Origin of the sequence: uncultured Martelella sp. (assembly GCF_963677965.2) — a bacterium.
Classification (GTDB): Bacteria; Pseudomonadota; Alphaproteobacteria; order Rhizobiales; family Rhizobiaceae; genus Martelella; species Martelella mangrovi.
The window spans coordinates 1-53658 of sequence record NZ_CAXXFM010000003.1 but is presented as its reverse complement, the minus strand read 5'-3'; the positions used below and the strand labels follow the sequence as shown (position 1 = coordinate 53658).

Here is a 53658-nt window from a genome sequence, read left to right as displayed (position 1 = left end):
CCACCTTCACGGCGATCTCGCGCCGCCGTTCGCAACGACCTATCGCGGGCTGGACAAGATCATTGCCATGTCATTCCGGTATTCTGCTGGAAAATGGTCTTTGTTTGCATCACCTCGACGGCCGGCTGTCACGGCGTGAGCCGATCGGGCCGTGGTTGAGAAGAATTCCCCATTGCGTTCGCCACCTCGGATAGGTTCTCGAGTTCAGATATCGTCTCAAGTTGATCTCTAAGCTCACCGAAGGCCATATGAAGATCGTAACTGGTTTGCGCATGCATCCAGAATTCAGCGCTCGTGCGAAAGTATTTTGCCAGCTTGAGCGCAAGTTCCGCTGTAACCGGGCCGTTCTCGTTTACAAGCCGATCAATAACTTCAAAAGGAACTTTTAGGGTGCTGGCGAGCTGTCCCGGATAGATGTCAAGCGGGACAAGATATTCTTCGCGAAGGATTTCCCCCGGATGAACCGCAGGCAACGTGCTGTCCATAGTCTTCCTCCCTCAACCATTGCGGAAATCGATCAGAGAGTTAAGTTCGTCAGTCGTTTCGTAATACCTCGAAGGTAAAATGAAACCCGACGGAGTCAATCAACCTAAACGAGAAGGGTGTAAGATGATGCTTCGTTCAATCCATCTCGTAGACGCTTGGGCGTGAGCTCGAGCCGCCCTATCAGCTGATTTCTACTATGCAGAAGGTCGGTGTTCGAGCAGATATCGCACGGCCAGTCCGACATGGCGGGGAATGGGTCTGTCTTTGGCGTAATAGGCGACCTGCCGCCGGGATAGCTCCAGCGCGCGCGCCATGCCGTCCAGCGTCTGGTCCAACTGCTCCATGGCGTTGCGGAAATCGTCATTGCTGAACTCTGCCGGCGGCAGGGCTTCCAGCCACATGGCGGAAAAGTCGAGCTCGTCATTCCACTCGATGGCATTGCGGTATTCATTGATCCGGAAAGATCGGAACAGCGCATCGTCCTTGCGTAATGGCTTGTAGAAACGTCGGCTTTCCAGGGCCGGAGCAAGATCAACCGTTTTTTCCACGCCATTGTCAAAGCGGACAAACAGTTTGCGTCCTTCGCGCGGCTCGACGGTTGTGAGACGGGGAAGTCTGCGGCCGACCGAGACGATATCGTCTTCACGGATTGAGGCGGTTCCACTCATTGATGAGTTGCTCCCTGTTTTTCTCAGCCCATTCGAGACAGCTCTCAGGCTCTTCCTGTCCATGCTTGCACCGTCAATATAGTGCATGGTGTGCATTATTCAATGGTTGAACTTCATCGAACCGAGGTTACTTCATGCTTCGAACCATCCACCTTCACGGCGATCTCGCGCGGAAATTTGCCCCGGTCTATCGCCTCGACGTTTCCAGCGCGGGCGAGGCGGGTGAGGCACTGGCCGCTGTCGCGCCGGGGTTTCGGGACTATGTCACCGACCGGAACTTTCGTGTCCTGCGTGGCGATCCGGATAGCGGCATGGCGCTTGGACCGGATGAGCTCGGCTTTCAGCTGGGCAATGCGGATCTGCATATCGTGCCGGTGGTGGCTGGCGCCGGCAATCGCGGGCTCGGCAAGGTCATTGCCGGTGTGTTCCTGATCGGGGCGGCGTTCTTCATGCCTGCCTCGCTGACAGGGGTGGGCGTTCTCGGCACAACGGTCGGCGGCGCGATGAAGGGGCTGGGCATTGCCATGGCAATGGGCGGCCTCGGACAGATGCTGTCGCCGGCTCCGAAGATGGCCGGGAATGCGGAAGACCAATCGTCTTACCTGATTAACGGCGGTGCCAATGTGACCACGGAAGGCGGTCCCGTACCGCTTGTCTATGGCCAAAAATTCCGGGTCTCGCCGGTGCTGATTGCCGCCGGGCTTTCGACCGAGGACGTGGCACTCTGATCTATCGGAAATACATCATGCAACATATGCGAATTTCCGGCCAGGGCGGCGGGAAGGGCGGCAAAGGCGGTGGCTCGGGCGGTTATAACGAGGCCCCGAACACACTGCGCTCGAAACAGACCATGCGGCTTTTGTTCCTGGTCAGCGAGGGCGTGACCGGCGGGCTGAAGGATGGCGCAAAGTCGATCTATTTCGATGACGTGCCGGTGCAAAACAGCGACGACACCTTCAACTTCGAAGGCGGTTCGTTCGAGACCCGTAACGGCTTTCCCGATCAGGCAGCCCTGTCCGGGTTTCCGGCTGTCGAGAACGAGCAGGGCGTCGGCGTCGAGATCAAACAGGATCTGTCGGCAACGCGGGCGATCACCAATCTGTCGGCGACGGCCGTGCGTGTCTCCATTCAGGTGCCGCAGCTGATCTATACCGATCCCGACAACGGCAATGTCAAAGAGAATTCGGTCGATATTGCTATCGATCGGCGCACTGAGAATGGCACATGGCAAGAGGCGCGCACCGATACGATCTCGGGCAAATGCACCTCGCCGTATGTGCGGGCCTACCGGATCCCACTGGACGGGGCAGGGCCGTGGTATATCCGCGTGCGCCGGCTTTCCGAGGATGCCAACGGCACCACGTCGAACAACCAGACCTACTGGTCATCCTATACGGTTATCGAAGACTACCGGCTGACCTATCCCGACAGCGCCATTCTCGGCGTTACGCTGGATGCGGCCGAATTCGGCGGCAGCGCGATCCCGACCGTCTCGGTGGATTGGTCCGGTATCGAAATCGCCGTGCCATCGAACTACGACCCGGAAACGCGGTCCTATGCCGGTGTCTGGGATGGCACCTTCAAACGCGCTGTTTCTGATAATCCGGCATGGATCTTCTATGACCTCGTGGTCAATGACCGCTATGGCCTCGGGCAATATGTCGATGTCGGTCAGGTGTCGAAATGGGCGCTTTACGAGATTGCGCAATATTGCGACCAGCCGGTCGATAATGGCTTTGGCGGGCAGGAACCGCGCTACACCTTCAATGGGGCAATCACATCGCGCGATGAGGCGATCAATGTCCTGACAGCCTTTGCCGGTGTGTTCCGGGGCATGGTCTATTGGGGCACCGGTGCGGTGACAGCCGTCTGCGACAAGCCGGCCGATCCGGTCAAGCTGGTATCGCAGGCCAATGTGGTTGACGGCACATTCAGTTATCAGGGATCGGCACTTTCGGCACGGCACACACAGGTGCTGGTCCGCTGGTTCGATCCGGAGAACAACTACAAGCCGGCGATCGAAGTGGTCGAGGATCCGGATGCGGTCGCGCGCTATGGATCGCGGCAGACAGAGATCCAGGCCATCGGCTGTTGCTCGCGCGGGCAGGCGCATCGCTATGGCGCATGGCTGCTGGATACGGAACAGAATTCGACCGAAGTGGTGACCTACCGGGCCGGGCTGGATCATGCCGACGTTGCGCCCGGTGACATCGTGCTGGTGGCCGATCCGTCCTATGCCGGCGTGCGCTATGGCGGGCGGATCAAATCGGTCTCCGATGATCTGATGACGGTCACGGTCGATGCGCCGGTGACGCTGAATGATGGCGAAACCTACACGCTGACGGCCGTCATGCCGGATGGTTCGCTGGCTGACAGGGCGGTTACGACCGGGGCAGGGGAACATGATGTTCTGGCACTGGCGGAAGCCCTGCCGGATAAGCCCGTCGCCGGTGCGATGTGGATCCTGACCGGCTCGGAAGCGGCACCACGTCCATTCCGGGTTCTGTCGATCACGGAAAACGACAAGCACCAGTTCGATGTCTCGGCGCTGATCTATGACGAAACCAAATGGGATCGCGTCGAGAAAGGACTGCAGCTCGAACCGCCATCCTTCTCGACCTATCCGACCGGGCCGCTTCTGGCGCCGTCACATATCAATGTTGCGGAATATCTCTATCTGGCCGGTGGCGTTTCCGTGCGCGGGGCCGTCACCATCGGCTGGTCCGCGCCGGATGATACACGGGCCACGCTCTATGAGGTCGAATACCGCGAGCAGGGCGGGATCTGGCTGCCGGTCGGTTCAACGACCAGTGTCTCGATCGACCTGCAGGACCTCGACCCCGGCAACTACGACTTCCGGGTTCGCTCGGTGTTCACCGCGCTGAACCAGCGGTCGAAATGGACAACGCTGGAAGCCGTTTATCTGTCCAGCGTGCTGTCGCCGCCGGGCAATGTCGAACGCTTTGCCATTGCCGTCCTCGGCGACATCGCAACCCTGACATGGGCACCGGTTGAGGCGCTGAACCTGTCGCATTACGTGATCCGCTATTCGCCGGAACAAAGCGGCGTTTCGTGGCGCTCGTCCGGGGCCCAGCTCGGCCATGTCGATGCAACAAGCGTGCAGATCCCGACGCGGCCGGGAACCTACCTGATCAAGGCGGTCACCCGGCAGGGGATCGAAAGTCCGTCTGCAACGGTGATCACGACCACGGTCGGGGCAACGCCAATGAATGCGGTCGAGCGGTTTGTCGAGCAACCGGACTGGACCGGGACGTTTGAACGCTGCAGGGCCGGTGAACCGGGCCTGCGGCTTGCGGAGAGGCAAGAGGGCGATCTTTATCCCTCCGGCACCTATGTCTCTGCCCGCACGATCGATCTTGGGGCGGTCTACACATCACGCGTGACGTCGATCCTGTCGGTCTATGGTCAGGACATCGACAATACGCTGGTCAAATGGCCGGTGCTGAGCCGGCTCGATGCCATGGTGGGGGCCGATGCGTCGAAGTGGAATGCCGTCATGGAAATGCGGACCACGGATGACGATCCGGAGGCGACCGATGCGACATGGTCCGACTGGCGGGAAGCGGCGACCGGCGATGTCTCGGCCAGGGCCTATCAGATGCGGCTGTTGCTCAGCAGCCTCGACAGCAACATCACGCCAGTGGTCGCACGGGCCGAACTGACGGTCGATATGCCGGACAGGATCCTGAGCGGCAACAATATCCCGGTCACGGCGGAAGGCCGGCATATCGGCTTCAACCCGCCCTATCACGGGCTGACGGGGCTTTCTGTCTCCGCACAGGGGCTTCGCTTCGGTGACTATTACGAGCTCACCGGCAAGGGCGAGGCCGGTTTCGACATCATCTTCAAGGATCAGTCCGGCACACCGGTCGAGCGCTCGTTCGACTATGTGGCGGTTGGCTACGGAAAGGTTCATGCATGACGCAATATCAAAACGTGACGATCGACCCGACCGTCACCAACGGTTCGCAGCTGGCGTCCAATATCAACAGCTGGCGGGAGGCAACGCTCTCCCTGCACAGCGGCGTCGCGCGCCCGGCCTATGCCACAGCAGGCACGATGTGGATCAGCACGGCGTCGACACCGTGGAAGCTCTATGTCTTCGACGGCGTGAATGATGCCCCGCTGGGCGAGATCGATCCGGCAGGACATGCGTTCGTATCGGCCGGCGGAACGGACTTCACCAATGACCTGATGACGGCGGCCGATTCCGCCGCGGCGCGTGACAAGCTCGGGGCACAGAAAAAGATTGGTTACGAGCCGGTCGACAAGGCCGGCGATACGGCAACCGGCACGATTGAAAGCCGCATGGCGCTAGGCGATCCGGAAACCGGCGTCCGGTCAATCGGCAATCGCGTTGTTCTGGAAGGACGCGGCGATGTCGACGGCGACAATTATCGTGGTTGGCTGGAGGTTGAGGAAGAGGTTGGCGTCGGTGCGCGCATGAAGATTGTTCTGATTGGCGATGACGGCCGGAAGGAATTCCTTTTTGACCAGTCCGGCCGTCTCGAAACTCCTGGTCCATTGGTACTTCCGGCTGCCCCGACAGCAGACTTGCATGCTGCGACCAAGAAATATGTAGATGATGCTGAAGCGGCGGCGGTTGAAACAGGTCTTGGCGTGGGCCAGACATGGCAGGAGATGAAAGATGAACGCACGCCTGGGACAGTATATCAGAATACGGGCGACAAGCCGATCATGGTCTACATCTTTGGGAGTAGTACCGGATATGCATATGCATCTGTATCATCGGACGGTGTTACCTATGAGGCAATTGGCGGAGGACTTTCTTCTGAAAACGGTAAGCGCGCTTATTTCATCGTTCCGGTCGGTCACTACTATCGCGCAGGCGCTGTAAATTCATGGCTGGAGCTGCGTTGATGGAAAAAGGATTTTATCACCCAACACGCGGCTACTGGCAGACAACAAATGAGCCTTCCGACCATATCAGGGCTGCCTATCCCGATGACACAATCGAGGTGCCGGTCAAACCGGGAGAAGACTTCGAACTGATCGATGGTGCATGGGTCGCAATATCTCCGGTGTTGCATATTTTGCAGGCGCGCAAGATCGAGTTCATTGAACTGCTTCTCACAGATCGACTTGCTGCCGGATATCCTCATGCATCCGGCCTTCATGTGGCGCTTGATCAGTCCAGTCGTGCGGACATGTCTGCCATGGCCGCGACCGCGCTTGCAGTCATATCGGGCTCGGCCAATTGGCCAGAAAGCTACAGAACCGGCTGGATCACCATTGAAAACAGCCGCATTCCGCTTGAAACGGCGGCCGATGGGCTGGCGCTGGCAGCTGCCGTTGGCGATCACTATGCAGCACTGCGCCAGCATGCGCGCGACCTGAAAGACACGGTGTTGGCCGCAGACGACGCGGCCGCGCTCGAAGCGGTCGACATTGAAACCGACTGGCCGGTCTGACCGACACTAAAACTCCATAAGGACAATCGAACATGGAAATCACCACGGTATCCAGCCGGGGGCGCGCTTTCGTGCGCCTTCATGAAGGCAATCCGCTGACGGCCTATCGCGATCCGACCGGCACGCCGACGATCGGAACCGGCTTCACCATGAATTCTGCCTATTGCAGACGCGAATTCGCAAAGCTCGGCATTACAAAACTCATTCCCGGCAAGACGAAAATCACGGCCGAGCAGTCCGACCGGATCCTGCGCACGGTCATCGACAACGGCTATGGCAAAGAGGTTGTTGCCAACTCGCCGTCCGATCGAACGCAATACCAGATGGATGCGGCGACCTCGGCCGCTTTCAATCTCGGTGGCCGCATTGTCAGCAAGTGGCGCTTCGGGAAGCTCTGGCGCGCCGGCAGGCTGAAGGCGGCGGCCGACTATCTTGCCAGCCACTACAACACCTCCAAGGGCAAACGTCTGCCCGGCCTTGTCCGCCGGCGCAAGGAAGAGGCGCTGCTGTTTGAACAGGGCATCTACACCGGCGTCGACGCCGTTGTGAGCGCACCGGAAGGCGTGCCGCGACAGGCAACCAACACAGCACCGGAAACGGGCGATCCGGTGGTGCGCGATGTGCAGGAAATGCTGAAGAAACGAGGCTTTGACCCCGGCACGATTGACGGCTGGTTCGGCGAGAACACCCGCAAGGCTGTTCTGTCCTACCAGATGGCCCACCCGCACCTGGTCAATGACGGCATTATCGGCCCGGCCACCATCGCCCAGCTTCGCCGCGATGTGGCGGCGCTGAAGGATGCGGCACAGAAATCCGGTGCATCGGCCGCCGCCTCCGGTGCAATCGCATGGGCTTCCGGCCTGCCGATCGGCTGGATCGTCACCGGTGTCGTCATCATCGCCATTGGCTGGTTTGCCTGGCGCTACCGCGATGTGATCGCACGCCGGATCAACACACTGACGGGCCATGAGGTGGAGGTATGATCCCGACCTTCATCAAATGGCTGCTCAAGCTTGGCGCGGGCGGCATTGTCGAACGCGCCATCACCCTCATCGACAAGCGGGCCAAACTTGAAAATGATCGTGAGAAAATCCGGGCCGAACTGACGGCGGAATATCTGCGGCAGGTGGTCGAGGAAACCCGCATCATGGCGGATTACAACAAGGCCAAGCTGTCGTTTCCGCTCTTCTGGGTTCTGGTGTTCGCCGTCGCCGGCCCGCTGATCCTTTGGGAAATCGCTGTCGTCATCGACAGCATCCCGTATCTCAGGGGCATATTCGGGGATCAGCAGGTTTTTGACCTGCCGACCGGTGCATTGCAGGACGCCTATGCGGCCATGGTCAAGTGGGTGTTTTATATCGGCTCGGGCGTCGCCGGCTTCAAAGCAGTTATCAAATAAACGGGGCAGGGCATGACGGTCGATCTCGCGCGTCATCTGGGAGAGGTTCAGGGCAAGCTCGATGCCCTGATCCGCAAGGTGGACGAAAACGGCAGCGGCAACGAAGAAATCCACGACCGGCTCAACACGGTCGAGCACCAGAACGAACGCCTGCTCGAGCAGAACGAGATCCTGTCACAGCGGATCGGTGAAACCGAGGAGTTCGTCGCCGAATATCAGAAGATCAAGCAGATCGGCCGGGGTTATATCCTCGGCGCCGCCATGGCCGGGACCGGGTTCGGCGTTTGGCTTTCCGATGGGCTGATGCAGGTGCTGAAGGCGCTGAAGGGCGGCTAGTAATCTCTCTGGTCTTTTGCCACTCGCTTGGTCAGATAATCCGAGTAGTCGACGATAAATCGTCTGCTTAGGCCTCAAGAGGCTTCAGACGTTTGAGGGCCTGTAAGCATCCAAAGCTTATTACCCCGCTCCGGCTATTCACACTCGGCTCAGATGAAAGTTGCGCTAGACTTGTCGTGGAGCGGTCAATCTTGTACCTCTTTCGAGGCAGTGAAGTTGCTGAAGCGTTGGCGGATTGTGAGGTGCGAGTGTTCCGGACTTCTTTATTCCTTCTGATCGCCTTCGCAGGCATGTATTCATCGGAGACTCGAGCAGGCGGCAAAAATGTAGAGACATGGCGGGAACTCTGGACGCGCTGCCGCTTGGCGGTCGAGCAGAGCGAGAGTTTGAACGTGCAAGGGCTTCATGATCTCGGGCAATCCACCAGGCGCATTCCGCCCCTTATCGTTAAAGGTTACGCCTATCCGTTGATCCCTGGCTATGAGATATTTCTGCATAAATGGCAGCAACCCGGTTCATCCTTCGTGGTGGTAGTAGAGGAATATCCAGGATCGCGGTTGTCCTGTGCCGTCCAACTCGCTTCCGCTGCATCAGCCATAACCCCGAACGAAGAGGCCCTCTTTGCATCAGCGTTCCTACAGGAACGACAAACATTGGTTGCAGCTGGGACTCACGAAGAAAAAGAGCTCGATCCCATCTTTTCAACTAACCTAGGAATGGGGCCTATTGGCCGCAACGAAAATGGTTGCAGTGTCGTATCTGGTCTTCAAATTGAGACTGGGGCGGGACTAGATTCATTTTTCTCATCTTTTAGCGCTGAGCGGTCAGGCTGCCTTATGAAGTAGTGACCAAGACTGTCTGTCAATGGCGCGTGCCATGAAGGACACGAACGTTCGAGTGGGCGCTGGAGGCGGTTTGCGATCAAGAAAACTATTTGATTGTCGAGTTCCGGAACGAAACGGTCCACAGCCCGCCCCATGCAGCTGTAGCTAAGAACTCATAGCGCAAGAAAACTCTTCGCATTTTTACAAATTGAAAAAGCCGGTGAAGCGAACACTTCACCGGTTTTTCCTCTACTCGGATCCCGGGCGGCCTGCAGCCTGCCAAGGTTGCAAACGACGAGTCAGTCGCCAAACTTCGTCCCGGATGATAAGCATCAAGAATCCTCACCGCACCCGGTTGCCTGCGCGGGCGACGCGCTGTGGCCGACTCAGAAATATCCCCCAATGCGAGCACGATCTCGGTACGGCCCGTGTCGCCACCGGCCGCCGATCTTGGCGGCAAGAAACGGCTCGCCAAGCGCATTTCCTAGGCCGTAACCCATAAACGGGTTCACCTCGCCGGAGTGACTTGATTCAATGGCCTCTGGAAAGGAGACCATTGATGCACCGACGTTTTGACCTGACGGATCTCGAGTGGGCGGTGATCGCGCCGACAACTATCTCGCCGCAGCAAACTATTCTCAGCTCGACTTTTGCTCAGGAGTTACGAGCCTACGGCCTATGCGCCGCGATGGCTGGACCGGATTCGGCGTGTGGCTCTCCGATGGGTTGATGCAAGTGCCGAAGGCGTTGAAGAGCGGGTGATGCCTTCAGCGAAACGGTTTCTCTTTACTCCATAAGATGCGTGTTTTGTTGATTAGGCGCCCTTACATCCCTTCTTATGCATGGCGGCTTCCATCGCATTTATCTTGCCTTTGGCGTTGGAAATTTCACCTTCTTTGTCGCCACCGCTAAGGCTGCTAAGTGGAACGCCAACCAAGAATACGCCAAAAGCATCGCCGTTTGCGGCGTCATTTTGTTGTTTTGAAAGCGCCGAGAGGTTGCTTTTTTCATTTGCAAGTTGTTGCCTCAAGGATGAGCAGCTATCGCCTGTATAAGCCTGCATAGGTATCGTTGTAGCAGTGATGGCGTCCGGGCGACGGGCGCATCCAGAAAGTGCAACAGCGGCAACGCATACCGCCAAAAAAATCGATTTCATGACTTCCCCAATAAATTATTGCATGCGATCCCCCTGACCGCTGCCAAGATGCATATTTTGCATCCACGCTCATTAAGTGCAATATAATTTAAAGAAATTGGTTCTGATTACCTCCAAGGCCATTCATCGGATGCCATAAGCGCCATCACAGTATATATGTTCAGACGTTCAGACCGGTGAGGTGAACACGTCACCAGCCTTTCTCCGGCGATGCAGTATAGGCAGGGTCAAGAGAGCCGAGACCGCACCGATTGCTCCGAATTCAAGGATCGGAGACCGCATCGGTGGAGGATTGTTCCACATAAGGGACACCGGAATCGTGGATACAGCCCCAGTCAGAAGCGCGACACCCACGCGTTGCCACAGGGCCGCGATCCGCGGCAGGCACCACCCCAGGATGGCCCCGGTTGCCAGCGCCGGCAGGAACCCGATCAGGTAGGATCCGGCCGGAACCACGAAGAACGCCAGGTATAGGGTAAGCGGGTCTTCCGGTGGCCAAGTCACATCCCGGAAGCCCCGGCTGACGACGAAAACAATACCAATTCCGATAGCATAGATGATTGGGACCAGCGGTGGCGCGATCACCCCGGTCCATAACGCCTTCCCGAGAACGGTTTTCCACGACGGAGCGCCATGTGCGCCTTGTGTTTCTCTCGACACGGTCATCTCCTCGCTCGTGGCATCATGCCGCCATGCCGCGGAAAATCCGCTTAACGCGGCTGTCTGCAAACCAGGGACCATATCTTCACGCTTATGGGCGTGGTCTGTGTGCAAACGCCAAGCGGGTCCGGGCAGATGTCGGCCTTTCGACTTTAGTTTTCGAACGGTCTCTTTGTCCTGCCCCGCCGCCGTTCCGGCGCCGCGCGGCAGCTCTGGGTCCAAATGAGCAAGAAAAATATTAGGGCAATTGGTATCTTGAGTAAATAAGTACAACGAGACCAATGGTCAGGCTTCAAGATTGGTACATCTCAAATCGCAATGGAGGCCGGGAGCACGCCTACGGTTTCAAACTTGAAGCCCTGCACAATGCCGGACAGGCCCTCATCAGGAAAGCTGCCTGTCAGGAAAGACGAAGGAAGACTAAAAGGTGCTTGAGGTGGGTATAGAGGGTGTGTGTGGTGGGTCGTCCGTTGATGCATCTTTCCATTGAAGGCAACGCTAGACCAACTAGACGCGGAGTTACCCTCTATTCTAGGGGCTTCACGATTTCCCGCCAGCCTCTTTATCTCACTCATTTGCAGGCATCCATTCCCAGCTATCGTATTTGTCTCCCCGCTGCCGGATATGGGAGTATCGCTTCAAGGACACCCATGAGCGGTGGCCGGAGACTGCCGCAGCATGTGGGATGTTATAGCCGGTCTCAAAAAGCCGGCTAATGCCTTCGTGACGCAGATCATGAAAGTGCAGGTCTTCGATGCCGAGCAGCCGGCAGGCCCTTGTGAAATTGGCGCTGATGGATTCCGGCGAGTAGGGAAATATCCGTTCAGCTTTTTGCGGGGCGCGCTTGATGACAGCTAAAGCCGGCGCGGGCAGGTCGCACCAGTTGTCGTTGCCTATCTTCTGTCCCGGATTCTTCATATCCCGCACAAGAACCCGACTGTTCTGCTCGTCCAGGTCCGCCCATGAAATGCGGCAGATTTCATCCTGTCTGCGCGTCGAAAAAAGCGCGAAAAGAATGATTTCGTCCATCGGCATGGATTGTGGTGCCTGAGCGCTGCGTCGCCGAAAGAATGCCAAGAGGTCTCCCAACTCTTCGAGTGTCGGCCGTCGATCGCGCTGTCGACTTTTCGAGGTCATCCCCAGCCGCTTGGCAACGATCACACCGTCCTGCATAGCCTGTTTATCAAGCGGGTAGCCCCACGCGGGGCGTGCGATAGCAAAGACCGAAGAAAGGTGAGAGAGATAGTTCGCTACGGTTTGCGGTTTCTTGTCAATAGAGAGTTCACGCGCGAGCGCGACAATATGCGCGCTGGTGATCTCTTCGCAGGAAAGATCGGCTATATCGAAACTTTTCAGAGTGCGAAGGACCTGTGTCTTGGTCCTTCCCATGGGGGCGGCATTTTCCCTAATGTACTGGTCGATTACGTCCGCGAGCGTTACATTTCCGTGTTTCGCGCGCTCAAGCCCGCCGGGCTCGAACAGATCGCCTTCGCGCTTGTTCATCCATGCAACGGCAAGCTTCTTACGATCAAAGGTCTGGCTCTCGCTGTGGACTGTTTTGCCTTTGCGGGTTATGCGGATCTGCGCCGTATAGACGATGAGGCCGGATTTTTTCTTTTTTCGTGCTGTTATCGTGCCCATATTGCTCAAGCTTTTTTTCGGATTGCTTAAAATTAGCAATAGCATCCAAAAAATGGTCTGAAAAGGCTACAAATAGGATAAAAATCCTAGGACTGAATGAGTGATAACGTGAAAAATAGTAATGAAATCAATGTTGAGCTAGGAAGACGCTTCGCCATTGCACCGATGATCGATTGGACGGATCGGCATTGCCGGTATTTTCATCGGCAGTTGGTGAGAGGCGGGCAGGTTTATACCGAGATGATCGTGGCGGATGCTGTGTTGCGTGGGGATCGGGGGCGTCTGCTGGGGTTTGATGACTGTGAACATCCGATGGTTTTGCAACTTGGCGGTTCTGACCCGGAGAGGCTTGCTGAGGCGGCGCGGATCGGTGCGGATTTCGGTTATGACGAGATTGGTTTGAATGTCGGCTGCCCCTCCGATCGCGTTCAGTCCGGAACATTTGGGGCTTGTCTGATGCAGACGCCCGAGATCGTGGAAAAAGCGGTTTTGGCGATGAAGGCCGCAGTGGATGTGCCGGTTTCGGTCAAATGCCGGATCGGGGTCGATGATCAGGATCCTGAAACCGTGCTGCCGGATTTTGTTGCGCGCATGGCCGACGCCGGGGCGGATGCGGTGTGGATCCACGCGCGCAAGGCCTGGCTCAAGGGGTTGAGCCCGAAAGAAAACCGGACAATTCCACCGCTTGACTATGGGCTGGTTCACCGCATGAAAGTGGAGTTTCCGGATCTCTTCATTGGTGTGAATGGCGGGATCACCACGCTGGACGAAGCCGAGGCACAGCTGGCCCATGTCGATGGCGTGATGCTGGGTCGTGCCGCTTACCAGACCCCGCGCATCTTGGCCGAGGTCGATCACCGTCTTTTCGGGCAGCCGGAAAAGACGGTGGACCTTGAGGCACTGTGCCGGACCATGATGGATTATGCCGAAAGGCAGATGGGGCAGGGTGTCCGATTGTCCCAGATCACCCGCCATATGATCGGGCTTTTCAGTGGGTATGCAGGCGCGCGACGTTATCGCCAGATTCTATCAACCGAGGCGCCGAAGCAGGGGGCAGGGCCTGAGGTTATCGCCGCCGCCTTCGCGGCGGTGGAATATGATGCCGAAACAGTCTGAGGCTTCGGCATCCATTTGTTTCAGCGCTTGAGCGCCGTGCGGATCGCTTCGATCGCGTCGTCTGCCTTGTTGCCGTCCGGACCGCCGGCCTGAGCCATGTCCGGCCGGCCGCCACCGCCCTTGCCGCCAAGCGCAGCCGAGGCCTCGCGTACGAGATCGACCGCGGAGACGGTGTCGGTCAGATCGGCTGTGAGCGAAACCACAACACTGGCCTTGTTGTCTTCGGCGATGCTGATGAACACGACGACGGTGCGTTCCCTGTCTTTCTTGGCACTGTCGGCAAGCCCCTTCAGCTCCTTTGCGGCCACGCCGGAAAGAACCTTGGCGGCAAGCGAAATGTCGCCGATCATCTCCGCTTCATCGGAGGAGCCAGGGCCGCCAAGTGCGATCTGCTTGCGCGCCTCGGCCAGTTCACGTTCCAGCCGACGTCGCTCCTCGGCAAGGGCCGAAACGCGGTTTGCCACTTCGTCGGGCTGCACCTTTAGGGCGGCGGCGAGTGCCTTGACCTTGTCATCCTGCTGGGTGAGGTAATGGCGCGCATCGATACCTGTCAGCGCCTCGATACGGCGGACGCCAGCGCCGACGGCGCTTTCGCCGACAATGCGGATCAGGCCGATCTCGCCGGTGGCGCGGACATGGGTGCCGCCGCACAGCTCAAGCGAATAGGTCTTGCCCGCCTTGTCGCCGGTCGTTGCGGTGCCCATGGAGACAACGCGCACCTCATCGCCGTATTTCTCGCCGAACAGCGCCATTGCGCCTTCGGCAATGGCATCGTCCACGCCCATCAGGCGGGTCGAGACGGGCGCATTCTGCAGCACGATTTCGTTGGCCATGTCTTCGACGACGGCAAGTTCTTCCGCTGTCATCGGCTTGGGGTGCGAAATGTCGAAACGCAGTCGCTCGGGCGCCACCAGTGAGCCCTTCTGGGCGACATGGGGGCCGAGCTTCTGGCGCAGCGCTTCATGGATCAGATGGGTCGCCGAGTGATTGGCGCGCAGGCGCGCGCGGCGCGCATGATCCACTTCAAGGCTGACCGGCTCGCCCAGCGCGAGATCGCCGTTCTCGACTTCGCAAAAATGAATGAACAGCCCATTGGCCTTTTTCTGGGTGTCGGTCACCCGAAGCCGGGCGCGATCGGTTGAAATCGTACCGGTGTCTCCCATCTGGCCGCCGGATTCACCGTAGAACGGCGTCTGGTTGACAACGACAGCAACGCTATCGCCGGCAGACGCCTTTTCCGCAGTGGCGCCGTCCTTGACCAGCGCCAGCACCACGCCTTCGGCCTTTTCCGTCTCGTAACCGAGGAACTCGGTGGCTTCGTGCTTGTCGCCAAGCTCGAACCAGATGGTTTCGGTGGCTGTATCGCCCGAACCGGCCCAGTGCGCGCGGGCTTCGGCACGCTGACGGTGCATAGCGTCCTGAAAGCCGGACAAGTCGACATGAATGCCGCGCGCACGCAGGGCATCCTGGGTCAGGTCAAGCGGAAAGCCATAGGTGTCGTAGAGCTTGAAGGCGGTCTCGCCGTCGAGACTTTCACCCTTGGAGAGATTGCGCGTGGCATCCTCAAGCAGTGTCAGGCCGCGATCGAGGGTTTTGCGGAAGCGCGACTCTTCAAGCTGAAGCGTTTCCGAAATCAAGGATTCTGCACGCTGCAATTCGGGATAGGCGCGACCCATCTCACCGACCAACGTCGGCAGCAGCCGATAGATGATCGGCTCTCTGGCGCCGAGCAGTTCGGCATGGCGCATGGCGCGACGCATGATCCGGCGCAGCACATAGCCGCGGCCCTCATTCGACGGTAGCACGCCATCGGCAATCAGGAAGGCGGATGAGCGCAGGTGATCGGCAATCACACGGTGGCTGGCCCGCCGCTCGCCCTCGGCTTTTACGCCCGTCAGTTCTTCGGATGCACCGATCAGCTTCTGGAACAGATCGATGTCGTAATTGTCGTGCTTGCCCTGGAGGACGGCGGCAACCCGCTCAAGACCCATGCCGGTATCGATCGAGGGGCGCGGAAGGTCTTCGCGCCGCTCTGGCGTAAGCTGCTCATACTGCATGAAAACGAGATTCCAGATCTCGATGAAGCGGTCGCCATCTTCTTCCGGCGATCCGGGCGGGCCGCCCCAGATCTGATCGCCATGGTCAAAGAAGATTTCCGAGCACGGTCCGCAAGGACCTGTATCGCCCATCGACCAGAAATTGTCCGACGTCGGGATACGGATGATGCGATCTTCGGGCAGGCCGGCAATCTTGCGCCAGAGATCGAAGGCCTCGTCATCTTCATGATAGACGGTCGCGAGAAGCTTGTCCTTCGGCAGGCCGAATTCCTTTGTGATCAGTTCCCAGGCCAGCGAGATGGCCTGTTCCTTGAAATAGTCACCGAAGGAAAAATTGCCCATCATCTCGAAGAATGTGTGATGGCGGGCCGTGTAGCCGACATTGTCGAGGTCGTTGTGCTTGCCGCCGGCGCGCACGCATTTCTGCGCGGTCGTCGCCGTCGAATAGGGACGGCTTTCAAGACCGGTGAACACGTTCTTGAACGGCACCATGCCCGCATTGGTGAACATCAGGGTCGGGTCGTTATGCGGCACAAGCGGGCTGGACGGGACGACCTCATGCCCGTTCCGCTTGAAGAAGTCGAGAAAGGTCGACCGGATTTCATTCACGCCACTCATGCTATGCCACGCCCCTTACGTATATCGGTGTTGTCTGCCGAGACTTTCACGGCTTTTAGCGACAGGCGTCGCCACTGTCCAGACAAGACAAAACAGCGGCTCCGTAAAGCCGCTGCTGATTTCATGTATCAAACGTTCCGGTCATCTGCCGTGAGGCCGGTCGGTCCGATCAATCGTCGTCGGTTCCGGTTGTCGGGCTTTCCTCTTCGGCATCCAGAAGACCTTCGGACAACAGACCGGCATTCTGGCGCAAGGCCAGCTCGATCTCTTCGGCAATTGCGGCATTTTCTCTCAGGAACGTTTTGGCATTCTCACGGCCCTGACCGAGCCGCTGACTGTTATAGGAGAACCAGGACCCGGATTTTTCCACAATGCCGGCCTTGACGCCGAGATCGATCAGCTCGCCCATCTTGGAAACGCCTTCGCCATACATGATGTCGAACTCGACCTGTTTGAAGGGCGGCGCCATCTTGTTCTTGACGACCTTGACGCGGGTCTGGTTGCCGACCACCTCGTCGCGGTCCTTGACTGCGCCGATGCGGCGGATGTCGAGGCGGACGGAGGCGTAGAACTTCAGCGCATTGCCGCCTGTCGTGGTTTCGGGCGAACCGAACATGACGCCGATCTTCATACGGATCTGGTTGATGAAGATGACCATGCAGTTGGAGCGCGAGATCGACGCCGTCAGCTTGCGCAGCGCCTGGCTCATCAGGCGGGCCTGAGAGCCGGGAAGGCTGTCGCCCATCTCACCTTCGATTTCAGCGCGCGGGGTGAGGGCGGCAACGGAGTCGACCACGATCACGTCAAGCGCACCGGAGCGCACCAGCGTGTCGGCGATTTCAAGCGCCTGTTCACCGGTATCCGGCTGCGAGATCAGAAGGTCGTGCAGGTCAACGCCAAGCTTGCGGGCATAGACCGGATCAAGCGCATGTTCGGCATCGATAAAGCCGCAGGTGCCACCACCCTTTTGCGCTTCGGCAATGGTTTGCAGCGCAAGTGTGGTCTTGCCGGAGCTTTCCGGCCCGTAGATTTCAATGATGCGGCCACGCGGCAGGCCGCCGATGCCAAGGGCGATGTCGAGGCCCAGCGAGCCGGTCGAAACGGTTTCGATCTCGACGATGCTGTCCTGAGCGCCGAGCTTCATGATCGAGCCCTTGCCGAACGAACGTTCGATCTGGGAAAGTGCTGCTTCCAGCGCTTTGCTCTTGTTCACTGCCTTTTCCTCAACGAGTTTGAGTGAATTCTGTGCCATCGACTTTATCCCTTGTTTCGCCCGCCGCCTAGGTGAGGCTGTGATTTCCCTATCCGTACTCTATTTGTTCTCCTGTTTCAAGTCTTCTTCTGTCGCTGTTTTTAAATTACTTTTCCATCCGTGTTCTTTTTACGTTCCTCTCTTGCAGAGAGATGTGGATCACGTGTCGTCCGGGTGCGCTGCCGCGGTGTCGCCGGTGGCGCCGATGATTGCGGCTGCGGCGTCGAGATCGGTGCAATAGGTCACCCGGTTTTCGTCGATGTGATTGGCGGTCAGGATCGCCTTGACCCTGGGGTCGACGCCGCTCAGCAGAACCCTGACATTGCGGGCGTGGGCGCGCCGGATCGTGCTTTCCAGCACATTGGCGGCCGACGAATCGATGTAGGAGACGTCCGACAGGTCCAGCACGAAATTCTTCGCGCTGTCGGCGATGCGGTCAAGCACGGAGCCGACAGTGGAGGCTGCGCCGAAGAAGAAGGCGCCGGAAATGCGATAGACGATGGTGTCGGGATCGGTGTTGACGATCGGGTGTTCGGTCTTGGCGTTATAGTCGTCATAGGGGCTGACGGCGACATCCCGGCCCATGCGATCGATGAACAGGACGGCGCCGAGTGCAAATCCGGCGACAATGCCTTCGGTGAGGTCGCGGAAGACCACCAGCAGCAGCGTGACGGTCAGGATCACCGCATCGCCGCGCGAACTTCTGAACAGGGCGCGGATTGCCGGTTTTTCGACCATGCTCCAGGCCACCACCGCCAGAACGCCGGCAAGCGCTGCCAGCGGAATGAAACGGGCGAGCGGGGCCGCCACCAGCATGAACACCAGCAGGAATGCAGCATGCAGCATGCCGGAAAACGGGCTTGTCGCGCCTGCGCGGACATTGGTGGCCGTGCGGGCGATCGTGCCGGTCACGCAGATGCCGCCGAAGAACCCGGAGGCGATGTTGGCCACGCCCTGGCCGATCAGTTCCATGTTGGAGCGATGGCGGCGGCCGGTCATGCCGTCGGCGACAACGGCAGACAGCAGCGATTCGATGGAGCCCAGCAGCGCAAAGGCGAAGGCATCCGGCAGAACCGAGATCACCTTTTCGACCGACAGGGTCGGCACTGACGGAGACTGAAGGCCACGCGGCAGACCGCCGAACTGGCTGCCGATGGTTTCCACCGGCAGATGCAGCAGGGTGGCGGCAAGCGTGGCGACGGCAACGGCAATCAGCATGCCGGGCCAGCCGGGCCGCAGTTTTCGAAGGGCGATGATCAGGGCAATCGTGCCGACGGCGATGGCCAGTGCGGCAAAATTGGTGGTGCCGACGAATTGCGAAAGATAGGCGACCTTGTCGGCAAATGGCCCCGGTTCCTTGCCCGGCAGGTCAAGCCCGAGGATTGCCGAAAGCTGGCTGGCAAAGATGATGATGGCGATGCCCGCCGTAAAGCCGACCGTCACGGGGTAGGGGATGAAGCGGATATAGGCCCCCAGCCTGAGATAGCCGGCGGCGATCATGATCAGCCCGGAAATGATCACCGCCAGCATCAGCCCGTCAATGCCGTGGCGCTCCGCGGAGGCTGCCACCAGAACAATGAACGCGCCCGCCGGCCCGCCGATCTGATGGCGACTGCCGCCGAAAAGCGAAACGAAGAAACCGCCGATGATCGCGGCGTAGAGCCCACGATCGGGCGAAACGCCGGAGGCGATCGCAATTGCCATGGAAAGCGGCAGGGCGACGATGGCGACGGTCAGTCCGGAAATGGTATCGGCCTTCAGCCGGGACAGGCCATAGCCTTCCTTGAGAACGCTGACGGTTTTGGGAACGAGACGGGTAGGCATGGCTTTGCGACCTTGCACGGGGGAGGGAGAATGGAATCCTGTCTAACAAATCTGTTGCTTCTGGCAAGGGTAGCGTAACGTTTTTCGGTACGCGGGCAATTCCGCAAGATTTGTCAAACCGGTTGGTGCTTCAACGACAGGGCCAAATGAAAATGGAAAGAGATCATGAACAGTGAACCGGATTTTCAGACCTATCAGCAACGCCTGATGCGGGTGAGCGCCTATATCCATAACCATCTGGACGACGAACTCGATTTTGCCGGGCTTGCGGAAGTCGCCTGTCTTTCGCCATGGCACTGGCATCGCATCTATCGCGGCGTTTATGGCGAAACCATTGCTGCGACGGTGCGGCGGCTTCGGCTTCACCGCGCGGCAGGCGAACTCGTCAATTCCGATGCGTCCGTCGAGGCGATTGCAAAACGCGCGGGCGTATCCAGCGTCCAGGCGTTCACACGGGTTTTCAGAAGCACCTACGGCATTACTCCGGCGCGCTACAGAAGCGAGGGCCGGCACAGGATGTTCGATCAGCCGGTCATGCAATGGGAGAGCGATATGTATGACGTCGAACTGCGCACGATGAATGAACGCAGACTTGCAGGCCTGCCGCATCGCGGCTCCTATATGGAGATCGACAAGGCCTTCGGGCCTGCCGCCGGTCTGATGGCTGCCGGCGGGGCATTCGGGCCGGAAACCGAAATGATCGGCGTCTATTACGACGATCCGGGCATAACGGAGGAGGCGGCGCTGAATTCCTTTGCCGCGCTCACCCTGCCGGATGACGCCGACGTGCCTGCGGGGCTTGAAAGCCGCAAGCTGGCCGGTGGCCGCTATGCGGTGCTGACCCATACGGGCCCTTATGCCGAACTGCACAAGGCCTATAACTGGTTTTACGGAAGCTGGCTGCCGGCGGCAGGTCTTGAGCCCGCAGACGCTCCGCCCTGTGAAATCTACCACAATAATCCGCGCGACACGCCGCCTGCCGCGCTTGTCACCGAGATTTGTGTACCGCTGAAGACGTGAGGCGCGCGCGGTCCTATTTCTCGCCGCCGAGCTTCAGCGCGGTCACGGCCTCGCCGCTGTCGGCGATGTAGTCGCCGGCATCCTTCTGGCGCTGGAGAAGGAGGATGAACAGGAAGTCGGTCAGCATCAGCTGGGCATCGCGGGCGGTGATGGCGGAGGAGCGCACGCGTTCCTCGTCGGCAATGGTGTAGAGCGCGATGCCGGCGCCGCGGGCGACCGGGTTTTGCTGCGGGCCGGTAATCGAAACCACGGCCGCACCGCGCTTGCGGGCCAGTTCGGCAATGCGCACGGTTTCGATGCTGGTGCCGGAATGGGAGAGCGCAAACAGCACATCGCCGGATTTCGAGGCGGAAACATTGGCCATCTGCACATGGCTGTCGGCATCGTGCAGCGCATAGCGTCCGAGCTTCTGCAGCTTCAGGCAGAAATCGCGCGCCACCAGCGAGGAGGCGCCGACGCCTGCCACGTGGATACGTCCCGCCGCATCGATCAGGTCGAGCGCGCGGGCGATCTCGCGCTCGTCATTGGCGGCAACCGTCTGCTGCATGGCGTGCATCTTGCTCGAAAGCATTTTCTGCGCCACCGTCGACGGACTGTCGCCCAGTTCGATCGTGCTGTGCAGCGCGCCGGGCGGGCGCCATTCGCGGGCGCGGGCCTTGCTGACGGCGAGTTTCATCTCCTGATAGCCGGCAAAACCGAATTTCTGGGCGAATTTCACCACGCTGGACTGGCTGCGGCCGGTTTCTTCGGCAAGGCGGGCAGAGGAAAGCCGCAGCACCTCGTCGGGATGTTCCAGAATGAAGCGGCCGATCTGCCGGTCCGCCGGCGCAAGGCTTTCAAGCTGCGCTTCGATCACGTTGAGAACGGACACGGTTTTCCTCTCGCCTGGGTCGCATCGGGTGGAATAATAAATTCCTCAACTCTGGAATACAATGGAATGATTGCGAAAGTGTAACGGGTTTCCCTGTGTTGCCGAAGCCCCTGACGGATGGCAGGGAAGCCCGTTGTCGATATGGAATAAATTATTCTGAATTGAATTTGACAAATGGAATTTACGATTATAGCGTTCCCAAAAGGTCGTCGTGACAACAACAAGAAAACAAACACGGCCTGTCATAACGGGGAATGCACTTCATGAATTTGCTGGCTGGCGAGCTTCAGAAACTGGTGTCCGAGGGGCGCAATCCGCGCACGCTCGATCTCGACCTGCTGTCAACGCGTGAAATCATCGAAAAGATCAATGCCGAGGACGGCGAGACGGCCATCGCGGTCGGGCGGGAGGCTGACGCAATTGCGCGCGCCGTTGACCGCATCGTCGACGCCTTCAACGCCGGCGGCAGGCTCGTCTATATCGGTGCGGGCACCAGCGGGCGGCTCGGGGTGCTCGATGCGTCCGAATGCCCGCCGACCTTTTCCGTGCCGCCGGGCATGGTCGTCGGTCTGATCGCGGGCGGCGAGAGGGCGCTGACCACGGCCGTCGAGGGGGCGGAGGATGATCCGGTGCTGGGCGCGCGGGATCTCGAAGCGATAGACCTGACGGCGAAGGATGTGGTCGTCGGCATCGCCGTCAGCGGGCGCACGCCCTATGTCATCGGCGCGCTTGAATATGCGCGGGACAAAGGGGCAGCCACCGTTGCGCTTTCCTGTAACCCGGCATCCGCCATTGCCGCGATTTCCGACATTTCGATTGCCCCCGTCGTTGGCCCGGAAGTGCTTGCCGGGTCCACCCGGCTGAAATCCGGCACGGCGCAGAAGCTGGTGCTCAACATGCTGAGCACGGCCAGCATGATCCGCATCGGCAAGGTCTATCAGAACCTGATGGTCGATGTGACGGTGTCGAATGCCAAGCTCTATGCACGCGCCGTGCGCATTGTCATGGAAGCCTCCGGGGTTTCGGATGAAACCGCCGAACATTTGCTGAAAAAGACCGGCAACGACGTCAAGCTCGCCATTTTGATGGCGCTGACGGACATGGACATGCAGGACGGCCGCGACCTCCTCACGGAAACAGGCGGCTTCCTGCGCAAGGCGATCAATCAGAAGACGGCGCCAAGCCGCAACAGCTGAAGTCTCTCCGGTGCCGGCGAAGGCCGCATCGGCAACACGCAATAATCTCGAGGGATATGATCATGGGTAGACGCCGTTTCAAAAATCTGGTTTCCGCGGTTGCCGTTGCCGCCGTACTCGGCATGGCAGGGGCGGCCGTTCCGGTATCCGCTGCAACGCTCAACATGGCCTGGTCGCAGGATGCGACCGGTCTCGACCCGCACAAGCAGACCGCCTTTGCCTCGCTGCGCCTCCTGGAACTCGTCTATGAGCCGCTGGTGCGCACCGATGGCGAACTCAACATTGCGCCGGCCATCGCATCGTCCTGGGAATTTTCCGAGGATGGCAAGACGCTGACGTTCAAGCTCAACCCGGATGCGAAATTCTCCAATGGTGACAAGGTGATGCCGGCGGATGTGAAAGCATCTTTCGAGCGCATTCTGAATGAGGAAACGGGGGCTGCCGCGCGTGCCAACTTCCTCTCCATCAAAAGCATTGACACGCCGGATGACGAAACCGTGGTCTTCAACCTGTCGCAGCCGGATGTGCCGCTTCTGACGGCGATGTCGTCGATCAATGCCGCAATCCTGCCGGCAAGCCTGATCGAGGCGGGGACCAGCGGCACGGAAACACTCGGCTCGGGACCTTTCGTTCTGGAGAGCTGGGAACCCAATTCACGCGAAGTGCTCACCGCCAATGAGAACTGGGCGGGCGGCGACGTCAGCCTCGACGGCATCAATATTTCCGTGCTGCCCGATGAAACCGCGATCCTTGCCGCACTGCGCACCAGTCAGGTGGATTTCGCGCTGATCAACGATCCGCTGGTCGCGACCCTGGTGCCGAACAATCCCGGCCTGACGCTGGATCGTGAACCGGTGCTGAACTATCACGTTCTGCAGCTCAACGCCGAAGAAGGCGCGATGAAGGAAGAAAAGGTGCGCCAGGCAATCTCCTGCGCCATCGATCGTCAGGATGTGCTGGATGCAGCGCTTCTGGGCGAGGGCAAGGTGACCGGGCCGCTGACCATGCCGGCCTATGCCACCGATCCGTCCGAACTTTTCTGCTATACGCCGGATCTCGAAAAGGCCAAGGCGCTGATGGCCGAAGCCGGCTATGAGGACGGCTTTTCCGCCAAAATCATGGCGGCAACCGGCGAGCCGCCGACAGCGGCATCCGAAGCGCAGGTGATCCAGTCGCAGCTTGCCGAAATCGGCATCGATCTCGAAATCGAGATGATGGAGCTGAACGTCTATATCGACCGCTGGCTGAAGGGTGATTTCGACATGGCGGTTGCGCTGAATGGTGGCCGCACCGACCCCTACACCATGTATAACCGCTACTGGACCAAGGACGGCAATCTGGCCCATGTCGCCCATTACGGCGACGACACGCTGGACAGCCTGATGCAGGAAGGCCGCGTCGAGACCGATCCGGCAAAGCGCAAGGACATCTTCGCCGAATTCTCCAAACACATCACCGAGGTTTCGCCGTGGATCTGGCTTTACACCGGTTACAGCTACACGGCGGCAAACGACAAGGTGAGCGGTTTCGAGGCCAACCCGACGGGCTCGCTCTTCGGCCTTTCCGCCGTCACCGTCAGCGAATAAGCGGGCAGAAAAGAAGCAAGAGGCGCATACCCCATGAACTATCTGACCCGGCGACTGGTGACCTTTCCTGTGGTCATGCTCGGGGTATCCGTCCTCGTTTTCGTCTCGATCAGGCTGGTTCCCGGCGATGCCATCACGGCGATGCTGGGAACCGAGGCCGGCCTTCTGACACCGGCCCAACGCGCATCGCTTGAAGCCTATTTCGGCATGGACCAGAGCTGGTTCGGGCAATACTGGCACTGGCTTGGCGGTGTGCTGCACGGCGATCTCGGCATTTCGGTCACCTATGGCCGCCCGGTGATGGAGGTGATCCTGCGGGTCTTTCCGCTGACGCTGGAACTGGCGCTGCTCTCCATGGTCGTCGCGCTGGCCGTCGGCCTTCCCGCCGGCATCTACGCCGCCACCCATGCCGAAAAGCCCTCCGATCTGATCGTCCGTATCGTCGCCATGGTCGGCCAGTCGACCCCGAATTTCGTGGTCGCGCTGCTGGCGATCTACGCGCTTTCCGTCGGGTTCGGCGTTCTGCCCGCCATGGGCACGTTTACGCCGCTCTGGGACAATCCGCTGAAAAACCTCGCGCAGATGATCCTGCCGGCGTTGACGCTGGGCTTCGCCTTCGCCGCCGCCGTCACCCGCATTGCCCGCTCGGCCATGCTCGATATTCTCTCCGACGATTATGTCCGCACCGCCCGCGCCAAGGGCGTGCCGGCCCGTTCGGTGATCTGGCATCATGCGCTGCCGAATGCGCTGATCCCGGTGGTCACCGTCTCGGGCGTCGAGTTCGGCTATCTGCTCGGCGGTGCGGTTATCGTCGAGCAGGTCTTTGCGCTGCCGGGCCTTGGCCGCACCGTGCTGGAAGCGATCCTGCAGCGTGACTACGCGCTGGTGCAGGGCAGCGTGCTGTTCATCGCCTTCAATTTCATGATCGTGAATCTGCTGGTCGATCTCGCCTATGCCGCGCTCGACCCGCGTATCCGGCTGGGAGGCAAGTAATGCATCTGCTGCGCTTAATCTTCGCCCATCCAAGCGGCCGCATCGGCGGCACCATCGTCGCGCTCTATATTATCATCGCCGTCCTCGGCCTTGTCGGGCTGACCCCGCACGACCCGCTGATGCAATTCCGCATCGACCGCCTGCACGCCCCGAACGCCACCTACTGGATGGGCACCGATCTTCTCGGACGCGATGTCGCTAGCCGGCTGATGATCGGCATTGCGCAATCCTTCATCGTCTCCTTTGCCTCGGTCGCACTGGCAACCGTCGCCGGCATCGTGCTGGGGCTGGCGGCCGCCTGGTTCGGCAGCTACTGGGACGGCACGATCATGCGGCTGATGGATGTGCTGTTGGCCTTTCCGGCAATCCTGCTGGCGCTTTTGATCATCACCATTGCCGGCCCCGGCACATGGACAAGCGTGATGGCGATTGCCTTTGTCTATACGCCGATCTTCACCCGCGTGGTGCGTGGCCCGGCGCTGTCGCTGAAAACCCGCGAATTCGTCGATGCCGCCCGCACCTTCGGTTCCTCGCGCCGCTATATCCTGTCGCGTCACATGCTGCTCAATCTGGTAGCGCCTCTGACCGTGCAGGTGACGCTGGCGCTCGCCTGGGCGCTGTTGACGGAGGCCGGGCTTTCCTTCCTCGGCCTCGGCACCCAGCCGCCGAAAGCCTCCCTCGGGCTGATGCTGAGCGAAGCGCGCAACCTGATGGAAATGGCGCCCTGGTTGCTGGTGTTTCCCGCCTTTGCGATCATGATCGGCATTCTCGGCTTCAACCTTCTGGGCGATGCGCTGCGCGACATTCTTGACCCGCGTTCGAGGAGGGCGGTCGCATGAGCCATCTTCTGACCGTTTCCAACCTCCATGTGGGTTTCGGCAAGGACCCGGCCAAAAACGAAGTCGTCCACGGCATCGATTTCACGCTCGATCCCGGCGAGACGCTGGCCATCGTCGGCGAAAGCGGTTCCGGCAAATCCGTCACCGCGCTTTCGATCAACCGCCTCGTCGATTTCGGCGGCGGAAGGATCACCGGCGGCCGGATCGATTTTGCGCTCGGCTCCGGTGATGTGACCGATCTTGCCGCTGCACCCGAAAAGGAACTGGCGAAAATCCGGGGCAGGGAGATCGGCATGATCTTTCAGGAGCCGATGACCTCGCTCAATCCGGTGCACACCGTCGGCGAGCAGATTGCCGAAAGCTTCCGCCTGCATCACGGGCTGACCGGCAAGCAGGCGATGAATGCGGCTGTCGATGCCCTGAAACGCGTGCGCATTCCCGATGCGGAACGGCGGCTTTCCTATCATCCGCATCAGCTTTCCGGCGGCATGCTGCAGCGGGTGATGATCGCCACCGCGCTGTCATGCAATCCACGCCTGCTGATCGCCGACGAGCCGACCACCGCGCTCGACGTGACGGTGCAGGCGCAAATCCTGGCGCTGCTTTCGGAACTGAAGCGCGAAAGCGATATGGGGCTGATCTTCATCACCCATGATATCGGCCTCGTCGCCGGTATCGCCGACAAGGTGATGGTGATGCAGCAGGGTGTTGCCGTGGAGCAGGGCGCGACCGATGACGTGCTCGACAATCCGCAGCATGCCTATACGCAGCATCTTCTGAAGGCCGTGCCGCATTTTGACGATGGCCGCGCGGTGCGCCGCGATTTCTCGCGGGCAAAGGCTGAAGCCGCCAAACCGGCATTGACCGTCGAGGACCTGACGGTCCGTTTTCCCGTCACGTCGGGCTTTTTCAGGCGCCGGAACGGTGCCGTGCATGCCGTGGACGGCGTCGATTTCGATCTGATGCCGGGTGAAACCCTTGGCATTGTCGGCGAGAGCGGGTCCGGCAAATCGACCACGGCGCGCGCCATCATGGGGCTGACGAAGCCGACGCGCGGCGCGTTTCATCTGGGTGAGGGCGCCGGCATTGCCGCCCATGGCGACCCGATCCAGATGGTGTTCCAGAACCCCTATGCCTCACTCAATCCGCGCATGCGGATCGACAGCATTCTGGCCGAGCCGGTGATTGCCACCGGCGGACGGCTGAACGCCGAAACCCGCGCCCGCATGGCCGAACTTCTGGCGCGCGTCGGCCTGCCGGAGGATGCGCTGATGCGCTATCCGCACGAGTTTTCCGGCGGACAGCGCCAGCGCCTGTGCATTGCCCGCGCGCTGATGCTGAAACCCTCCGTCATGGTGCTGGACGAGGCCGTTTCCGCGCTCGATGTCTCGGTGCAGGCGATGGTGCTTGATCTGCTGACCGAATTGCAGCGCGACATGAACCTTTCCTATCTGTTCGTCACCCACGATATGGCTGTGGTTGAGCGCATTGCCCATCGCATCGCCGTGGTCTATGCCGGACAGATCGTCGAGATCGGCGATGCTGCCTCGGTTCTGTCAGCGCCGAAACATGCCTATACCAAGCGGCTGATTGCGGCCGTTCCGAGCATCGACCGCCGCCGGCAGGATTATTGCATCGACAACAGCGAGGTGCCGTCGCTGGTGCGGCCGGCCGGCTACGAGCCGCCGAAACCCGAATGGCTAAGCTTTGGCGCCGATCATATGGCGCGCGTGGAGCAGGTGTGATGACGGCAGAGATTTCGCAACGCTTCGACAAGGCCTTTGCCACGCTGGAAGGATCGGTTGCCGAGGGGCGGATCCCCGGCGGGGTTCTGGGCTTTGTCGATGGTGGTGGCAAGCGGCTGACACGTGCTGTCGGTTCTGCGGCGCTGACACCGGAAAAGCGTCCGATGACGAGCGAAACATGGTTCGACCTCGCCTCGCTCACCAAGGTGATCTTCACCACCGAGCGCATTCTGGCATTGGCGCAGGAGGGCGTGATCGATCTCGACCAGCCGCTGGCCGTCGTCATTCCCGATTTCCGCCAGTATGATCCGACCTGCTGGGAACGGCAGGTGACGTTTCGCCAGTGCCTTGGCCACCAGACCCCGTTTCCGGCAGTCGAGCCGATCTATACCTATGGCGATGACCCAGAGCGGCTGCGCGCCTTCGTGCTGCAGCGCGAATGGAAACGGCTTGAAACGTCGGTCTATTCCGATATCAATTTCATTCTCCTTGGCATCGCGCTGGAGCGCCTTTCCGGCAAGCCCCTCCGCGCACTCGATCCCGGCCCGGGCTTTGCCTTTTCCGTCAATCCAGAAAAGACGGCGGCAACGGAGCGCTGCACCTGGCGCGGCCGGGTGATCTGCGGCGAGGTGCATGACGAGAATTGCTATGCGCTGCAGGGTTCCGGCCATGCCGGGCTGTTCGGCACGGTTGATGCCGTGCTCGACCATGCGGCCGGCCTGCTGAAGCGCGATGCCGCTGACGATCCGGCAGTAAAGCTGATGCGTGAACCGCTGTCCGAACTCCGCACCCATGGCTGGGAACGGCCTTACGAAAACTGGCACGGCGGTGCCGCTTGTTCCGACGCCACGATCGGCCACACCGGCTTTACCGGCACCTCGCTTTGCGTCGATTTCGAGCGCGGCCATGCGTGGACGCTGCTGACAAACCGCGTGCATCCAAGCCGCCACACGGAAAGCGGCATCATGGCGCTCAGGCGGCGTGTCAGCGACCTTATCAACGGAGCGGAATGATGGTGCAAGATTTCGAACCCGTCTGGGCCGTCGGCCTGATGACCGGAACCGTGCTTGACGGCAATATCGACGTCGCACTGTTGAAAACCGACGGCGTGACCGTGGAGGCTTTCGGCGCCTATACGCTGGCGCCTTATCCGCAGGCCACGCGCGATCTTCTGGAGGAGACGCTGGCGGAAGCCCGTACATGGAACTTCGAGGGGCCTGAGCCGGAAATCTTTGCCGAAGCCGAGACGGTGCTGACGCTTGCGCAATCCGATGCGGTGAGAACCCTCGTGGAGGCTGAGGGACTGACCATGGCCGATATCGGCATTGTCGGTTTTCACGGCCAGTCGGTGCTGCACCGCGCGCCGCAGAAGGGGCGCATCGGCGATACCCGCCAGCTTGGTGACGGCGCGCTGATGCATGAACGGCTTGGCTGCAAGGTGGCCTATGACTTCCGTACGGCGGATGTGCGTGCCGGCGGGCAGGGCGCGCCGCTTTCGGCCGGTTATCACCAGGCGCTGCTGAGAAGCCTCGACACCTCCGGCAGGACGGCTGTGCTCAATCTCGGCGGTGTCGCAAACGTCACCTGGTGGGACGGGGGCGAGCGGCTGATCGCCTTCGATACCGGCCCCGCCAATGCGCCGCTCAATGATTTCATGAAGGAAAACGGTCTCGGCGAGATGGACCGCGACGGCGCGCTCGCGCTCTCCGGCACGGTGGACGAGGCGCGGCTGTCAAAACTGCTCGAGCATCCCTATCTCGCCGCCCCTTACCCGAAATCGCTCGACCGCTTCGACTTTTCTTCCCGCATGGCCGAAGGGCTTGACCCGGCAACGGGTGCCGCAACGCTGACAGCCTTTACCGCTGCCGCCGTCGGTAAGGCACTCGACCTTCTGCCCGTCCGGCCTGAACGTCTCATCGTCTGCGGCGGCGGTCGACGCAACCCGGCGATCATGGAAATGCTGAAAACCCGTGCCGGCGTCGAGGCGGTTCCGGCGGAAACGGTCGGCTGGCGGGGCGATGCCATCGAGGCGGAGTGCTTTGCCTTTCTGGCGGTCAGGGCGCTCCGCGGTCTGCCCTTCAGCTTCCCGACGACGACCGGTGTGCCCGAACCGATGAGTGGCGGAAGAATCGCCGGCTGAAGCGGATCAATAACGATAGAAAATGTTTTCAGTTCAGGGTGTTGGTTCGTTTTTCTAAACGAACCTGAAAAGCGTATTCATCCAAACGGTTCTTGCGGAAAGCCTTTCGAGGCTCGCAGTGCATGCTGTCTCCGGTGCATTCGAGAGGCAGCCGAAATCTGAACGGTGGGTGCCCGCGAGGTGCGGGACATCTCGCGTCAGTCCTTCTTGATATGCGTCAACTTGTAGCGGAGCGTCGGCTTGATTGAACCGGACCGAGAGCATAGTTGGAGGGCAGCGAATGCCCGGTCCTGAAGAGCACTTCAAGTTTCGCGCGAAGCAGGGTCACGACAGCATTTCAGACTGCAAAGATGCATCAATCAGCCGAAACCGGGTTTTCCTGATTTTCACTGTCGCGCCTGAGGCAGCACGCCTCCGACACCGTAAAACGATAGCCAGCAAAGAGCGAAAACGATGAATTGGGTTCCTGTCGTCCTCGGCGTGTTCAAGATTGGTGTGCTGGGCACGGCCATGTTCTTCGCGATCAAGTCGCACCGCGATGGTGAAAAGATGCAGAAGAAAGAGCGCGAAGCCAACGCACAGAATGCGTCCGCCGAGCACGCCGTCGAGGTTTCAAAGCCTGATTGAAAAGGCGGACCGGAAACCTTCTCACGCTTCGACATCGAAGCTTCAGATTATTGACAAACCCGGCAAGCAATCACGGTTTTGCCACTTTCCCCGCCGTCATTCCGGCCTTGAGCCGGAATTCCGAAAGTGCAGAACAAGCGGCCCTGGATACCGGCTCAAGGCCGGTATGACGAAAAAACTTGAGAATAGCTCTGTCAGCAGTATGACGCTTCGTTATCGAAGCGCTTTATTGCACATGTCGGCTTGCAGCGGGCAGCATTCGGCAAAGGCAATGATGAAGCGGAGCTGGTGAGCGACGGAAAACGGCTGATTGAAGCGGTTATGAAACGTCAAAAACTGTTCGAATTCCGTCTGTCGGCTCGTTTTGCAAAACGGACAGACAAACCGCATCTGTCACAACGTTTTTTGCAGAAATGTCCTGTCGAGATCGGCGGCGAACTGTTTGATCACGCCAAATTCCGTGTAGCCCTGCCGCTTATAGCTCTTCAACGCGATGGGATTGACCGCGTCGATATAGGCACCTCTGCAGCCACGCTTTCGCGCTTCTTCTTCGGCTGCAGCAAGCATCTTGCCGGCAACGCCCTTTCCGCGCTCGCTTTCGCTCACCCACAGTCGCTGCACGTAAAGCCAGCCCCAGGATGTCATGCCGTTGATACCTGCCACCAGCGTGCCGTTCTCGTCGTGAACAAGCACGCTCAACGGCATGCGTTCGGCCGGGCCGAATGCCGTCTCGTTGAAAGCATCGAGGTTCTTGTCGATCACCGCCGCATCTTCCGCTCTCGGCTCGGCAGTCACGCTGATATTCATGGAAACTCCGCAAAAATGCTGATGGCACAGCCCCGATCCATCCACTGTCTTTCGACGGATGCGAAGCGCTTCCACTTTGTGGCAGATTTCACTGAGCGAACAGCGCCTGAACGGCACTTCTATTTCAGATGATAATGAGCTGGAAAAGAAAGAGTGGCTCCCCGGGTCGGATTCGAACCGACGACCTATCGATTAACAGTCGAGTGCTCTACCGCTGAGCTACCAGGGAATACCGCGCCGCTTGGGCGCTGCGGTGTGAGCGGGTTAATACAAACGGTGAGGCGATTTGCCAAGCCCTTTTCGTAAAAAAATATCATTGTCTTCGCTGCTTTTTTTGAAAGGGCCTGTTCCGGCTTGCCCGGAGCCCGACACAAGCGATATTTCCGGGTGCCGGGAAGGGTGTCCTGCCTCAGCTTCGGCGCTGGACACCTTCACTGGTGTTGGAGTCGTTGCCGCGTTCCAGGTGATGCATTTCGCGCATCTCGTTTTCGATGCGCTTGCGGGCGCTGCTGGAGCGGATCTGGGTGGCGGAATAGCTGCGCGGCGACAAAAGCAGGTCGCCATCCTTGTGAATGATGTCGAAGCCGCGCTCGGCTGCCACCGGCTGGTCCTCTGAAGTGTAGGTCGCAACCACCGTCAGTTTGATGTCCTCGATGTTCTCGAAATCATCGAAGCCTTTGGGCGACATCTTGCCGATCAGGGTTTTGAAGGAACCGAGATCGAGGTGTTCGCCGGAATCCAGCGGTCCCTGAAACCAGCGTTTGCGGGAATCGGGAGCCTTTTCCTCACCGAAATTGAGGTTGGACAGCGAGTAGCGAAAATCCTCGTGTCTCTCGTCGTCACGCAAGGTGAAGTCGAGCAGAACGGCGTCGATATAGATCGGTTTCGCGCTCATATTGGCAACAAGGCAGTGGCCGTCGAGCGAGGGGCCGGCGCCGCGGTTGATCAGAATCTTGGCGCGCCGACCTTCACGAAATCCGCTGACGATCAGCTGCAGATAGACGGCCCAGATTGCGATCGTCAGAAGACTTGCGATCGCGCTCAGCGCGCCGGCATTTGCATTGAGCCAGTGCCACACGGCAAAACTCCCGGGTTTCCTGACGGGCGCCCGGGAGGTCGATCACGATTCAGGCCAGATCGTCGGGATCGGCCTTTGCCTCCGGGGTGTCGCCCGATTTTTCCTGTGCGTTCCCGTCATCAACGTATTCCACTGTCTTGAGTTCCGGCAAATCATCGCGTGCCAGATAGATGGTGGAGGAGGGGAAGGCGAAGCTTGAGCCATTCTCGTGCACGGCGTCGCGTATCGACATCAGCAGCTCTTCCTGTATTTCGAGGAAGACATTGATGTCGGTGGCCGAAATATTGGCATAGACATCGAGCAGAATGGAGGAATCGGCGTATTCCACCAGCCGCACGCGCAGCGGCGTTTCCAGAACGCTCTCATGCGTTTCCAGAATCTCGCGAATCGCGTCGCGAACATTTTGCAGCGTGTCAGTGTCCGTTTCGTATCTGAGGGCCACCTTGTGGCGGAACAGGAACACGTCGCGCTGGCTGTAATTGGTGATCTTGTATTTCACCAGGTCGGCATTGGAGACGATGATCAGTGTCCGGTCGAGCGCGCGGATGCGGGTCGAGCGGATGCCGATTTCCTCGACTGTGCCAGCGGTGTCTGCAAACTGAAAGAAGTCGCCGACGCGCACGATCCGGTCGGCATAGAGGATCAGTCCGCTGATGAAGTTTTCAAGCGTCGGCTGGGCGGCAAGGGCGATTGCTAGACCGCCGACACCAAGACCGGCGACGACGCCGTAGATCGGGATGCCGATCCGGGTTGCGCCATATCCGAGAACAATGACCGCAACCAGGAACGAGACGACCCTGAAGCCGGTGCGCACCAGGCTTGCATCAAGGCTTGCATTGTTGACCGTCGGATTGCGGATCGTCCACATATAGATGGTCTGAAGCACCTGATAGGTGAGCCATGCCGCGGTCATCCAGATGATCGCGCTCACCATCGTGGTCAGGATCAGCAGAAGGTCGCCGGTGATGTTGATCTGTTCCTCGCACAGATAGTGAAACAGGTTTGCCATCAGGATGATCAGGATGGGCGGCATCAACCGGCGTGTCTGGCGGGCGGCCGGGTCGAGCGGAACCGCGCGGCGGCTGTTCCAGCGGCCGTAAAGGGCAATCACCGTGATCAGGATAATGACCGAAACTGTGAGCGCCAGCCATTGCCAGACGGCCTGTCCGCCGAAGGTGTTCTGCAGCCAGTCCGGACCGTTCAGAACGTAATCATACCATTGCGGCGCAACGAGATTTCCGGGCGTGTAAATATAGTACTCGTAAAGATCCTCGCCCTTGTCGGCGATGATCGGCAACGACTGAAGTTCGTCGTAGTCATCCGGGATCTTGTTCACTGTCGCGGCGGTAAACAGATACTGGCCGGAATAGGGCCCGTCCTGCTGGCGCTCGATGGTCAGGCTCGTTCCGGGAATGATCCAGCGATCGGGCAGGGTTATATTGCGTTCCTGCGCGGAGGCACTGGAACCGGCCGGCAGGCCCGGAATATCATCCAGCGGTGGCAGATAGATACGGTCGAAGATCTCCTGAAGCTGAAGCACCGTTTCGATGCTGAACCGCTGGCGCGAGGCGGCCGGAACGTCGGAAAGGTCAAGGGTCTGGGCGGCCTTTTCGAGCAGCGACTGAACCAGAACAAGTTCCTTCTTCTCCTCCGGAGTCATGAAGAAATTGTCATTGGCGAAGAATTCGTCGCGTACGCCGAGCCACAGTTTGGTGGCAGACTGCATGATCACCAGAAAGCTTTCCAGCGTCGCGCGCGGGCTGCGGGTGTCCGGCGGTGAAATCGGGTTGGATACCAGCCGCTGGTAGCGCGATTTCAGCCCGTCATTGTTTTGGGCATCGTCGATGATTTCGTGAACCAGTTTGGACGCCGTCACCTCCTCGCCATCATCACCCGGCTGCTGGGCAAGCGCCGGCGTGACCAGGGCAGGCTGGAAGACAGCAAGAAAGGTAAAAAGGCATGCGACGCCAAGCATGATGCATCGGCTGAGTGTCGTTCGGGGGCGGTTGTTTCGTTCCCGGTGCAGTTTGTCTGACCCCATTGCTTTTCCACTCCCTCCGATGCGTTTTACCTGTTGGTCGATCCTTGCAGTTCCCCGCGGATGACAAGTGTACCTGATTTTTTAGGTGATTCGTGCCGAGCCAATATGAATTGGGCTATTTTTTGTCGGCGCGGTTAACTGGAAATACCGAAAAAGGACTTGTCCTTATCGGGTTTTGACACGAGGCCGTATCGCATCGTCCGCGGACCTGCTCTCCCGGTCAGCGCGTTTATTCCGATGCGATGCCATCATGCTTCGACAATTCCTGATCGGTGAATTGATGAGCACCACTCATAAGTCATTTTAAATTGACCGGCCTTATCGCGGGCACTTTGCAGTCCCAGATAGAGGGCACTTTCAGATAACAAGCGGCTCTTCGAGCCAGACACCAAGGGATATTCAAAATGATTCTCGACGAAACCTATACACTGTCCAACGGCGTGAAGATCCCCAAGCTCGGCCTCGGCACCTGGATGATCGACAACGACAAGGTGGCGGACGCCGTCAAGGCCGCGGTCGATCTCGGCTATCGTCATATCGATACCGCGCAGGCCTATGCCAACGAGCGCGGCACGGGTGAAGGCATTCGCACCAGCGGCGTGGCGCGCGACGAACTGTTCGTCACCACCAAGCTGGACGCCTCCCACAAGAACTATGACGACGCCAAGGCCGCCATCGATGAATCGCTGAAGGATCTGGGCCTGGATTACATCGACCTGATGATCATCCACAGCCCGCAGCCCTGGGGCGATTTTGCCGGCGAAGAACGCTATTTCGAAGGCAATCTGGCGGCATGGCGCGCGCTGGAAGAGGCTTATGAAGCCGGCAAGCTCAGGGCAATCGGCGTTTCCAACTTCGAAAAGGCCGACCTCGACAATCTGCTTGAAAATGCTTCGGTCAAGCCGATGCTGAATCAGATTCTCGCGCATATCAGCAACACGCCCTTCGATCTGATCGACTACATCCAGAGCAAGGATATGCTGGTCGAAGCCTATTCGCCGGTCGCCCACGGCAAGATTCTCGACAATGACGAGATCGCCGCGATTGCCGCGAAATACGATGTCAGCATTCCGCAGCTCAGCATTCGCTATTGCCTGCAGCTTGGCCTCCTGCCGCTGCCGAAGACGGCGAACCCCGACCACATGCGCACCAATGCGGCCGTCGATTTCGAAATCTCCGCAGCCGACATGGATGCGCTGAAGAATATCGATCGCATCAAGGATTACGGCGATGCCAGCATGTTCCCGGTCTATGGCGGAAAGATTTAAGAACGCCGAAGCCGGTTGCCGATAGCGCCGCCTGCCGCATTTTCGATGACCGGCGGCGTGAGGGTATTTCCAGGCACGTGAACGAAAAAGGCCTGTCTGCGATCACAGACAGGCCTTTTTCAGAGTTTAGAAGGGGGTTTTTCGGAAATTCCCCTTGCGCCAACATGCAAATCATTCTAATTGCCCGCCAACGCTTGCTTTCCAGCGAGCTTGGGGCCTCGTGGCGGAGTGGTTACGCAGAGGACTGCAAAGCAGCGCACAATCCAATAAAATCAACGGCTATTCTGAATTTTGGCGGAAATCTTCCGCCTTTTTGCGTTTTTGGGATCTTTGATTTTGCTGGGCTTTTCGGCTTGTTCAGAATGGCCCATGCGCTTTTTCGTGGCTTCCAGAACGCGCATATCCGTCTCTTTGGCGTAGCCGCGATAGGCGGTCGCGGTCTTGTGTTTTGACAGCACGCGGCCCTGGCCTTCGGTCAGGCCGCGCTCTTCCAGTTCGGTCATGCCGCCGTGCCTGGCGGCGTCCAGCGTGAAGTCCGGCATGGCGAGCCTGTCGGCCATGGCGCGCACATCCTGCGATAGCCTGGTGCTGTCTCCAAACAGGGTTCCGGATCGCTGGCAGACGATCGAAGCGCCGCGGCGCGGCGTTCTGGCCAGAACCTTTTCCGCATCCGGATAGAGCGGGACAAGGTTGCCCTCCTCATCGATATATTCCAGCGGATGTTCCGCGCGCTGGCCGGTCTTCCTGTGATTGACGATGATGCGGTCGGGCGCGCTTTCGCCGCGATAGCCGCTCCATGCGGCAAAGCCGGCGCTGATCGATGACGGGCGCATCAGGAATTCAAAGGCCAGTACGGCCGCTGCCGCCAGTTCCGGCCGTTGATTTTCCAGGGCGCCTTCCGCAAAGCGATAGGTTTCGGCGCGGGTTGCGTGTTTCTTGACGGCTTTCTGCCGGCGCCTGATCGTCACGCCGTCCCATGGGTTTGGCGTGTCCGTGCGAAACAGGTCGGGGTGGTGCGGTTGCATGCGCTTCCATGCGGCCTTGCAATAGATGACCAGTTTTTCGGCTGTTCGCGGCGATGTTTCGGCAAACAGGTGGTAGACCTTTTCCGCCGTCGATACGCCGACGACATTGATCTTTGCATCGCCGAAACGCACCTCAAGCCCGTCTGAGCGGGTTATCCTGGCATCGCAGACGCGCCGGAACACGCGGCGGTAATCGTCGCGGGAAAAGCTGCCGACGCGCTCCAGGAAGCTGTCATGGCGCTGATAAGCGTTGACCAGCCATTCGACGGTGGCAAAGCGCGAATTGTCTGCCTGATGCAGCGGCGATTGCTCTTTCAGCCATCCGTCCAGCCGTTCATTCCAGATCGCTGCGGCCGCATCCAGTTCCTTTTGTCCGAGATCGACGCCGAGCGCGGCCGATCGATAGGGGCTGCCCTGTTTTCGATAGCGTGCGGGGCAGTTCCAGTAGAATGCAGTGCGGCCGGAAGCGAGGGTCTTGGGGGTCACGTAGCGGGGCAAAATCATCGGTATCATCACCATGCTTGCGGGTTTTCTGCGGCGTGCTGTTCGCCGATTACCCTGTCCAGATCGCTTTTCCGCCATGCCCGAAACCTTCCCTTGCCGCGTCCCTCATCGATATAGGGTTGCGGCCATATAGTACCGACGCGGGAAAGAAAGGTGTCAACCGATTTTTCGCCGACATAGCCGGCGGCCAGTTCATCGCGCAGCACGGCAGGCCATACGCCTGCGGGGATCAGGGCAGGGCGGGTCATCGTCCGCGCCTCCATTGTTCGAAGTCTTGCACCATGGCGCGCCAGCGGGCGGCGGCCGGGGCGTCCTCGTTCAGGTCCTTGCGGCTGTTCAGGGCCAGAACGAATTTGACGCGGGTGGCGGTCTTGTCCTTGTCGGTCGGCAGTTTCAGGTCGTGGCGCTCGGACATGAAGCGCTGAAAGGCGGGCTCGGCGCATTTCATGGCGCATTCTGCGGCATAGTCCTTTGCCGGTCTGCCGCCCTTGTTCTCGATCGCCTGACGCAGGCGCTGCACTTCGGCCTGTTCGGCTTGCAATGCCTTGCCGGTCGCCTCCAGCATGGCAATCAGATCGGCCGGGATGTCGATATGATGCAGGATCAGTTCACGGTTTGCCGTCGGGCAGGCATGGGGCAGGGTGCATATGCGCTCCGGCTCGCCCGGGTCCATCCCGTCGACCTCAAGGTGCATGCCGTCCGCATCCGCGAAGACGCTTGTGCCCCGCGCCGCGCCGGCAATCAGCGCGCGGTAGGATTCGAGGCGGTCTTTCGATGACGGGCGGGGCTGGGTCATGGGGCACCTGATCCTTCCAGCCGCACGCAGGCCTGTGCCTGAAATGTTTTGAATGTCAGGTCTGGGTCGACATCGGAGGCATCAAGATATGCTGCATAACGCGCCTTTCCTGCACTTGTTGAAACCACCGTTGTGCTCATGCCCAGCCAGGTGATTTGGTAAAGGCGGTTTTGATCACCGATTGCCTTCAGGTGATCGCGCAAGGCCTCGCGGCCAGCCCGCGTGACGTGGAAAACGTCGATGTCGTTATCGCGGCAAGATTTTTGCCAATGGGGCGAGGCGGACATTTCGCGGGCGATATCGCCATTGGCATTCGCGGCAAAATAATTCCGGTAGGTTTCGCCCATGGGATCCACCGGGCGGCCAAGCGCGTGGTCGATGTGGTCGAGATGCTTATCCTTGAGGTAACGGTTGACTTGGCGGCTCATGTTTCGATGCTCCTGCGCTGCCAACGCCGAAGAATGCGCGCCTGCCAGATGGCCGCAACTGCCGTGATCGCCAGTGTAATACCGGCATCCAGCCAAAAATCGTAAAAGCGAAAATCGGCTATGATATTTCCTGCTAAGAACGGCAACATGAACGACCAGACAGGCCAATCCGGAAGCGGTTTATCTCGGTACAATCGGCGGTGATCTGGTGTGATATCGATGAATTTGTCGAACCGTGTCATTCTTCCATCCTTTTCTGCCAGTCGAAGAACCCCAGCGCGCCCTTGACCGGCACAAATGGCGTCGGCTGCGGATTACGCAGCACGAAACCGAAGCGGCCGAAGAACCACGGGCTTTCGCTTGTCGTCACGCAATCGACGATCTCGACCGTGCCGATGATGCCGCCGCGCGTGATGGTGCCGTAACCGGGCACGATCGGCGGCTCGGCAAAGGGGCGGTGGACATGCACATGGCGGATCGTTTCCATGGCTTCGTCGTATTCGTCGCGCGTCATGCCCTTGGCCGCATGCAGGCAGATACGGCCGCGCAGGTTTGTGTGCCAGTTGCGGTTTTCGATATCCTTGCCCAGGTGCATGATGCAGTGCGCCCATGGCTGGCGGATGGAGAGGGCGAGTTTGGGGAGGTTATCCATTGCCCGGCTCCCCGGTCGGCCATGCCTGCGGCAGCGCGGAGCCGGTGGGTTTGGCGGCCTGTTTGGCGCGGATTTGCTCGACCTTTGTCCAGACGCGGGCAAGTTCGGTTTCGCCATTCTCGTGCATGTCGAGGCCATGGGCGAGGCAGAAGGCGGCAAGCGTCACCATCGTGCCGCCGACTTCCTGCGCGGGCTCGCCTGGCGGTCTCGACCATGTGTATTCCATCAACGATGTGATGCGCTCGCGCGGATAGCCGACGGCCTGCAGCAGCTCCAGCACTTCCTCGATAAGCCTGTCGCCGCGCTCCAGACGGTCGGCACTGATCTCGGCCCCGAAACAGGCCTGCATCCACGGATCGACCCGCTTCTGAAACGACTCCGGCCTGAAATCCTTCATCGCGAAGCCGCGCATTTCCTGCCGGTCGTAGTCATAGGCTTCGAGGATCCATTGCGGTTCCCGGTGCCATGATGTGCTTGTGAACTTCACGCCGATGGGGCGGATGCGGCGGATGGCGGTTTCGCCGCGCCAGTTGGTATAGGGCAGCACCAGCGGCGGCTCCGGCAGGCGGTCGAGCCTTGCCGCGCCCTCCTCGATGACCACGCGGAAGGTGGTGGCATCGCCCCAGAACCATGCGCTGACCGTGGTCTCCAGAGGCGGGGTGAAGGCTTCGGGGTCGTTTTTCAGGCCGTCGGCGATGACCTCTTGCAGGGTGTTGCAGAGATCGTCGGCGTCATCGTAAGCGAAATGGGTGGCATCTTCCGGAAAGGGTTCCGACAGCGTGTAGCTGCCATCCTCCGCCACCTTGATCGCGCTGCTGCCGTAATCGCGCTTACTGTCAAAGTCGATCAGATCGCCATGGCTGACGGCGATGCAGAAGGAACCGGCGTCTTCGAGATCACCCTCGGTCGGCACCAGAAACCATTTGCCATCCCTGGATTTCAGAAAGGCGTTCGGGTCTGCCTGTGGCAGCGGGGCGTATTCGTCGTTCCATTCCCGCGGCAGATATTTGGTGACGACCGTATCCTTGCTGTTGTCTTCCGGTGTGTTGAAAAAATTATTCATGGCATGACCTCAATGGCATTTGACGTGGTTGTCGATTGGCATTTCGATGGCCTCAATGGCGTTTTGAACGCAGGCCAGCGGATCGTCGTTTTCGGTTTCCATGACGGGAAATTCGTCGCCGGGTTCATAGATCATCAGCGCGTAAAGCGGTTCGTCCGGGGTGCTGCGGCCCTTGCCGAAAATCCAGTAGTAGCCGGCAAGGTTTGTGTGCAGCAGCGAGACGGCCTGCTGAAGCCTTGTTTCATCGCTCATTCGGCTTCCTCCCTGAAATGTGCGGCAAGCTCTGGCTCGTCTGCCGCCTGTTCGGTGAACATGGCAATCGCGTCCGCAAACCCATCGACCTGCATCAGGACGGGACCTTTTTTTGTGGGCGACAGCCGGTATGTGGTGGCCGGCCATTTCTGCAGCCGCAGGGCTATTTCCTTGATGAGCGGTTTCATCAGGGCGAATATGTCCGGCCCGCACGTAAAGCCTGCCCGCGCGGCAGGTTCATTTTGCAGCGCCTCGTCCAGCGCGATGCGCCAGTCGACGACTGCGCCTTCGGTCACCTTGTAGCTTTCGCCGATGACGATGCCCTGATGGTCATGGGCGATGGAGGTCGCGTAAAGCGCGGGCGTTTCGAGGGGCAATTCCTCTGGCCAGTCTGCGGCAAAGCGCGGCGGGATCATGCGCGGCGTGATGAAGGCGAAATGTTCGGCACAGAAGATATCGCCGGGCTGCATCCATTCCGGCGCTTCGAACTCATGCCGTTCGCCGCAATAGGTCATGGCGATGCGCTCCCGGCGCCTGGCTGCCTCATAGGCGGCATCGGGAAACATGATCGTCATCGGCCCGGTTGCGCGGCCATCGGGGTCGTGCACCACCGCTACACCATGGCGGCAGGCGGCCGCGATATAAACCCCGCCCGCCGGAGCCGGTTCGATAATGATGTTGCCCCTGTGGGTCAGCACGTGGGTGCAATAGGGGGCCTGCCGGCGCTGATGGCGCGAAAATTCGTGCATGGCGGCAAGCCAGCGGCTGTCAAAACGGGCAAAGGGTTTGATGTCATCGCTCATAGCAATCTGTCCTGTCTTGTGATGTCGCCGGCGCGGCGGCGGGCGCATGCGGGGCAATAGTGCTGCCAGCTGCCTGCGGTGCGGCGGATGATCCAGCCGCGCGCCCTGGCATTGGCGGAAACGCGCTGGCGGGCGAGGCGAAAGAGATCGTTTCGCACGGGCGCGGGTTCGAGGATGGCCCGGTCGAGATTGGCCGAGCCGCAGCTGTCGCAGGTGATGTTCAACTGGCCGGCGGCCGGGGCGATGGTCATGGCGCGGCCTCGCAGGCGAGTTTGAGAAGCACGTCGGCATGGCAGGGCGCATCGAGCCGGCACCAGCAGGCAAGGTTGAAGCCGCGCAATTCCGGGATGCGCGCAATAATCGCGTCCCGCTGCCGCTCTGTCGGTATTCGTTGGCAGGGGTAGGCCCATAGGTCGCCGTTCAGCCAGTCCTCGAATGCATGGACGGCTGTTTTCGCCGGATTTTGAAAACCGGCCTCGGCGGCCATTTCCACCTTGAACGGATTTCCAAGCGGTCCGGGTCTGGCGACGACGACGGCGGGTAGGCCGTTGGTGGCCAGCGAATGGCGCTGGAGATTGAAGCCCTTTTTGCGGGACAGGCGGATGCGAACCGGCTTTGTCAATGCAGCCTCCTGCCGTTCTCCGGCGGTTCGTCGCTGCCGGCCAGATCGGCTTCGAGAATCAATCGGCTCAGGTCCAAAACGGCCTCGCCAATCGCGCCTTCATCGCGGTCGATACGGATTACGATCCAGCACAGGCCGGCCAGCACGGTAAGCGCGTCGTCTTCCGAGAGGTTATGGCGGGTCAATTCCTTGATAAGGGTGTCGGCGGTGCTGTTTGCCAGGCGGGCGATGATGTCTTCCTGTGTCATGACCGTCCCTCCGGGAAAGCGTCATTCGGCTTTCGCGTTTCCTTCAACTGATGTTTTAGCTTGGCGACGGTGAGAATGGCGGGGCGGACTTCGGGTTCGGCGGACTGATAGTCCAGCCCGCGGTGACCATTGAGATATGGCAGCATGGCGCGGGGAATGAGCGCCCAGTTTTCCGGGGCGCTGTTGCGTCTGTCGCCGTCCAGGCATTTCAGGCAGTGTCCCGCCGGAATGGCGCCGTTGGCCTCCTCCCACAAGATCAGGTGGATGGCGCGCCACCGCTCGTGTGCCGGTCCATCCTCACGGATCTTGCGTTCCGGATATCCATCCTTGCTGAGGCGCTCCGTGCCGATCGGCTTCAGGTTATCCTTCGCCGCGCCCGTCAGATTTCCCGGACGGTACTGCGTTTTGCGGGCGTTCGGGTGGCGTCCGCCCTTGCCGGGCGGCCAAGGCTTTCCCTTGTTATGGGGTGTCTGCCCCGGCGTGAAGCAACCCGTCCGTCCGGTCATCCACCCCCTTCGCTTGCAAAGCGCATTGAGGTTGATCAGCGTCACGTCGTCGCGGCCGAAGTGCGCGCAAAAGGCCGCGTGCATGGCGGCGCGCGGGTCCTTCGCGTGCGCCTCGATCCATGTCAGTTCCGCCTCGCTGTAGGAAATCCCGCGCCCCTTCATTGCTTTTTCCCTTCCAGCATCGGCACCATCTTCAGGAACCGGTCGCCGTGACTGACCACCAGATGAGCGGCCTTGATGGCGGTGTCTGCGTTGGAGATGATCTGCGAGGCGACGGACACCACCGCCTCGGCGCGCTTAACCTCGACTTCCAGCTGTTCCGGCGTCTTTTCCTGATCGGACAGGCGGTCGAGCTGCGAAAACAGGTGTTCGTTCAGGTCTCCAAGGCTGTGGCTCATGGTATTTTCCTCTCTAATTCGGTTTTCTTCAGGCGCTGCCTGAACGGGCTTCATTAGCCGGTCGCGCACGGCGCGGTAACTAGTCTTGAGGTCCGCCTCGTATGCTGCGCCGCCGCTCATCGGGCCTTTTCCTTTCCGTCGGGGTGGACGGCCTTTGCGGTTGTGGGCAGGCGGCGGGCCTTGCCGGCCTTGCGGCTGAACAGCCGGAAGACCAGAAGCGTGACGGCGATGGCGGCCGCGATGTAAAGCGCGCCAAGCGCAAAGCCCGCCACCATGGCCGGGGTGGACCGCGCGAAAGCGGCCAGTGCGGCGGTGAGGGCAAGGATGGTCTCAGCCATGCGTTACACTCCTGTTGCCGCTGCCAGCGCCATTTCAAGCGCGACAAGCTGGTGAATTGTGAGAAAGACAAGGATCGCCGCGCCAATGATGACGGCGGGGCGCGCCAGCCGGCGCATGGCGGTGCAGTCTTCCGGGGTGAGTGGGTGGTGGGTCATGCCGCACCGCCTTTCGCTGCTTCCAGGGCAGTGCGAAGCAACGTGCGGGCCTGATGTCCGATGGCAAATGCAGCGACCGGTGATGAGATGATAGCTTCGGCGGCCTTGATCATGTCGGTTACCCAAGGCGGGGGCGGTAGGCGTGGGGCGAAGGTGTTCACCGCGATCGTTTCGAGGATATGGCGCTCATAATCTGCAAAGGCGAGTGCCTTTGCTTCCTCAATCGTCGGTGAATTGGTCAGGCCGTTGGGGGGTCTCAGTATGCGTCGGCCGATATCGACGGTATATCCGCCGCTCCATGCATCCTGAATTCTGTAGATTCCCAAGGCGGTTACCGCCTCTGGCGCACCATAGCTGGTTTCTCCCCATTCCATTGGAAGCACGCTCACAAGCGGCGCAGCGCAGCTTTCGGGTTCGGAAATCAATGCCGGCAGGCCATCCTTAAAATCGTCGACAAGGTCGGAAACAAGCTGGGGTGTAACGCACCCATCCGGCGCGTTACGCAGGGCGCTTTCGGCCCATCTGATAATTTCCTCCCGCGTTGGATCAGCATGGATGGTGATTGTTTTACGCTTGGCATTCGTGCTCATGCCGCACCGCCTTTCAAAAGGCCGTTTGCTTTTGCGTAACTCAAGGCCATTTCTTCGGCGCTGTTTTCAATGAGCCGTTCAATGCTCTCGCCGGTGGCTTCAGAGGCGTGCTTGAGCCATTCAGTGGCTTGCGCGCTGATCAGGACATTTGCCGCCGCCATACCTTTAAGCGGGCCGTGTTTATCTATCTTGGCCATCACGCACCGCCTTCCTGATCAACATCATCCGTCGCAGGAATGACTTCCTCATTGCGCCAGCAACTGAAGGTCCAGACATGCGGCCATGCCTTGTGGTGCGTCAGCCAGTCGGACAACGTGTCCTGCAGGCGGGTCGTCAGTTCGTCGCGCTGTTCCTGCGTGCCGCCAAGATCATGGCCGAACCCGTCGCCCTCCTGGTCTCCGAGGTCTTCGTTTTTCTCGGTAAGAACGCCGAGGATGTCATCGGCATCGGGCAGTCTGGGGTGCGCTTTTGCGGCTTCGAGGATGACGAATTCCTCCTCGCCGTACTCGCCCCGCCCCGCGGCAATGGCGTCTTCGCGGGTGGGTGCTGAGCCGGCCATGCGCTCGGTGTCCTTGCCATACCACCATTGCCATTCCGGCTCGGTGGGCGCGTCACTGTCTCGATACTTCATGCCGCAAAACGGGCAGTATGTCGGAATGACGCTGCAGGCCTTTTTCTTGCCGCGCCCGGTCTCGATCTGTTCGGTGCGGATATGAGGGCGGACGCCATCGATCGCGTGAAACAGAAGCATCGGCGCGATGCGGGTGTTCCGCTCGGCAAGCCCTTCGTCGAAAATTTCGATGCATTTGCAAGTCATGCCGCACCGCCTTTCCATGTGGCTGGGATCCATGGTTGGCCGCTGTGACGGACTTCCACGGTGGTGTTGGCGTCGTGGCTCCAGCGGCGGATGAAGGCTTCGAGGGCGGCGTGGTCGCCGCTTGCTTCATCGATCACGTTGCCGGTCATGCGGCTGACGGCGCGAAAGCGCATGATGGGCTGATCCGTCAGTCCGGCCAGTGCGTGGTCGGGCAGGGGGCTGAGTGCGGCCTGCCAGTCGCCCGTAAGCCATGCGCGGATTGCGCTGCGCAGCCGGCCGTTATCCTCGACTACCTGCAGCAGCGCGGTGACAAAGGCCTCCATGCTGCAGGGGCGGCCGTCATCGGCGGTGATCAGAATGCGGTGCGTCGTGCCGGCGCCATTGCCGGTCATCTCAACGCCGGGCGGGATCGTGATCGATCCCCTGCAGGTGATATCGTGCATTGCTGTCCCTTCCCTTGATGCCGCCGCCGGGTGGCGCTTTGCGCCTGTGGCGGTTCCGGCGGCGGCGGTGGTCAGGCCTGGGGACGGCCTGATGGGAGGAAGACTAATGCGGATGATAATCCGCGTCAATAGGTTGTGAGGATAATAATCCGCATTGAGGGCGCGCGCTGTCGTTCGGCATCAGATGCCGCTGACGTTCATGCTGATAGGTATTTACTGCAGGCGTCTGATAAGGTTGGGGATGGCGCGGCCTTCAGGGCCGTAAAGATAGTTGCCTGTGTGGCAAGTTGCTTCTTCGCGATTCGTCTTGTGGCTGGCGATTCTGTCATCGGTCGCTGTAAGCAGGGGATTGAAGTCAGGCCCGTCGATATTCATGTCGATTTTCCAGCGGGCAGAGATGGACGATAGCGTCGTCGGGTCGAGTTCTTCGCTTTTGCATATGTGAGCGATTGCGCGCGCATTGGCGATATGGGCGATGGCGGATTGTTTGTCTGTCGGCGGCACGGTGAGTGGGCGTGCCTCCTCTAGCTGCCTGTCTTGCTCGCGTTTGTATTCCTCCCAGTCGATCGTCTTTTTTTTCCTGTCTTCCTCCGTCAACTCCGGTACTGGCTCCGGAATTGATGCCTCGGTCATGCAAAAATTCAGCATGGCGTTGGCGGCGGCTGTCGAGCCTGTCACCGGCAGGCGGATCGTCTCGGTTATATCGGTAACCTTGATGTAGAAAGACCTTTGGGCCTCGACCAGATCATCCAGCAGATATCTGGCGCTTTCACCTTCAATGTCGGCGTCGAGGCCGATATTGCCGTTCGCAAGGGTCACGTCGTCGGCATATTGAATGTGGCTGTTGAAGTCGTCTATTTGGACCTGCTCAAGAAAATCGTAGGTCGGCAGGCGGTAGTCGTCGGCGGCGAGCGGAAGGGCGAGGCGGATGGTGATGCGGTCGCTTTGTTCCTCACAGATGATGAATAAGCCGGAATCCTGGCTGTCCATATAATTCATGATCATGCGGCGGTCGCGCGCGAAGGGGTCGTCCTCCGGTGCGGCGCTCCATCTCAAATAGTCGGCATGTGCGTTCGACGCCGCCAGGCTTGCTGCGATAATCAATATGGAAAAGTGCCGCATGCCCGTCCTCCATGCATGATGCGCGTGCGGCATATTAGGCCGGTTCTGGCTGTTATGGCAAATCAGGCGCCGAACATCTCGTTTGTGCTGAGTACCTTGTGGCGGGCTTTGACAAACTTTTTCGGGATCGTGATCGTCAGCCCGTTACTGCCTTCCCGCGTGTGCTTGTGGAGGCGAATGTTTTCCGCATCTTCGGCGTCCAGTATTCCGAGCGTTCTCTGTGGCCCGGTTCCGTGGTCGGTGATGACGACGACGCAATCATTGACGCGCGGCGGTCGCGACGGGTTCAGGAAAATGAGATCGCCCGGGAAGAATTGCGGCTCCATAGAGCGCCCTTCCACGTAGAGCGCATAGATCCCGGAAATGGAAGCAAGGGCTGGTGGTGGCGGTACTGTGCCGATTGTTTCCGTTTCTTCGGATGGTGCTCCCTGGGAATATGATGCGGAGACGGTTCCTCTGATAGCGATATCGCGCGCGGAAGGTGTGGCTGGCGCTGTCTGGGGCGGCGGTGCAAAGTGCGCCGATGGCGTTTCGTTTTCGCCGTCGCCGGTCATTAGCCAATCACGACTGACATTAAAAAGAGAGCTTAATCCGTCAAGCGTCTTGATGGACGGCTGTTGGTTTGTGCCGTCCAAAAGTTTGCGCAGCGTTGCGCGGTCGACGCCGGCCGCCTTGCTGGCACCGCTCACGCTCATTCCTGCGTCTTCGATCAGGCCTTTAAGGCGCTCTGCAAAGGTCTCGCTCATGTGCGGAATTTTATCCGCAAAGGTGACAGGATGACAGCGGGATTGAAATCCCTTGACAGTGCGGATTGAAATCCGCATTGTGCGCACATGACAACCTTGCGTGAAAATCTGGTTTTGGTGGCCGATGCATTCTGTGCCGCCAAAGGGTTCGGCCGGAAACGGCTTTCGACGATCGTGCTCAATCGCGGCAGCACGCTCGACCGGCTGGCCACGGGCGATGCCGATATCACCACCGGCACATATGAGCGCGCCATGGCCGCGCTTTCACAGCAATGGCCCGAAGGGGCGGAATGGCCGGCGGATGTGCCGCGGCCAACGCCCGCGCCGCTGACAGGGGAGGCTGCGGAATGACCCGCTGGATGATGAGCATTCTTGCCGGCGCGTTTGTCGCCGCTTTTTCGGCGCTGCCGCCGATCCTCGGTTTTGTGCTCGGGGTTTCCGTCGTGTGGGTCGTGATCCTGTTCCATGAAGGGGATCGCATGGCCGCCGAGGATTTTTCCGGTGACGGACAGGATGAATGGGAGGGCTATTGATGGCCTTGCCGGTTTTTCGGGAGATGAATGATGGATATGCAAGCGCAGATACTGGATCTTCAGCAACAGGTTTCCAGTTTGCAAGCCGTCGCTACTTTTCACGCCATCCTCATTATCGGTTTGGCGGTCTGCCTTCTGCTTCTGTCCCTGGGGCGCTGAGCGCACCGGTTTTCCTTTCAGGTTCCCCTCATGCGCGTTTTTTCGAGTGTTTGGCGCGCATGCACCTTGCCCCGCCTCTGGCCGCAGGTACTGCGTTGGCCGGGGCGGGGTCTTTTGTTTTTCTTCGCGCGCGGAAGGGGTTCTTGCTGCCTCCTGGGCACCGCGCGCGGCGCAGCGCCGGCTTTTACCTCCCGGCCGGGCTGTGCAGCCGGGGCGGCGTCTTCCTTCCGCCGCCCCGGCCTTCTCGTTCATTCGATCGTTCATCATCGGTTTCATCGTCTTCATTCCGGCGGCGCCTGCGGCCGCCCTAGTCATGCTGCGCTGCAACAAGACCTAAGCCGTTGATTGTTTTCCCGCCATGGGAAACGCCGCCGGGTTTTCCCGGCGCGGGAATTTTTTGTGCTTTCGCCAGACGAAACGGGAGTGAGACATGCAGATTTCAGAGGCCTTTCACCACCGCATCAAGGCGGCGCAGCGCGACCTGATCGAGCGTTGCGGCGGTATCGAGCGGACGGCCAGCAAGGTGGATTTTTCCAAGAGCCAGGTGGGCCGGTGGAACAGCCCGGCCGATGGCGAACACATGCCGGTTGCGGCGATTGTGACGCTTGAGGCCGATTGCGGCCTGCCGCTGGTGACCGCCGTGCTGGCGGAAGCAAACGGCAGGCGGCTTTCCGACCCGGAAGCCGAACGGGCGGCGGAAGCCTCGATCATGAAGGCCAATGCCGAGGTGATGCGCGCGGCCTCCGAATTCGCCAATTCCATGGCGCTGGCCATTGCCGACGGCAAGGTGACGCCGAGTGAGGCGCAGACCTGCGACCGGCAGGCGGCGGCCATGGAAAAGGTACTTTCGGAAATGCGCCGGGCGCTGGCCATGGTCAAGGCGCATGGCGGCGAAAAGGCAGAGCTGCGCGTCGTCTCCGATGGCGAGGCGTGACGCCATGACCACGCAAGATTTCCCCCCGCGCGGCGATTGCCGGCTGACTTCGGTGGCCGGGTTCACCAGCTGCCGCTGCGGCTGGAGTGACCACCCGCTGAACGTGATGCCCTGCGAAGCCGCCCATGATGCGGCGCAGGATGAAGCCATCCGCAAGGCCATTGAAGGCGCGCAAGACTGGCGGCCTGCCGAACGATTGAAACGTGGCGGGGCACCGGGCGCGCTTGCCGACGCCAGGAAAAAAGATGCGCGGTTTTCCACGACAGCAAGACCGGAGATAAACCCATGAGTGATTTTGCCCCCATGGCCATTGGCGGCCGCACGGATGAAAACCGGGAGACGCGCGCAAAGGTGCGCGCCGGCGGGCCGGCTGTGGCGCGCGATCAGCTGCGTTCGATCGTCGAGCGGATCGAGCGGCTGGAGGAAGAAAAAAAGACCATCGGCGACGACATCAAGGATGTCTATGCCGAGGCAAAGGCCACCGGTTTCGACACAAAGGCTGTGCGGCGGATTATCGCGCGGCGCAAGAAGGACCAGCAAGAGGTGATGGAAGAGGATGCCGTGTTCGAGACCTATCTGGCCGCGCTTGGCATGCAGCTTCCGCTGCCGCTTGACCGGGAGGGCGACCAATGACCGGCAAACCATGGACGGAAACCGACATTGACCGCATGGCCGGGCTTTATGGCGATGGCATGAGCTATGCCGAAATTGCCGATGTGATGGGCTGCGGGCGCAGCGCCGTGGCCGGCATTGCCAACCGCCATCGCGACCGGTTTCGCAAGCGCAACAGCGATGAGCAATACATGGCGCGGCGGATGGCAAACGAGGCCGAACGGCAGCGCAAGGCCGCGGAGAAAAAAGCCGAACGGGCGGCAGAAGCGCGCCGGCGCGCCGCCGATCTGGCCGAGGCGGAAAAGGCGAAAGCGCTGGCGGATGCCGATGCCGGCAGGAAAGCGGGCGATTTTGCCGGGCTTGGAATTCCCGGTTCCGCGCCGGTCATCCTTTCCGCGCTGGGCACCTATGATTGCCGGCTGATCCTGACGGATGTCGACGACCCGCCGCTGGCCGATCCGCCCTGCTGCGGACGCCCGGTCAAGGAGGGCAAATCCTTTTGCGCGGCGCATTGCGCGCTGCTCTATCAACCGCGTGAAAAGAGGGCGGCGTGATGGGCGATTTCACCACGTTTCTCGATGGCCGGGTGCGGCTTTTTGCGGGCGATTGCCGTGATGGCGTGGCCGCGCTTGCTGATAACAGCATCGACGCCGTGATCACAGACCCGCCTTATGCGCTGGAATCGATCCGCAAGCGCTTTGGCGGGCCGAATGCCGCGAAGGCACAGCATGGGCGCGATGGCGCCTTTGCGCGCGCCTCTGCCGGGTTTATGGGGCAGAAATGGGATACCGGCGAGGTTGCCTTTGATCCGGCTTTTTGGGCTGACGTGTTGCGGGTGTTGAAGCCGGGCGGGCATGTGCTCGCCTTTTCCGGTACGCGCACCTATCACCGGCTGGCAACGGCGATCGAGGATGCCGGGTTTGAAATTCGGGATATGACGGCCTGGCTTTATGGTACGGGCTTTCCGAAAAACCATGACGTTGCCAAGGGTATCGACAAGAAGCTTGGGGCGGCGCGCAATGTTGTGGGCCGCGAGACGATTACCAACGACATGCGCGGCGGTGCGACGCTGAATGTTGCCAAGGATGGAAAGCGAGAAAGCTTCGAGCGGGACATCACCGAGGCTGGGTCCCCCGAGGCTGCGAAATGGGAAGGCTGGGGCACGGCGCTGAAGCCGGCGATGGAGCCGATGTGTCTGGCGCGCAAGCCGCTCGACGGGACTGTTGCCGAGACCGTGCTGAAATGGGGTACGGGTGGGCTGAATATCGGGGCTTGCCGGGTAGATGCGCCAGAAGGCGCCGTCGTAAAAATAACTCACAGCGAAACCGGATCGGTGCGCGGATATGGCGGTGGCATCAAGGGCGGTATTAGGTCGGCGCCGCAAACTGCCGGTCGATATCCCGCCAACGTTCTGCATGACGGCAGCGCTGAAGTTATCGGTGCATTTCCCGATGCCCCGGGTCAGCAGCGCGCCGTCGGGCCCGAGCATGGCGCCAAGGCGAGCGTCTATTGCTATGGGGATTTCGGCCCTCGTGATCATTTCGAACCGCGCGGCGATGCGGGCTCCGCCGCCCGCTTTTTCTATTCCGCCAAGGCCGATGGCGACGATCGGGTCGGGTCAAAGCACCCGACGGTCAAGCCTGTAGATCTGATGCGCTATTTCGTGCGGCTGGTCACGCCGCCGGGCGGGCTAGTGCTGGATCCTTTTGCGGGCACCGGTACCACGGGTGCGGCCGCCTTCTATGAAGGATTTTCGGCCATTCTCTGCGAGCGCGAGGCTGATTATCAGGCCGACATTGCCGTGCGCATGCGGCTCTGCCTTGCCGGGCCGGAAGAGCGCAAGCGCGAAATCAGCAAGCGAAAGAATGCCGATGAGACGCCGCTGGGCGGGCTCTTTGCGGGAGGTGAAGCATGAGCTGCCTTCAGAGTTTCACCGCGGAAGAACAGCGCCAGCGGATGGCCGCAAAGGCCGTGCGCGCGCGGCTGATGCGGGCAGGGCGGTGCACGACCGTGGCGACGCTACCTGCGCCGGAAAAACCAGAACGGCGGCGGCTGGTGTTTTTGCAGCCGCCGGCGGAACCGGCGGGCAGCGGCGGGGTTTATCACGCCTCACGCCGCGCCGTTTGCCCGCCGGATGCCCTTGAAAGCTTTCTTATGGAGCGCTGCGCGGCCTGCGGGCTGGACATTGCCGAAATCCGCTCGGAGCGCCAGGACGCAGCGCTGAGAGTCTGGCGGCGCCATCTGGTTTTCGAAATGTGCCAGCGCTTTCCCGATGCCGCCTATACCGAAATCGGCCGTGCTTTCGGCCGCTGTGGCAGCGCGATTTCGACAATGATGGCCAGAATCGAGCGCCGGCGCGCGGCGGGCATGGAATTGCAGCCGCCCGCACGGCCGCAACCGGCGGGGCAGCATGCCGCGGCAAAGGCGCGGCCCGGCGAAACCATGCACGCCTATATGCGCCGCCGCGCGCGGGCCATGGGCTTTTCGCCGTCCGCGCTGACCGCCCGCCGGGGAACGGCCGACCGGGTGCTGGCAAAGCACCTGATTGCCTGGGAACTGCGCCTGAATTTCCCTGCCGCCAGCAACCCGCAGATTGCCCGCGTGCTGGGCTATGGCGACCACACCACGGTGTTGTACGCGCTGCGCCGGATCAATGCGCTGGCGGCAAAGGGTTTTCCCGGTTTGCAGCATCTGCTGGAGGGCAAACGTGATGATTGACGGCGCCAGACGACACGAAAACCCGCGCGGGCAACGCCTGCGCGCGCGCATTGGCGAACTTTGGAACACAGGCCGGCACTCGACCTACGAGATAGCGGCGCTCTGCCACCTCGATGAGGCGGACGTCTGCCGGATTTTGCGGGAATTGGAGGGGGTGGGATGCGTATCCTGATCGGTTGCGAGACATCCGGCGTCGTTCGGCGGGCCATGGCCGCGCGCGGACATGATGTCTGGTCGTGCGATCTGTTGCCTGCCGAAGATGGCAGCAACCGCCATATCGTCTGCGATATCCGCGATATTCTTGGCGATGGCTGGGACATGCTGGCCGTCATGCATCCGCCTTGCACGCGGCTTTGCAACAGCGGCGTGCGCTGGCTTTTCGGGCCACCTAAGAACCCGCCGGCAGAGGCGCGCGGGCAAGAGCGGGCGGCATGGGCAGAGATGCCGGAAGAACAGCGCCTTTTGATCATGTGGCGGCTCCTGGATGAAGGTGCGGCGCTGTTTTCTGCCTGCTGGAATGCCCCGATCGCGCGCGTTGCGATTGAAAACCCGGTGATGCACCGCCACGCCAAGGAACGGATCGTCAATTATAGGAAACCGGACCAGACCGTGCAGCCGTGGTGGTTTGGCGATGCTGCCTTCAAGGCGACCTCGTTTTATCTTCGCGGCCTGCCGAAACTGCAGCCGACGAACCGGCTTCAGCCGCCGAAGGCTGGCACAGATGCGCACAAGCGCTGGTCAATCGTGCACCGGGCCTCGCCAGGGTCGGAGCGCTGGCGGCTGCGTTCGCGGACCTATCAGGGCATTGCCGAGGCAATGGCCGCACAGTGGCCTGCAGCCGCGATGGAGGTGGCAGCATGAGTATCGAAGTGCAGCAAAAGGTGCGCAAAGCTGTCTTCGGAAGCCCGAACCGAAAGGCTGTTGCAATCCGCCTGTCGGATGCCGCCAGCGATGACGGCAGTGGTATCTGGATGGCCGTTGAAACGATTGCCACGGAAACGGAACTGTCGGAGCGGACCGTGCAGCGCATTCTTCATCAGTTTGTCGATGAGGGCATTCTTGTTCTCGTTCGTGAGGCGTCCGGCGTCGTCGGTATTGGCAACCACTACGATATGAACCTTCAGGCGATTGCAAAACTGCCGCAAATTCCACCGCGCGGGCGGCGCAACAGGCCGGCAAAAGATGGCGGTTCCGATGCTGCCACGGGTGACACGGTGTCACCCGTGGGGCCAATTGTCACGGGTGACACTGACGACATGACGGGTGACACGGTGTCACCCCACGGGTGTCACGGTGACACCCGAACCGTTATTGAACCATCAATAGAACCATCAAGAGAGAGAGAGGGTGCGCGCGAGCGCGATCGATCTTTCGATCGGAAAGAAGGCCAGACCGCAGAGACCGGACCGGATGAAACGCCGAAAGGGCTTGAAAAGCGGTTTCGTGTGCTGGAGTTTGGCAGCGGCGGCAAGTCGATCCCGTGGCCGAATGC

At 60.1% G+C, this 53658-nt stretch carries 63 protein-coding genes, 1 tRNA gene and 1 pseudogene; 30 read left to right on the top strand and 35 right to left on the bottom strand.

Going from position 1 to position 53658, the window contains the following annotated elements:
* Positions 1-128 precede the first annotated feature (128 nt).
* Together ACHZCU_RS19515 and ACHZCU_RS19510 are read right to left on the bottom strand one after the other, a co-directional pair.
* Positions 129-485: a HigA family addiction module antitoxin gene (locus ACHZCU_RS19515; protein WP_319520190.1), complete on the bottom strand. Its 357-nt coding sequence runs from the start codon at positions 483-485 to the stop codon at positions 129-131.
* A gap of 195 nt (positions 486-680) precedes the next feature.
* The gene (locus ACHZCU_RS19510) at positions 681-1154 is read right to left on the bottom strand and encodes a DUF2442 domain-containing protein (RefSeq protein WP_319520189.1); all 474 of its coding nucleotides are present in this window, start codon (positions 1152-1154) and stop codon (positions 681-683) included.
* Positions 1155-1288: 134 nt separating this feature from the next.
* Between ACHZCU_RS19510 and ACHZCU_RS19505 the strand changes: the two genes are divergently transcribed.
* The 8 genes from ACHZCU_RS19505 to ACHZCU_RS19470 all read left to right on the top strand — a co-directional run bounded on the left by ACHZCU_RS19505 (position 1289) and on the right by ACHZCU_RS19470 (position 9187).
* Entirely contained in the window at positions 1289-1882 is a 594-nt protein-coding gene (locus tag ACHZCU_RS19505) for a hypothetical protein (protein WP_319520188.1), read from the top strand.
* A 17-nt stretch (positions 1883-1899) separates the two neighbouring features.
* A complete protein-coding gene (locus ACHZCU_RS19500; protein WP_319520187.1) occupies positions 1900-5097 on the top strand; it encodes a phage tail protein in 3198 nt (1065 codons plus the stop codon).
* Positions 5094-6056 carry a hypothetical protein gene (locus tag ACHZCU_RS19495; RefSeq protein WP_319520186.1) on the top strand — a complete coding sequence of 321 codons (963 nt, stop codon included), beginning with the start codon at positions 5094-5096 and terminating at the stop codon, positions 6054-6056. The genes ACHZCU_RS19500 and ACHZCU_RS19495 overlap by 4 nt, the downstream gene beginning before the upstream one ends.
* The gene (locus ACHZCU_RS19490) at positions 6056-6607 is read left to right on the top strand and encodes a hypothetical protein (protein ID WP_319520185.1); all 552 of its coding nucleotides are present in this window, start codon (positions 6056-6058) and stop codon (positions 6605-6607) included. The genes ACHZCU_RS19495 and ACHZCU_RS19490 overlap by 1 nt, the downstream gene beginning before the upstream one ends.
* 32 nt (positions 6608-6639) lie before the next feature.
* On the top strand, positions 6640-7590 hold the full coding sequence (locus tag ACHZCU_RS19485) for a glycoside hydrolase family protein (RefSeq protein WP_319520184.1): 951 nt from the start codon (positions 6640-6642) through the stop codon (positions 7588-7590).
* Positions 7587-8006, top strand: coding sequence for a hypothetical protein (locus ACHZCU_RS19480; protein ID WP_319520183.1), 420 nt, complete (start codon positions 7587-7589; stop codon positions 8004-8006). The genes ACHZCU_RS19485 and ACHZCU_RS19480 overlap by 4 nt, the downstream gene beginning before the upstream one ends.
* Positions 8007-8018: 12 nt before the next feature.
* Positions 8019-8342 carry a hypothetical protein gene (locus ACHZCU_RS19475; RefSeq protein ID WP_319520182.1) on the top strand — a complete coding sequence of 108 codons (324 nt, stop codon included), beginning with the start codon at positions 8019-8021 and terminating at the stop codon, positions 8340-8342.
* Positions 8343-8533: 191 nt separating this feature from the next.
* A complete protein-coding gene (locus ACHZCU_RS19470) occupies positions 8534-9187 on the top strand; it encodes a hypothetical protein (protein WP_319520181.1) in 654 nt (217 codons plus the stop codon).
* Between the two features lie 793 nt (positions 9188-9980).
* Here the strand turns inward: ACHZCU_RS19470 and ACHZCU_RS19465 are convergent.
* The 3 genes from ACHZCU_RS19465 to ACHZCU_RS19455 form a co-directional block, all read right to left on the bottom strand.
* Positions 9981-10322 (bottom strand): hypothetical protein, encoded by a 342-nt coding sequence (locus tag ACHZCU_RS19465; protein WP_319520180.1) that lies wholly within the window; start codon positions 10320-10322, stop codon positions 9981-9983.
* A 168-nt stretch (positions 10323-10490) separates the two neighbouring features.
* Positions 10491-11264 carry a hypothetical protein gene (locus tag ACHZCU_RS19460; RefSeq protein ID WP_319520179.1) on the bottom strand — a complete coding sequence of 258 codons (774 nt, stop codon included), beginning with the start codon at positions 11262-11264 and terminating at the stop codon, positions 10491-10493.
* A 285-nt stretch (positions 11265-11549) separates the two neighbouring features.
* Positions 11550-12623 (bottom strand): site-specific integrase, encoded by a 1074-nt coding sequence (locus ACHZCU_RS19455; protein WP_319520426.1) that lies wholly within the window; start codon positions 12621-12623, stop codon positions 11550-11552.
* Positions 12624-12719: 96 nt separating this feature from the next.
* On the opposite strand from ACHZCU_RS19455, the gene dusA reads away from it, so the two are divergent.
* Entirely contained in the window at positions 12720-13739 is a 1020-nt protein-coding gene (gene dusA / locus ACHZCU_RS19450; RefSeq protein WP_319520178.1) for a tRNA dihydrouridine(20/20a) synthase DusA, read from the top strand.
* Positions 13740-13759: 20 nt separating this feature from the next.
* Here dusA and alaS read toward each other — a convergent pair whose 3' ends face one another.
* The 3 genes from alaS to ACHZCU_RS19435 form a co-directional block, all read right to left on the bottom strand.
* Entirely contained in the window at positions 13760-16414 is a 2655-nt protein-coding gene (gene alaS / locus ACHZCU_RS19445; RefSeq protein WP_319520177.1) for an alanine--tRNA ligase, read from the bottom strand.
* A gap of 169 nt (positions 16415-16583) precedes the next feature.
* Positions 16584-17666 (bottom strand): recombinase RecA, encoded by a 1083-nt coding sequence (recA, locus tag ACHZCU_RS19440; RefSeq protein WP_319520176.1) that lies wholly within the window; start codon positions 17664-17666, stop codon positions 16584-16586.
* Positions 17667-17825: 159 nt separating this feature from the next.
* Positions 17826-19490 carry a SulP family inorganic anion transporter gene (locus tag ACHZCU_RS19435; protein WP_319520175.1) on the bottom strand — a complete coding sequence of 555 codons (1665 nt, stop codon included), beginning with the start codon at positions 19488-19490 and terminating at the stop codon, positions 17826-17828.
* Between the two features lie 165 nt (positions 19491-19655).
* On the opposite strand from ACHZCU_RS19435, the gene ACHZCU_RS19430 reads away from it, so the two are divergent.
* Positions 19656-20510 (top strand): AraC family transcriptional regulator, encoded by an 855-nt coding sequence (locus ACHZCU_RS19430; protein WP_319520174.1) that lies wholly within the window; start codon positions 19656-19658, stop codon positions 20508-20510.
* Between the two features lie 13 nt (positions 20511-20523).
* Here ACHZCU_RS19430 and ACHZCU_RS19425 read toward each other — a convergent pair whose 3' ends face one another.
* Positions 20524-21381 (bottom strand): MurR/RpiR family transcriptional regulator, encoded by an 858-nt coding sequence (locus ACHZCU_RS19425; RefSeq protein WP_106305598.1) that lies wholly within the window; start codon positions 21379-21381, stop codon positions 20524-20526.
* A gap of 263 nt (positions 21382-21644) precedes the next feature.
* On the opposite strand from ACHZCU_RS19425, the gene murQ reads away from it, so the two are divergent.
* The 8 genes from murQ to ACHZCU_RS19385 all read left to right on the top strand — a co-directional run bounded on the left by murQ (position 21645) and on the right by ACHZCU_RS19385 (position 30507).
* Entirely contained in the window at positions 21645-22577 is a 933-nt protein-coding gene (gene murQ / locus ACHZCU_RS19420; protein ID WP_319520173.1) for an N-acetylmuramic acid 6-phosphate etherase, read from the top strand.
* 62 nt (positions 22578-22639) lie between these two features.
* Entirely contained in the window at positions 22640-24163 is a 1524-nt protein-coding gene (locus ACHZCU_RS19415) for an ABC transporter substrate-binding protein (protein ID WP_319520172.1), read from the top strand.
* A gap of 33 nt (positions 24164-24196) precedes the next feature.
* A complete protein-coding gene (locus ACHZCU_RS19410; RefSeq protein WP_319520171.1) occupies positions 24197-25156 on the top strand; it encodes an ABC transporter permease in 960 nt (319 codons plus the stop codon).
* Positions 25156-25995, top strand: a complete 840-nt coding sequence (locus ACHZCU_RS19405) for an ABC transporter permease (RefSeq protein ID WP_319520170.1) — start codon at positions 25156-25158, stop codon at positions 25993-25995. The genes ACHZCU_RS19410 and ACHZCU_RS19405 overlap by 1 nt, the downstream gene beginning before the upstream one ends.
* A complete protein-coding gene (locus ACHZCU_RS19400; RefSeq protein ID WP_319520169.1) occupies positions 25992-27740 on the top strand; it encodes an ABC transporter ATP-binding protein in 1749 nt (582 codons plus the stop codon). The genes ACHZCU_RS19405 and ACHZCU_RS19400 overlap by 4 nt, the downstream gene beginning before the upstream one ends.
* Positions 27740-28753: a serine hydrolase domain-containing protein gene (locus ACHZCU_RS19395; RefSeq protein WP_319520168.1), complete on the top strand. Its 1014-nt coding sequence runs from the start codon at positions 27740-27742 to the stop codon at positions 28751-28753. The genes ACHZCU_RS19400 and ACHZCU_RS19395 overlap by 1 nt, the downstream gene beginning before the upstream one ends.
* Positions 28753-29880 carry an anhydro-N-acetylmuramic acid kinase gene (locus ACHZCU_RS19390; RefSeq protein ID WP_319520167.1) on the top strand — a complete coding sequence of 376 codons (1128 nt, stop codon included), beginning with the start codon at positions 28753-28755 and terminating at the stop codon, positions 29878-29880. The genes ACHZCU_RS19395 and ACHZCU_RS19390 overlap by 1 nt, the downstream gene beginning before the upstream one ends.
* A 453-nt stretch (positions 29881-30333) precedes the next feature.
* A complete protein-coding gene (locus ACHZCU_RS19385; protein ID WP_181190721.1) occupies positions 30334-30507 on the top strand; it encodes a hypothetical protein in 174 nt (57 codons plus the stop codon).
* 393 nt (positions 30508-30900) lie between these two features.
* Here the strand turns inward: ACHZCU_RS19385 and ACHZCU_RS19380 are convergent, their stop codons facing one another.
* From ACHZCU_RS19380 to ACHZCU_RS19365, 4 genes are all read right to left on the bottom strand, one after another.
* Positions 30901-31314: a GNAT family N-acetyltransferase gene (locus ACHZCU_RS19380; RefSeq protein ID WP_319520166.1), complete on the bottom strand. Its 414-nt coding sequence runs from the start codon at positions 31312-31314 to the stop codon at positions 30901-30903.
* Between the two features lie 154 nt (positions 31315-31468).
* Positions 31469-31543: transfer RNA gene (locus ACHZCU_RS19375), tRNA-Asn, on the bottom strand.
* Between the two features lie 180 nt (positions 31544-31723).
* Positions 31724-32392 carry a hypothetical protein gene (locus ACHZCU_RS19370; protein ID WP_106305576.1) on the bottom strand — a complete coding sequence of 223 codons (669 nt, stop codon included), beginning with the start codon at positions 32390-32392 and terminating at the stop codon, positions 31724-31726.
* Between the two features lie 49 nt (positions 32393-32441).
* Positions 32442-34433 (bottom strand): mechanosensitive ion channel domain-containing protein, encoded by a 1992-nt coding sequence (locus ACHZCU_RS19365; RefSeq protein WP_319520165.1) that lies wholly within the window; start codon positions 34431-34433, stop codon positions 32442-32444.
* A gap of 404 nt (positions 34434-34837) precedes the next feature.
* Here ACHZCU_RS19365 and ACHZCU_RS19360 point away from each other — a divergent pair, with 404 nt between their 5' ends.
* Entirely contained in the window at positions 34838-35701 is an 864-nt protein-coding gene (locus tag ACHZCU_RS19360; RefSeq protein WP_319520164.1) for an aldo/keto reductase, read from the top strand.
* 272 nt (positions 35702-35973) lie between these two features.
* Here the strand turns inward: ACHZCU_RS19360 and ACHZCU_RS19355 are convergent, their stop codons facing one another.
* The 22 genes from ACHZCU_RS19355 to ACHZCU_RS19250 all read right to left on the bottom strand — a co-directional run bounded on the left by ACHZCU_RS19355 (position 35974) and on the right by ACHZCU_RS19250 (position 47210).
* On the bottom strand, positions 35974-37245 hold the full coding sequence (locus ACHZCU_RS19355; RefSeq protein ID WP_319520163.1) for a hypothetical protein: 1272 nt from the start codon (positions 37243-37245) through the stop codon (positions 35974-35976).
* Positions 37239-37478, bottom strand: coding sequence for a hypothetical protein (locus tag ACHZCU_RS19350; RefSeq protein WP_319520162.1), 240 nt, complete (start codon positions 37476-37478; stop codon positions 37239-37241). Before ACHZCU_RS19350 ends, ACHZCU_RS19355 begins: the two co-directional genes overlap by 7 nt.
* The gene (locus tag ACHZCU_RS19345; RefSeq protein WP_319520161.1) at positions 37475-38026 is read right to left on the bottom strand and encodes a hypothetical protein; all 552 of its coding nucleotides are present in this window, start codon (positions 38024-38026) and stop codon (positions 37475-37477) included. The genes ACHZCU_RS19350 and ACHZCU_RS19345 overlap by 4 nt, the downstream gene beginning before the upstream one ends.
* Positions 38023-38454, bottom strand: a complete 432-nt coding sequence (locus tag ACHZCU_RS19340; protein WP_319520160.1) for a hypothetical protein — start codon at positions 38452-38454, stop codon at positions 38023-38025. Before ACHZCU_RS19340 ends, ACHZCU_RS19345 begins: the two co-directional genes overlap by 4 nt.
* The gene (locus ACHZCU_RS19335; RefSeq protein WP_319520159.1) at positions 38451-38696 is read right to left on the bottom strand and encodes a hypothetical protein; all 246 of its coding nucleotides are present in this window, start codon (positions 38694-38696) and stop codon (positions 38451-38453) included. Before ACHZCU_RS19335 ends, ACHZCU_RS19340 begins: the two co-directional genes overlap by 4 nt.
* Complete coding sequence (locus ACHZCU_RS19330) at positions 38693-39106, bottom strand: ASCH domain-containing protein (RefSeq protein WP_319520158.1); 414 nt, start codon at positions 39104-39106, stop codon at positions 38693-38695. The genes ACHZCU_RS19335 and ACHZCU_RS19330 overlap by 4 nt, the downstream gene beginning before the upstream one ends.
* Positions 39099-40169, bottom strand: a complete 1071-nt coding sequence (locus tag ACHZCU_RS19325; protein WP_319520157.1) for a hypothetical protein — start codon at positions 40167-40169, stop codon at positions 39099-39101. Before ACHZCU_RS19325 ends, ACHZCU_RS19330 begins: the two co-directional genes overlap by 8 nt.
* Before the next feature lie 9 nt (positions 40170-40178).
* On the bottom strand, positions 40179-40421 hold the full coding sequence (locus tag ACHZCU_RS19320) for a hypothetical protein (RefSeq protein WP_319520156.1): 243 nt from the start codon (positions 40419-40421) through the stop codon (positions 40179-40181).
* The gene (locus tag ACHZCU_RS19315) at positions 40418-41224 is read right to left on the bottom strand and encodes a hypothetical protein (RefSeq protein WP_319520155.1); all 807 of its coding nucleotides are present in this window, start codon (positions 41222-41224) and stop codon (positions 40418-40420) included. Before ACHZCU_RS19315 ends, ACHZCU_RS19320 begins: the two co-directional genes overlap by 4 nt.
* Complete coding sequence (locus tag ACHZCU_RS19310; RefSeq protein ID WP_319520154.1) at positions 41221-41475, bottom strand: hypothetical protein; 255 nt, start codon at positions 41473-41475, stop codon at positions 41221-41223. Before ACHZCU_RS19310 ends, ACHZCU_RS19315 begins: the two co-directional genes overlap by 4 nt.
* A complete protein-coding gene (locus ACHZCU_RS19305; RefSeq protein WP_319520153.1) occupies positions 41472-41846 on the bottom strand; it encodes a DUF4326 domain-containing protein in 375 nt (124 codons plus the stop codon). Before ACHZCU_RS19305 ends, ACHZCU_RS19310 begins: the two co-directional genes overlap by 4 nt.
* The gene (locus tag ACHZCU_RS19300) at positions 41843-42094 is read right to left on the bottom strand and encodes a hypothetical protein (protein WP_319520152.1); all 252 of its coding nucleotides are present in this window, start codon (positions 42092-42094) and stop codon (positions 41843-41845) included. Before ACHZCU_RS19300 ends, ACHZCU_RS19305 begins: the two co-directional genes overlap by 4 nt.
* On the bottom strand, positions 42091-42762 hold the full coding sequence (locus tag ACHZCU_RS19295; protein ID WP_319520151.1) for an HNH endonuclease: 672 nt from the start codon (positions 42760-42762) through the stop codon (positions 42091-42093). The genes ACHZCU_RS19300 and ACHZCU_RS19295 overlap by 4 nt, the downstream gene beginning before the upstream one ends.
* A complete protein-coding gene (locus ACHZCU_RS19290; protein WP_394706143.1) occupies positions 42759-43118 on the bottom strand; it encodes a hypothetical protein in 360 nt (119 codons plus the stop codon). Before ACHZCU_RS19290 ends, ACHZCU_RS19295 begins: the two co-directional genes overlap by 4 nt.
* Positions 43115-43336 carry a hypothetical protein gene (locus ACHZCU_RS19285; RefSeq protein ID WP_319520149.1) on the bottom strand — a complete coding sequence of 74 codons (222 nt, stop codon included), beginning with the start codon at positions 43334-43336 and terminating at the stop codon, positions 43115-43117. The genes ACHZCU_RS19290 and ACHZCU_RS19285 overlap by 4 nt, the downstream gene beginning before the upstream one ends.
* A 3-nt stretch (positions 43337-43339) precedes the next feature.
* The gene (locus ACHZCU_RS19280; RefSeq protein WP_319520148.1) at positions 43340-43492 is read right to left on the bottom strand and encodes a hypothetical protein; all 153 of its coding nucleotides are present in this window, start codon (positions 43490-43492) and stop codon (positions 43340-43342) included.
* Complete coding sequence (locus tag ACHZCU_RS19275) at positions 43489-44082, bottom strand: hypothetical protein (RefSeq protein ID WP_319520147.1); 594 nt, start codon at positions 44080-44082, stop codon at positions 43489-43491. The genes ACHZCU_RS19280 and ACHZCU_RS19275 overlap by 4 nt, the downstream gene beginning before the upstream one ends.
* Positions 44079-44279, bottom strand: a complete 201-nt coding sequence (locus tag ACHZCU_RS19270) for a hypothetical protein (RefSeq protein WP_319520146.1) — start codon at positions 44277-44279, stop codon at positions 44079-44081. Before ACHZCU_RS19270 ends, ACHZCU_RS19275 begins: the two co-directional genes overlap by 4 nt.
* The gene (locus tag ACHZCU_RS19265; RefSeq protein WP_319520145.1) at positions 44279-44899 is read right to left on the bottom strand and encodes a hypothetical protein; all 621 of its coding nucleotides are present in this window, start codon (positions 44897-44899) and stop codon (positions 44279-44281) included. The genes ACHZCU_RS19270 and ACHZCU_RS19265 overlap by 1 nt, the downstream gene beginning before the upstream one ends.
* The gene (locus ACHZCU_RS19260; protein WP_319520144.1) at positions 44896-45342 is read right to left on the bottom strand and encodes a hypothetical protein; all 447 of its coding nucleotides are present in this window, start codon (positions 45340-45342) and stop codon (positions 44896-44898) included. The genes ACHZCU_RS19265 and ACHZCU_RS19260 overlap by 4 nt, the downstream gene beginning before the upstream one ends.
* A 213-nt stretch (positions 45343-45555) precedes the next feature.
* Positions 45556-46464 (bottom strand): hypothetical protein, encoded by a 909-nt coding sequence (locus ACHZCU_RS19255; protein WP_319520143.1) that lies wholly within the window; start codon positions 46462-46464, stop codon positions 45556-45558.
* Positions 46465-46526: 62 nt separating this feature from the next.
* Complete coding sequence (locus ACHZCU_RS19250; protein ID WP_319520142.1) at positions 46527-47210, bottom strand: S24 family peptidase; 684 nt, start codon at positions 47208-47210, stop codon at positions 46527-46529.
* An 87-nt stretch (positions 47211-47297) separates the two neighbouring features.
* Between ACHZCU_RS19250 and ACHZCU_RS19245 the strand changes: the two genes are divergently transcribed.
* The 11 genes and pseudogenes from ACHZCU_RS19245 to ACHZCU_RS19195 form a co-directional block, all read left to right on the top strand.
* Positions 47298-47561, top strand: coding sequence for a hypothetical protein (locus ACHZCU_RS19245; RefSeq protein ID WP_319520141.1), 264 nt, complete (start codon positions 47298-47300; stop codon positions 47559-47561).
* Entirely contained in the window at positions 47558-47743 is a 186-nt protein-coding gene (locus tag ACHZCU_RS19240; RefSeq protein WP_319520140.1) for a hypothetical protein, read from the top strand. Before ACHZCU_RS19245 ends, ACHZCU_RS19240 begins: the two co-directional genes overlap by 4 nt.
* 30 nt (positions 47744-47773) lie before the next feature.
* Positions 47774-47902 carry a hypothetical protein gene (locus ACHZCU_RS19235; protein WP_319520139.1) on the top strand — a complete coding sequence of 43 codons (129 nt, stop codon included), beginning with the start codon at positions 47774-47776 and terminating at the stop codon, positions 47900-47902.
* A 430-nt stretch (positions 47903-48332) separates the two neighbouring features.
* The gene (locus ACHZCU_RS19230; RefSeq protein ID WP_319517261.1) at positions 48333-48836 is read left to right on the top strand and encodes a phage regulatory CII family protein; all 504 of its coding nucleotides are present in this window, start codon (positions 48333-48335) and stop codon (positions 48834-48836) included.
* 4 nt (positions 48837-48840) lie between these two features.
* Complete coding sequence (locus ACHZCU_RS19225) at positions 48841-49125, top strand: hypothetical protein (protein WP_319520138.1); 285 nt, start codon at positions 48841-48843, stop codon at positions 49123-49125.
* Positions 49126-49187: 62 nt separating this feature from the next.
* Positions 49188-49469, top strand: coding sequence for a DUF2312 domain-containing protein (locus ACHZCU_RS19220; RefSeq protein WP_394706156.1), 282 nt, complete (start codon positions 49188-49190; stop codon positions 49467-49469).
* Positions 49466-50002 carry a GcrA family cell cycle regulator gene (locus tag ACHZCU_RS19215; RefSeq protein WP_319520136.1) on the top strand — a complete coding sequence of 179 codons (537 nt, stop codon included), beginning with the start codon at positions 49466-49468 and terminating at the stop codon, positions 50000-50002. Before ACHZCU_RS19220 ends, ACHZCU_RS19215 begins: the two co-directional genes overlap by 4 nt.
* Complete coding sequence (locus tag ACHZCU_RS19210; protein WP_319520135.1) at positions 50002-51363, top strand: DNA methyltransferase; 1362 nt, start codon at positions 50002-50004, stop codon at positions 51361-51363. The genes ACHZCU_RS19215 and ACHZCU_RS19210 overlap by 1 nt, the downstream gene beginning before the upstream one ends.
* A complete protein-coding gene (locus ACHZCU_RS19205; protein WP_319520134.1) occupies positions 51360-52166 on the top strand; it encodes a hypothetical protein in 807 nt (268 codons plus the stop codon). The genes ACHZCU_RS19210 and ACHZCU_RS19205 overlap by 4 nt, the downstream gene beginning before the upstream one ends.
* A 159-nt stretch (positions 52167-52325) precedes the next feature.
* A complete protein-coding gene (locus tag ACHZCU_RS19200) occupies positions 52326-53027 on the top strand; it encodes a hypothetical protein (protein ID WP_319517256.1) in 702 nt (233 codons plus the stop codon).
* Positions 52994-53658: pseudogene (locus tag ACHZCU_RS19195) on the top strand (hypothetical protein); the annotation flags it as partial. The gene ACHZCU_RS19200 and the pseudogene ACHZCU_RS19195, both read left to right, overlap by 34 nt.

Coding starts and splice junctions, on each gene's coding strand:
- ACHZCU_RS19400 (WP_319520169.1), top strand. CDS start 25,992: ATGAGCCATCTTCTGACCGTTTCCAACCTCCATGTGGGTTTCGGCAAG.
- ACHZCU_RS19200 (WP_319517256.1), top strand. CDS start 52,326: ATGCGTATCCTGATCGGTTGCGAGACATCCGGCGTCGTTCGGCGGGCC.
- ACHZCU_RS19490 (WP_319520185.1), top strand. CDS start 6,056: ATGGAAAAAGGATTTTATCACCCAACACGCGGCTACTGGCAGACAACA.
- ACHZCU_RS19485 (WP_319520184.1), top strand. CDS start 6,640: ATGGAAATCACCACGGTATCCAGCCGGGGGCGCGCTTTCGTGCGCCTT.
- ACHZCU_RS19355 (WP_319520163.1), bottom strand. CDS start 37,245: ATGGTGATGATACCGATGATTTTGCCCCGCTACGTGACCCCCAAGACC.
- ACHZCU_RS19210 (WP_319520135.1), top strand. CDS start 50,002: ATGGGCGATTTCACCACGTTTCTCGATGGCCGGGTGCGGCTTTTTGCG.
- ACHZCU_RS19245 (WP_319520141.1), top strand. CDS start 47,298: ATGACAACCTTGCGTGAAAATCTGGTTTTGGTGGCCGATGCATTCTGT.
- ACHZCU_RS19475 (WP_319520182.1), top strand. CDS start 8,019: ATGACGGTCGATCTCGCGCGTCATCTGGGAGAGGTTCAGGGCAAGCTC.
- ACHZCU_RS19345 (WP_319520161.1), bottom strand. CDS start 38,026: ATGACCCAGCCCCGCCCGTCATCGAAAGACCGCCTCGAATCCTACCGC.
- ACHZCU_RS19365 (WP_319520165.1), bottom strand. CDS start 34,433: ATGGGGTCAGACAAACTGCACCGGGAACGAAACAACCGCCCCCGAACG.
- alaS (WP_319520177.1), bottom strand. CDS start 16,414: ATGAGTGGCGTGAATGAAATCCGGTCGACCTTTCTCGACTTCTTCAAG.
- ACHZCU_RS19385 (WP_181190721.1), top strand. CDS start 30,334: ATGAATTGGGTTCCTGTCGTCCTCGGCGTGTTCAAGATTGGTGTGCTG.
- ACHZCU_RS19255 (WP_319520143.1), bottom strand. CDS start 46,464: ATGCGGCACTTTTCCATATTGATTATCGCAGCAAGCCTGGCGGCGTCG.
- ACHZCU_RS19270 (WP_319520146.1), bottom strand. CDS start 44,279: ATGGCCAAGATAGATAAACACGGCCCGCTTAAAGGTATGGCGGCGGCA.
- ACHZCU_RS19320 (WP_319520156.1), bottom strand. CDS start 40,421: ATGAGCGATGAAACAAGGCTTCAGCAGGCCGTCTCGCTGCTGCACACA.
- ACHZCU_RS19380 (WP_319520166.1), bottom strand. CDS start 31,314: ATGAATATCAGCGTGACTGCCGAGCCGAGAGCGGAAGATGCGGCGGTG.
- ACHZCU_RS19285 (WP_319520149.1), bottom strand. CDS start 43,336: ATGGCTGAGACCATCCTTGCCCTCACCGCCGCACTGGCCGCTTTCGCG.
- recA (WP_319520176.1), bottom strand. CDS start 17,666: ATGGCACAGAATTCACTCAAACTCGTTGAGGAAAAGGCAGTGAACAAG.
- ACHZCU_RS19500 (WP_319520187.1), top strand. CDS start 1,900: ATGCAACATATGCGAATTTCCGGCCAGGGCGGCGGGAAGGGCGGCAAA.
- ACHZCU_RS19325 (WP_319520157.1), bottom strand. CDS start 40,169: ATGAATAATTTTTTCAACACACCGGAAGACAACAGCAAGGATACGGTC.
- ACHZCU_RS19280 (WP_319520148.1), bottom strand. CDS start 43,492: ATGACCCACCACCCACTCACCCCGGAAGACTGCACCGCCATGCGCCGG.
- ACHZCU_RS19240 (WP_319520140.1), top strand. CDS start 47,558: ATGACCCGCTGGATGATGAGCATTCTTGCCGGCGCGTTTGTCGCCGCT.
- ACHZCU_RS19290 (WP_394706143.1), bottom strand. CDS start 43,118: ATGAGCGGCGGCGCAGCATACGAGGCGGACCTCAAGACTAGTTACCGC.
- ACHZCU_RS19235 (WP_319520139.1), top strand. CDS start 47,774: ATGGATATGCAAGCGCAGATACTGGATCTTCAGCAACAGGTTTCCAGT.
- ACHZCU_RS19435 (WP_319520175.1), bottom strand. CDS start 19,490: ATGCCTACCCGTCTCGTTCCCAAAACCGTCAGCGTTCTCAAGGAAGGC.
- dusA (WP_319520178.1), top strand. CDS start 12,720: ATGAGTGATAACGTGAAAAATAGTAATGAAATCAATGTTGAGCTAGGA.
- murQ (WP_319520173.1), top strand. CDS start 21,645: ATGAATTTGCTGGCTGGCGAGCTTCAGAAACTGGTGTCCGAGGGGCGC.
- ACHZCU_RS19330 (WP_319520158.1), bottom strand. CDS start 39,106: ATGGATAACCTCCCCAAACTCGCCCTCTCCATCCGCCAGCCATGGGCG.
- ACHZCU_RS19430 (WP_319520174.1), top strand. CDS start 19,656: ATGAACAGTGAACCGGATTTTCAGACCTATCAGCAACGCCTGATGCGG.
- ACHZCU_RS19265 (WP_319520145.1), bottom strand. CDS start 44,899: ATGACTTGCAAATGCATCGAAATTTTCGACGAAGGGCTTGCCGAGCGG.
- ACHZCU_RS19300 (WP_319520152.1), bottom strand. CDS start 42,094: ATGACACAGGAAGACATCATCGCCCGCCTGGCAAACAGCACCGCCGAC.
- ACHZCU_RS19395 (WP_319520168.1), top strand. CDS start 27,740: ATGACGGCAGAGATTTCGCAACGCTTCGACAAGGCCTTTGCCACGCTG.
- ACHZCU_RS19340 (WP_319520160.1), bottom strand. CDS start 38,454: ATGAGCCGCCAAGTCAACCGTTACCTCAAGGATAAGCATCTCGACCAC.
- ACHZCU_RS19215 (WP_319520136.1), top strand. CDS start 49,466: ATGACCGGCAAACCATGGACGGAAACCGACATTGACCGCATGGCCGGG.
- ACHZCU_RS19275 (WP_319520147.1), bottom strand. CDS start 44,082: ATGAGCACGAATGCCAAGCGTAAAACAATCACCATCCATGCTGATCCA.
- ACHZCU_RS19410 (WP_319520171.1), top strand. CDS start 24,197: ATGAACTATCTGACCCGGCGACTGGTGACCTTTCCTGTGGTCATGCTC.
- ACHZCU_RS19250 (WP_319520142.1), bottom strand. CDS start 47,210: ATGAGCGAGACCTTTGCAGAGCGCCTTAAAGGCCTGATCGAAGACGCA.
- ACHZCU_RS19465 (WP_319520180.1), bottom strand. CDS start 10,322: ATGAAATCGATTTTTTTGGCGGTATGCGTTGCCGCTGTTGCACTTTCT.
- ACHZCU_RS19405 (WP_319520170.1), top strand. CDS start 25,156: ATGCATCTGCTGCGCTTAATCTTCGCCCATCCAAGCGGCCGCATCGGC.
- ACHZCU_RS19510 (WP_319520189.1), bottom strand. CDS start 1,154: ATGAGTGGAACCGCCTCAATCCGTGAAGACGATATCGTCTCGGTCGGC.
- ACHZCU_RS19230 (WP_319517261.1), top strand. CDS start 48,333: ATGCAGATTTCAGAGGCCTTTCACCACCGCATCAAGGCGGCGCAGCGC.
- ACHZCU_RS19350 (WP_319520162.1), bottom strand. CDS start 37,478: ATGACCCGCCCTGCCCTGATCCCCGCAGGCGTATGGCCTGCCGTGCTG.
- ACHZCU_RS19260 (WP_319520144.1), bottom strand. CDS start 45,342: ATGCACGATATCACCTGCAGGGGATCGATCACGATCCCGCCCGGCGTT.
- ACHZCU_RS19415 (WP_319520172.1), top strand. CDS start 22,640: ATGGGTAGACGCCGTTTCAAAAATCTGGTTTCCGCGGTTGCCGTTGCC.
- ACHZCU_RS19225 (WP_319520138.1), top strand. CDS start 48,841: ATGACCACGCAAGATTTCCCCCCGCGCGGCGATTGCCGGCTGACTTCG.
- ACHZCU_RS19515 (WP_319520190.1), bottom strand. CDS start 485: ATGGACAGCACGTTGCCTGCGGTTCATCCGGGGGAAATCCTTCGCGAA.
- ACHZCU_RS19390 (WP_319520167.1), top strand. CDS start 28,753: ATGGTGCAAGATTTCGAACCCGTCTGGGCCGTCGGCCTGATGACCGGA.
- ACHZCU_RS19315 (WP_319520155.1), bottom strand. CDS start 41,224: ATGAGCGATGACATCAAACCCTTTGCCCGTTTTGACAGCCGCTGGCTT.
- ACHZCU_RS19360 (WP_319520164.1), top strand. CDS start 34,838: ATGATTCTCGACGAAACCTATACACTGTCCAACGGCGTGAAGATCCCC.
- ACHZCU_RS19455 (WP_319520426.1), bottom strand. CDS start 12,623: ATGGGCACGATAACAGCACGAAAAAAGAAAAAATCCGGCCTCATCGTC.
- ACHZCU_RS19495 (WP_319520186.1), top strand. CDS start 5,094: ATGACGCAATATCAAAACGTGACGATCGACCCGACCGTCACCAACGGT.
- ACHZCU_RS19295 (WP_319520151.1), bottom strand. CDS start 42,762: ATGAAGGGGCGCGGGATTTCCTACAGCGAGGCGGAACTGACATGGATC.
- ACHZCU_RS19480 (WP_319520183.1), top strand. CDS start 7,587: ATGATCCCGACCTTCATCAAATGGCTGCTCAAGCTTGGCGCGGGCGGC.
- ACHZCU_RS19310 (WP_319520154.1), bottom strand. CDS start 41,475: ATGACCATCGCCCCGGCCGCCGGCCAGTTGAACATCACCTGCGACAGC.
- ACHZCU_RS19505 (WP_319520188.1), top strand. CDS start 1,289: ATGCTTCGAACCATCCACCTTCACGGCGATCTCGCGCGGAAATTTGCC.
- ACHZCU_RS19335 (WP_319520159.1), bottom strand. CDS start 38,696: ATGACACGGTTCGACAAATTCATCGATATCACACCAGATCACCGCCGA.
- ACHZCU_RS19205 (WP_319520134.1), top strand. CDS start 51,360: ATGAGCTGCCTTCAGAGTTTCACCGCGGAAGAACAGCGCCAGCGGATG.